Here is a 57,671-nt window from a genome sequence, read left to right as displayed (position 1 = left end):
GGCCCCCGCGACGGGTGATGACTGGGTTGCCGCGCTGCCCGAGGCCACTGCGTTGACTGGGGCCGCCAAGGTGATTGTGCCGCAGCCGATGACTACTGCCGCGAAGCTAGCTATAACGGTTCTTTTCATGCGGAGTATCTTGCTTCAATCTGCACTGGCTAGATAGGGCCTGTCGGCACATTACGTGCAGGCTTCTCCAATGGTTTTGCCCTGGCTCCATCGGTCCGCACTATTTCAGGTGCCTGCGTAGCTCGCTACCCGCGGCGTCCGGACCCCGCCCCAGCCAGGGCCCGGATGGGCGGGCTGTCCAGCGTGGCCGGGGCGGCCTGGGTGCCGGGAAGGTCCTTGGCGTCGCTGCGGCTCCGGTGCCCGACGGCGCGCCCCACCGCCATCGAAAGCCGCTGGGCGGGCTGCTCCACGTAACGGTAAAACAGCTCGGCAATCACGAACGAAGCGGCCACGGAGACGGCGAGCGCCAGCGGCAGCGAGACGGATCGCAGCAGGGTGACGCCGGCCAGAATCACCGGAAGGTGCACCAGGTAGAGGCTGAAGGACACCCGTCCCAGCCATTGCGCGGCGGCCGTGTCACCGAGCCGCTTGGCCGAGCGGCAGGACACGAACAGCAGGACGATCAGCGTCGCGCCCACCGTGACAACGGCCTCGACGCCGGGGATCGGCTGCTCGGGGCTGATCCATTCCGCGTTGGCCAGGAAGATGCCCGCGGCGGCCACGAAGAACCAGACGAAGCGGGGCCAGGGCCGGGTCAGCTCCCGGATCCGCTCGCGTTCAGCGCCGAGGACAGCCCCGACGGCGAAGATCGGGAGATAGGACAGCGCCTCCACATCCAGCAGCGCCCCCGCCGCGGCCAGCACGAGGGCAAGGCCGATTTTCACGTGCCAGAAGCGTCGCCAGCGCAGCGCGACAAGGACGTAGACCGGGAGCAAGAGGGAGAACAGGACCTCCCATTTGAGGGACCACAGCGGGGTGTTGATGGTGCTCGCGTTCAACAGGAGCAGCCCGTCCTTGAGGACCTGGCCCACGCTGGGATCGGTCACGTACATGTCCGCCCACGGGCTCTGAAGCGGCGACGCCGACCGGGGAATGGCGGCCATCAGCACCACAGCCACCGCCAGGGACGCCCAGGCCGGTAGGTAGAGGCGGAAGAAACGCTTGGCGTAGTACTGGGCCCACTTCGCGGTTGCGCCCGGCCGGGTGAACGGCAGGACCAGCACGAAGCCGGAGAGCACAAAGAAGACGTGGACAGCCGGGGTGCCGTTCCAGAGGACGTGTAGTGGCGAGAAGACGGCCCACGCCTCCGCGGTGTTGAGTTCCGCGGACCGGTTGCCACTGACAGCACTCCCGATTCCCGGGAGGGTGGACAGGGCGTGGCAGGCGACAACCACCAGGGCGGCAAGCCCCCTGAGGCCATCCAGCTGCGTGACTCGTGTTTGACCAGAGTTAGAGCGCATTGACCCCATGTTACCAGTTCGTTACATTAGGCCCGGGTTCCGGGCTGCTCTGCAGCCGGCTGCTGGGAGGAATCGACGGGCCTTCAGAGAACACCCTGCTTGGACCTTGGACCTTGGACCTCGGACCGGGCGCGCGGACCGCAATAGTCTCAGCGAAGCCCCTCATAAACCCACACTCAATGCGCATGGAGTAGACGATGCAGATGCCCAAGCCGTCGGATGCCGACAAGGAACGATTCCGCACCGTCATGCCGGCGGACCCCGAAGTTGTGGTCAAGCCGATGTTCGGCAATCTCGGCGCCTTTATCAAGGGCAACATGTTCGCGGGGCTTTTCGGCCCGACCATCGGCGTTCGGCTTTCCGACGCCGACCGGGCCGAGCTGGAGGCGTCTGAGCGGACCGTTCTGTTTGGACCAGAGGAGCGGCCGATGGGCGGTTACGTCGGGCTGCCGGAAATCTGGAACGCCGAAGGCGACGGCGACGTGGCGCGGGCGAAAGCCTGGGTAGCCAGGGCGTACTCCTATGTGGCGACGCTGCCGCCGAAGGAGCCCAAGCATCCCAAGGCTTCCAGAGCGCGTCCGGCGACGGACTAGGCGCTGGACCGCCGGGCCCCGGCGGCGCGGGCTTCGGTGACGCGCCAACAGTCTCCTGCCCGGCTCCGAACCAGCTAGCCCACTGGCCGCTGGGATGACCTGCGGCGCAGTAACACGAACACCACGGCCGCCGCTGCCAGCAGTCCGGCGATGCCGAGTCCCCACCACAGCGGGCTGGCGGCGTCCGACGTCGATGCCTCCTGGGGTGCGTCCGCGGCGGCTGCTGAGGGCTGTTCGGAGGGCCCGGAGGACGGTTCGGACGAGGGCTTCGCGGCAGGTGCGGCTGCTATAAGCAACGGCCCGTCCTCGGCGTCGCCGCTGACGTCGATGGCCAGGTCGAACGCCAGTTCGCTGCCGATGTCAGCGGTGGAATTGTCCTTGAGCGACGCGGCGAGGTAGTAGCCGCCGGGGTAGGCGATCAGCTCGATGCCGTCGTCTCTGGAATTGCGGTTGTTGTAGCGGACCGGGACCGCCATGCTGGCTCCCAGGCTGTCGCCGGTTCCCATGAAGCTGTAACCCAGCGAGTTGCCCAAGATGTAGTTCTCACTCCCGGGGGCGAGTTCGGTCTCCTGGCGCAGCGGGCTGAAGAGGGCAAGGTCCAGGCTTTTGCCCAGCGACCCGGGGGCGGCGCCGTCGGCTGTCACGGTGGCCTTGAAGCTGAGCCGCTGGCCGTAGCCCACCGGGATCTTGTAGAACTTTGTTTCCGCGCCGAGGAGCGAATCGGAGAAGAGTCCCGGCGTGAGCTCGGCGGCGGTGTTGTAGCTGGCTCCTCCGGTCACCGGGGAGGCGGTGCCGCCGGGAGCCGGGACCACCGGGGGGGGCAGCGCTGCCGCGTACGCGTCGGGCAGGCCCTTGGTGTCGGCGGCGGGCTCGGTGGCGAACAGCAGCTCCACGGGCAGTTCCTTGGTCCAGGCCCAGCTGCCGGAGCGTTCCACCTTCAGGAAGGCCTCCCCCGTGGCGTCGGCCCCGAAGCACTCGTCCCCCGCGTCCTCGCCCAGGGCCGAGGTGCTGATCGCCGCCGTCGGCGGGTACAGGAAGGACTGGTTGGAGTTGACGTGCTCGGTGTCATGGATGAAGCACCGCTCGTCCTGCGCGTTCACGACGGTGACGGCGAGGTAGGCCGTACCCGAGGTGTCCGTCTCCCCGGCCCGCGGGACCAGCAGCGTTGCGGCGGCGTGGGCCCGTTCCCCCGGGGCCAGCTGGATCTTGTAGTAGCGGGTGGATCCGGCCTCGGCCGTGCTGTTCTTCTTCGACCCCTTGTCCAGAACGTCCAGGTACTGCCCGGCGGACAGGAGCGGGGCGTCCGCCGGGGACGTGCCGCCGGTGATCGGGGTGCCCTGCGCCTCGTAGACGCCGATGGCCCGCGTGGTCCGGATGGTGAGTTCCTCCGTGAGCGCGGCCGCGTCCCGGGCGTCGGTGTAGGTGCCCCCGGTTGCCTTGGAGATGCATTCGAGTTCCGCCCGGGCGGAGGCGTCCACCTTGAAGCCGATGGAGTGGATGCTCAGCTCGGTGCCGGCGGCGGCGAGTTCCTTGGCAACGTCGCACGCGGCGGGAGGGGCGCAGGTATCGATGCCGTCGGAGACCAGGATGATGGACCGCGCGCCCTTCACGTCACCGAGCGCCTCGCTGGCCGCCCGGAGGGATGCCCCCACCGGCGTGTAGCCGGTGGCCTTGATGCCGTCGACGGCGGCGGTGAGCGCCGCCTTGTCCACCGCGCCCACCGGCGCCAGGGTCCGGATGTCGGCGCACCCGGCAGCCTTGGAGGACGGCGCGGAGTCGGTGCCTGTGCCGTAGACCATCAGCCCCATCCGGGCGGAATCCGGGACCGCGCCGATGAGGTTTTTCACCGCGGACTTGGCGGCGTCGATCCGCAGGCCCGGGGCGTCGTCCTGCATCATGGAGCCGGAGGCGTCGAGGACCACCATGACGGGCACGGACTCTTCGGCGGCGGCGGACGGCGGCGCCGGCAGCAGGATCGCGGCGGGCACCAGCGCGGCGATGAGCAGCAGGGCTGCTCCCGCGGCGGCAGCGCGGGTGAAAGCGCTGCGGGTGAAAAGAGACTTGCGGGGCGGTCGGCCGGACATGAGGCCCTTTCACAGCGGTGGGAAGTAAGAGTGAACTCCAACCTACCGGGAATATGGGTCTGAACTGGGACGATGGTTCCATCGGGTGCGCTGCTAGCTCGCCGGGTGGCGCCGGGACACCGTCCCTATGCACCCCCGCTTGTGCTTGCTACGATTGCTACGGAGGCAGCCATGACAACCATTCCGCACCGCGAACTGCGCAACCAGAGCAGCAAAATTCTTGAGCGCGTGAGGAACGGCGAGACCATCGATGTTACGAACAACGGCGAGATAGCCGCCACGCTGATCCCTCCAGCCTCCTCCCCCTTCGAGCGGCTGCTGCTGGCGGGGCAGGTCCGGCCGGCTGCCGGCGTCGTGGACTTTACGGCACTGCCGCGTTTCCGCCAGACCGAGGCCACGGCGGAAATCCTGGCCGACCTCCGTGGGGACCGTTGATCATCTACGTGGACACGTCGGCTGTCCTGAAACTGGTGGTGGAGGAGAAGGAAACATCCGCCGCCGCCGGTTACCTCTCGGCAGCGGCGGCGGGCGGCGACAAACTGGTGGCGTCCATGCTGCTCTACACGGAGCTGCATAGCGCGGCGCACCGGTGCGGATTCCCCGGCGGGCTGGTCAATTCCGTGCTCGGTGGGATCAATTTGGTGGACTTGGTGCGCTCGGACCTGATGTATGCGGCTGCATTGCCCGGCGGTCTGCGGAGCGCGGATGCCATCCATCTCGCGGCCGCCATCCGGCTGCAGTCCGACGTGCTGGTTGCCTACGACGCCGATCTGCTGGCCGCCGCGGTGGACGCCGGCCTCAATGTCGGGTCCCCGGGTAGCCCGGGTTGATCGTCATTAGCGCCGGACCCTGAAAGGTTGCGTAATCCGGAGCTGCTAAAGTCTTCGATCACTCAGAAGGAGAATCCGTGATCAACCGGTCCGATGTACTCGAGGCGGAAAGCCGCATCACCAACTACGTGCGACACACACCCTTATTCCACGCAGGCACTGCTGCCGCTCCGCTCTGGATCAAATGCGAGTTCATGCAGCACACCGGTGTTTTCAAAGCCCGCGGAGCCTTCAACCGCCTCCTCGCCGCCCGGGAGCGCGGCGACCTGGACCCCGCCGTCGGCGTGGTGGCTGCGTCCGGCGGCAATGCCGGCCTGGCCAACGCCTATGCCGCCGCGGCTCTCGGAGTTCCGGCGACAGTGTTCGTGCCGGAGACCGCCCCGCGGGTGAAGGTCGAGCGTCTCCTCGGGTACGGGGCAACCGTCCGTCAGGTCGGCGCAGAGTACGCGGAGGCGTTCGCAGCCGCAATGCAGTACGTGGAGGCAAGCGGCGCCCTGTTCTGCCATGCCTACGACCAGCTGGAAATCGCCGCCGGCGCAGGCACCGTCGCCGAAGAAATCCTCCGCGATGAGCCCGGCATTGACACAATCATCGTCGCCGTCGGCGGCGGCGGACTCTACGCCGGCATTGCCGCAGCTTCCGAAGGCCGGGCCCGCGTCGTCGCGGTTGAGCCCTTCAATATCCCCACCCTGAATGCGGCCCTTGCCGCCGGGCACCCGGTGGACGTGCCCGTTTCCGGAGTCGCGGCAGATTCCTTGGGGGCCCGACGCGTGGGCCAGATCGCTTTCGAGATGGCATCGCGAGTTCCGCCGACGTCGGTGCTCGTAGACGACACCGCCATCGTCGCCGCCCGCTCACAGCTGTGGAGCGAATACCGCATTCCCGCCGAATACGGCGCCGCAGCAGCTTTTGCAGCCCTCACCTCCGGCGCCTACGTCCCCCGCGAAGGGGAACGTGTGGCAGTGATCGTCTGCGGGGCGAACACCGACGCCTCCACGCTGGATAACCGCTCCTAAGCAGTCATCACTCAGGAGCCCCGCGATGACCAGGGGCCCCGGGAACGGGTGTGGCTTCGTCAGGAAGCCAGGCGCCGGGCCGCCTCACCAGCCATGGGAGTACTGTTCCACCATGACGACATCTGGGCGGGAATCCGGTACCCCACAACCCCACGTCCGGGTGACGGCGAACCGTGTCAGGGCGGAAGGCGATGACCTGTACTTCGAAGTCCGGGGCCACGGGCCGGCGGTGTTGTTGATCCCTGGAGCCGGCGGGGACGCGGACTTGTATGCCGCCGTCGCGGACCTCCTCTCGGATGAGTTCAAGGTCATCACCTACGACCGCCGGGCGAACGCCCGCAGCACGTCCAACAGTCCGCAGAATTTCGAGATCAGCCAGCAAAGCCGGGATGCGGTCGCAGTCATCCGTGCCGCCGGCGAGCAGGCGGCCTTCATCGTCGGGAGCAGCAGCGGGGCTGTCATTGCCCTTGATGCGGCGAGGACCCAAGCCCATGCCGTGCGCGCCGCCATCGCCCACGAGCCGCCGTGTGCGAGGGTAGCCCCGAACGCTGCCAAGTGGCAGCGTTTCTTCGCCAACGTCTACAGAACGGCCTACTATCTCGGCCCTTCGCTGGCAGGCCTGCGTTTCATCTTCGGCATCCAGGTTCCCGTGAGGAAGCTTGTCAAAGGACATGCCCAGGCCGTGGAGTATGCCCGCGGCCAGCAAGAGTCCCGGCAACACGAGCCTCGCCTCAGCTCGCGTGACGCGAGCAATGTCCTGATGAAGCTCGAACTCCTACCGGTGACGAACTATCTCCCGGATGTCCAGCTGATACGGCGCAACGGGGTGACGATCATTATGGCCGTGGGCCAGTGGACCCAGGACCGGAAGTCCTGGCTGGGTGAGGTGTCACGCATCCTGGCGGAGCGGCTGGGCTGTGCACTGGTGACCTTCCCCGGCCATCATGGCTCGTACACCGATATGCCCCACGAATGGGCGGCAACCCTTCGCAGGGTTTTGCGCCAAGCCGGCGGAACAGAGCAACCCGCCAGCTGACGGGATGACAGCCTGCTCAGACCCATCCGCGCGCTTGGATCGCCGCGGTGCGACGGTACGATCTCCCTAGCTGCAGCGCAGCAGGGATTCGACCGGGCTGAAGATCGACGGGGGACGACTGAATGGTGGCACTGAAACGCATTTACTGGAGCCGTCAGGCTCTGCGCGCGGCTTATTCGGCGGTGGTTTTGTGGTTGGGCGCGTCCGTTGTCCTGGCGCTCATACCGAAGGCGAACCCGGCGGGCAGCCGCGGCGCAGCCACCGCCGCTGAAGTTCTTCGCGGCATGTTCGACGGCGTTCTGGCTGCGGTCGCACTCCCCGGACTGTTCGTGGTGGTTCTGACGATTGTTGCCGCCGTCATTCGCGCCAGAGACGTGAAACGCCGGGACCGGGTCCGGCGTTTCAGCCGCCAGCAGCGCCGGGAGGGCATGGCCCGCGCCGGCGGCCAGTGCGAGATGGAGTCCGGACTCCGGCGGCGGTGCCCGCTCCCGGCTGAGCACGGTGACCATTTCTACCCGTGGTCCAAGGGCGGATCCACCAGTCTGGAGAACTTTGTCGCGGCCTGCGCCAGGTGCAACCGGACCAAGGGCGCGAGGGTTCCCTCGCCCGGTCAGCAGGCAAGGATGGAACGACGACGGCGGGAGTACGTTGCGCCGGCCGGTTCCGTCAGTGTCGGCGCGCGGCAGCCGCTGTGCTGAGCGGGCCTTACTGCCAGACTAAGGGTCAGGGAAGTTCGGGGAAGGAAACAGGATTTGAGGTTCCAGCCATACCGTTCACCGTCAACCGGGTGCGAGGTTCGCGCCGTCCTCTTCGACACCTTCGGCACGGTGGTGGACTGGCGCACCGGCGTCGCCCGGCAGGCGGCCGCCTTCGCCGCGACACAGGGGCAGGATCTCGACGCCGAGGCGTTCGCCGATGACTGGCGCGCCCTCAACCAGCCGGCAATGGAGGCCATCCGCTCCGGATCCCGCGAATTCGCCACCCTGGACACACTCCACCGCGAAAACCTCGACCAGGTGCTCCGCCGCCACGGCTTCGATCCGGACCGGCTGGACGCAAGGACCCTGGAAGAGTTGAACAGCTCCTGGCATCGTCTGCCCCCATGGCCGGATAGCTTGGAAGGCCTGGCCGCCATCCGCCGTAGCTACATCGTGGGCCCCCTCTCCAACGGCAACACCTCGCTGCTGGTGGACATGGCCAAAAACGCCGGCCTTCCGTGGGACGTGATCATCGGCTCGGACATGACGCGCACCTACAAGCCGATGCCCACGGCCTACCTTCGGACCGCGGAGTTCCTGGACCTCAGGCCCGGTGCTGTGATGCTCGCGGCCGCCCACAACAACGACCTGCGTGCTGCCCGGGAGGCCGGTCTGGCGACGGCGTTCATCGCCCGTCCCACCGAATACGGCCCGGGCCAGGTTGCGGATCTGACGGCGGAGAGCGATTGGGACCTCTCGGCGTCCAGCATCACCGAACTGGCTCAGGAGCTCGGGGCCGAAGCTGCTGCCCCCAGCGCTTCCGGGAGTTCCGCCAAGGACGCGACGGTGTAGTCGGGCGCGACGAAATAGTCCGGGTAGTGCGCCCCGGTCCGGTTGATCCACGCCGTGCCCAGACCGGCCCTGGCTGCGCCGTGGATGTCCCAGGGATGGACGGCCACCAGCAGCATCTCTCCGGGTTCCACGCCGCAGGCCCCGGAGGCGAAGTGGTAAGCGGTCCCTGCCGGCTTCCACCCTGGGGCATCCTCCACAGAAAGCAACCGTTCGAACTGGTCCCGGATCCCGGCGGGCGTGAGCAGTTTCTCCGCGACCTGGGTGGAGCCGTTGGACAGCGTGACCAGCCGGTATCCAGTTGCTCGCAGGGCCCGTACGCCCTCAGGGACGTCGGGATGCAGGCCGAGTCCTGCCATTCCCGCCATCACATGCACCACTGCGTGGTCAAGGTCCATCCCTATGTCCGAGGCGGCAAGCAGCCCGCGCAGGACCTCCGCGCCGATCTCGGCAAAGGCGCCGTTGCCGCCGGCCGCGGTGAGCGCGAAGCCGTCCCGCAGCAGCGTGGCAAACCAAAGTTTCGCCAACTGGGCCGGGGCGCCGACCTCGGCGAACCGCTCGCCCATCGGCGACATGTCCGAAAGTGTTTCGTTGACGTCGAAAACGATGACTGACCGTGCGGTGTTCATGGGTTCCCCTTCGTCGTCACGATCTTGTGGTTTACGAGGTGGAGCACGAGGGCCGCGAGATATCCGTACTTTAGGTCTGCGCGGCTATTCCCAGCCCTTCCGTCATGGTCCAGTATGGCGCCCCCAGGTGGGCCACCGGTCCACGCTCAGGCCTCCTTCCACGATATAGAAGTCCGGGCATATCCTGCAGGAAGACCTGTCCTGGTTATTAGTTCCGGAGGAGACCCATGGAAATGCCGAAAGCGTCCGACGCCGACAAGGAACACTTCCGCTCTGTGCTGCCCGACCATCCGGAGGTGATCGTCAAGCCGATGTTCGGAAACCTCGGCGCGTTCGTGAACGGCAACATGTTCGCCGGCCTGTTCGGACCCACCATCGGGGTAAAGCTGGCCGACGCGGACAAGGAGATGCTCGAGAGCACTGAGCGGACCGTTCCGTTCGGGCCGGCTGAGCGTCCCATGGGCGGCTACACCGGGCTTCCGAAGATCTGGAATGCCGAGGGCGACGGCGATGAGGCGCGGGCCAAGGCGTGGGTGGAGAAGGCGTTTGAGCACGTGGCCGGGCTGCCGGCGAAGGAACCGAAGACGCGCGGAAAGAAGAGCTGACTCCGCGCCGCCCTGGCCGTTCTCCTGACCCGCGCTGCCCGGGGCCGGACGCACGCCTAAGCCCGGCAACGGACACTACATACCAGCCCCATACTGCGGCCCCGATATACTGCGGCCCCGATTCCAGCTCTCGCTGGAGTCGAGGCCGCAGTTGTACTCCACACCGGAAGGCGGGACAATCAGGGCCGCGCCACCGGCTACAGGTCAGGCGGAGGCAGTGGCGGAGCGGACCGCTTCGGCTAGGGACGTCGCAGGGCGTCCGATCAGTGTCCGCAGGTCTCCGGTGCTGACCAGGAGGTTACCCCGGGCAATCCCCAGGTCAGAGTCGGCCAGGATGTCCGCGAAGGCCTCCGGCACTCCAACGCCCGCCAGCATTCCGGCGTACTCCTGCGCGGGGAGGTCCTGGTAGGAGATTTCCCTGCCGGTCGCGGCGCTGATCTCCGCCGCGAGTTCAGCCATGGTGAACGGTTCGTCGCCGCCCAGCTCATAGATCTTGCCGCCCTGGTCCTCGGCAACCAGCACAGCAGCGGCAGCGTGGGCGTAGTCAGCTCGGGAAGCTGCGCTGACCCGGCCCTCCCCTGCGCTTCCGGCGATCCCGCCCTGCGCGAGCGTGCCGGGCAGCTGATCGGTGTAGTTCTCCAGGTACCAGCTATTGCGAAGCAGAACGAAAGGAACGCCCGCTTCCCGCAGGATGGTCTCGGTCTCCTGGTGCTCCACTGCCAGCTTCATCGTGGTGGTGTCCGCATTGGCGATGCTCGTGTAGGCGAGCAGTTCAACACCTTCTGCCTTCGCGGCCTCGATGACGGTTCGGTGCTGCTCCACCCGCTGCCCCACCTCGCTGCCGGAAATGAGGAGCACCTTCTGGGCCCCCTTCAGCGCCTCTGCCACGGAGGCGGGATCGGTGTAGTCCATGGCCTTGACCTGAACGCCGCGCGCCGCGAAGTCCGCGAGCTTTTCGATGGAGCGTCCCGTGGCCACGATGTCCTGCGCAGGAACGTTGCGCTCCAGCAGGGACTCGACTACATGGCGGCCCAGCTGGCCGGTTGCGCCGGTGATGACGATGCTCATGGTTTTCCTTTCGATTGTGGTCTGTCACCGATCACAACAAGGGGTTCTTCAAGTTACTTCCCGAAAGAGAGTACGCACTTTGAGGTAAGGTACTGGCATGGAAGTTAGTACCGCTGATCCTGCCCATGCCATGCGCCTCCCCGCCGCCCTTGCCGACGGCGTGTTCCCGGCCGGCTGCCCCAGCCGCACCCTCCTCGACCACATCACCAGTAAGTGGGGCGTGCTGATTCTGCTTGCGTTGTCCGAGGGCGGCCAGCGCTGGAGTGAACTGCGGCGGCGTGCCGAGGGTGTCAGCGAGAAGATGCTGGCCCAGACCCTGAAGACCCTTGAGCGCGACGGCTTGGTCAGCCGGAAAGCTCAGCCAGTCATTCCGCCGCGCGTGGACTACAGCCTCACGGAGCGCGGGTATGAGTTGAGCGCGCTGCTGGTTCCGCTGGTGGCCTGGGCGTTCGAGAACGCTGACGATATCATCAACGGGCAGCGCACCGACTAACTTAACAGGCATCAGCGGGCGCCTCAGCGAACCAGTACGCGGGATGGCATGGACGGTGAAGTACTGCCAGCCCTTCGGCGCGGCCCTGCGGGACAGTCGGTTTCACAGACACACGCCTGACCTTTGTCGCTTCTCTACCAACCGGCGGGCAGGCCGGTCCCCGCTTCACGCTCAACGTAAGCATGGACTCTGAGGATCTTCTTGGCCTCTACACCAAGCCGCCGGGCCCACGCACGTGAGCGTGGGCCCGGCGGGTCAAGTCACCGGGCGCTCAGTCCACCTGCGCCGTCAAACCGGACGCCTTGATCGCCGTCGCCGCCGCGATTTCGTCGTTGTCGGAGCTGTCCCCGCTGATGCCGATGGCACCCTTGATCATGCCGTCTTCATCGCGCACGAGGACGCCACCGGGCACCGGGATCAGGCGGCCTGCAAGAGCGGCGGTCGCAGCGGTGATGAAGTAGGCCTGCTGCTCCGCGCGCTCCATGAGGGCCCGCGAGCCCATCCCGAGGGCGAGGGCACCATAGGCCTTGCCGTGGGCAATTTCAAAGCGATTATTTGAAGCGCCGTCCTGGCGAGCAACGGCGGTGATGTGCCCTCCTGCGTCGAGCACGACGACGGTCAGCGGTTTGAATCCCTGTTGCTGACCCGTCGCGAGGGCCTCTGTGATGATGGTTTGGGCAGTTGCTAGGTCAATGCTCATGAGGTGCTCCTGGCAAGGTCGTCGGTGTGTTTCTGCGTGGCGCGGCGCCGGTGTAGAACGGGTTCGGTGTATCCGGAGGGCTGTGCGGCGCCGTCAAGTACGAGCTCGCGGGCGGCTAGGAACGCCTCGGTGTCGAACGTGGGGGACATCGGCAGATAGTTCGGATCTGAGGCGTTCTGCGCGTCGACGACCGTGGCCATGCGGCGTAGCGATTCTTCCACCTGCTCCGTGGTTACAATGCCGTGCCGGAGCCAATTGGAGACATGCTGCGAGCTGATACGGCAGGTGGCCCGGTCCTCCATGAGTGCCACGCTGTGAATGTCGGGAACCTTGGAGCATCCGATGCCGGCGTTTACCCAGCGCACGACGTAGCCCAGGGTGCTCTGGATATTGTTGTCCAGCTCGTTGCGTCGAGCATCGGCGTCCCAATCGGAGGGGTCCCCGACCGGGATGGTGAGCAGCTGCCGCAACGTGGACCGGCGTTCCCCGCCGAGCTCGGCCTGCCGGGCGTCCACGTCGACCTGGTGGTAGTGGATGGCGTGCAGGGTAGCGGCCGTCGGCGAGGGAACCCAGGCGCAGTTGGCGCCGGCGAGCGGGTGCGCGATCTTCTGGGCGAGCATGTCCGCGAGGTTGTCCGGTGCTGCCCACATGCCCTTGCCGATCTGGGCCCGGCCACGGAATCCACACTCCAGTCCGATGTCGACGTTGGCATCCTCGTAGGCGGTAATCCAGCTGGAGGCTCGCATGTCGGCCTTGCGCACCATGGGCGCGGCGAGCATGGAGGTGTGGATCTCGTCGCCCGTGCGGTCCAGGAATCCGGTGTTGATAAATACCACGCGATCGCGTGCCTCCCAGATGCACGCCTTGAGGTTGGCCGAGGTGCGCCGCTCCTCGTCCATGATTCCGATCTTGAGGGTGAGCGGGTCAAGGCGCAGTACGGACTCTGCGCCTGCGAGCAGGGCGCACGCCACGGCAACTTCGCGCGGGCCGTGCATCTTTGGCTTCACGATGTATACCGAGCCGGTCCGCGAGTTTTGCCGGGCGTTCGGCCCGCGCAAGTCGTGCACCGAGCCGAGGCCCGTGAACAGTGCGTCAAGGATCTCCTCCGGCACCGGATCACCGGCCGCATCGAGAACGGCATCGCTCGTCATAAGGTGGCCGACCTGGCGGATGAGCAGCAGCGAGCGGCCGGTCAGGGCCAGCTCGGAGCCGTCGGGTGCGGTGTAGACACGTTCAGGGTTTAACCGACGGGTATAAGTCCCCCCGCCCTTGGCGACCTCGGCGGTCAGCGTGCCCTGCATCAGCTGAAGCCAGTTGCGGTAGCCGACCACCTTGTCCTCAGCATCGACGGCCGCCACCGAGTCCTCGAGATCCATGATTGTCGTGACCGCAGACTCCAGCACGATGTCCTTGACGCCGGCCGGGTCGCCCGAGCCGATGAGATGGGTAAAGTCGATCTGGATCTCCACGTGCAGACCGTGATGGACGAGCAGCACGGCCTCAGGCTCCTCCGAGGCCCCCCGATAGCCGCGGAACTGGTCGCGCCTGGCCAGCGCTGTGGTGCCGGTCGGGGTCTCGGCAAGGAGGACGCCGCCTTCGACACGGTAGGCGGTAACATCCGCGTGCGAGCCGGCCGCCAATGGCGCGTGCTCGTCCAGGAACTGTCGCCCGCGGGCGACGACGGCGGCGCCCCGGACGGGGTTGTAGGCGCCCGTTCGAACACGCCCCTCTGCTTCGTCGATGACGTCGGCGCCGTACAAGGCATCGTACAGCGAGCCCCAACGGGCGTTGGCGGCGTTGACCGCAAAGCGTGCATTCAGCAGCGGCACCACCAGCTGGGGTCCGGAAACTGTGGCGATTTCGGGGTCAACCCGATCGGTCGTGATAGTGAAATCCGCGGGCTCATTGGCCAAGTAACCGATCGAACGCAGGAACTCCTCATAGACCTCAGGCTGAGCCGGGCCGTGCGAGCTGTGGAACTCGTCGAGCTGCTGCTGCAGCCGGTCACGAGTGCCCAGCAGCTCGCGGACGTGCGGCGAGAACTCCTTGATTAGCGAAGCGGCGCCGCTCCAAAATGCAGCCTCCCCGAGACCCGTGCCTGGCAACGCCTCGTCCCGGACGAAGGCGTAGAGCTCATCGGCGATGTTGAGGCCGTTCATTTCTGTTCGATTCGACATGTTTTTTCAACCATTCTTAGCTTCCGTAAGGCGGAAATAACTTTTCAATATGTAGAACCTAGCCAGCGCAGCGATGCCTGTCAACGGCGAAAGTTTATTTGCGAAAGACCATTGACTAATGGTCAGACCGATACGTAGTCTCTATCCGTAACGCAGAAAATGTTTTCCGCATGATGGAACATGCTCCTCGGTTTGAGTCTCTCCGTTTATCGCCAAAGTTGCTGAGAACCTCCCGGCGGAGATGACGCTTTCCGCTCTGGGCGCCACATACTTTTTTCCTCCCCGCTCCAAATACAAAGGAGTTTTTTGTGAGCACATACCAGCAAGTCGTTGATCCCCTCTGGGGTTCGTTGGGCCTATCCGCCTTGTGTGCGGCGTTGCCGTTGATTCTTTTGTTCGCCCTGTTGGGTGTTTTCCGTGTGAAAGCGGCAAAAGCCGCCGTCGCCAGCCTGCTGCTGTCCATCGTCCTGGCTGTCGCGGTGTGGCAGATGCCGGTGGATCAGGCCCTCAGCGCCACCGCCGCCGGCGCCTTTTACGGGCTCTTTCCCATTCTGTGGATCCTGGTGAACGCCCTGTGGATCTACAAGCTCACCGTCGCCACGCCATGGTTCGATGCCCTGGGCCGGACCATCAGGTCCATCTCCAATGACCTTCGCGTCCTCTCCATCCTGATCGCGTTCTGCTTCGGCGCCCTCCTCGAATCCCTTGCCGGATTCGGCGCGCCGGTGGCCATCACGGCGGCAATGCTCATGGCGGCCGGCATGAAACCGCTGAAGTCCGCCGTGGTCTCGCTCCTCGCAAATACTGCCCCGGTGGCCTTCGGCGCCATGGCCGCACCCATCATTGCCCTGAACGGGGTCACCGGACTGCCTCTTCATGACCTGGCCTCGATGGCCGGCCGCCAGACGCCATTCATCGCCCTGATCGTGCCGCTCCTGCTCGTCTTCATCGTGGACGGCAAACGCGGCCTGAAGCAGACCTGGCCGGTGGCGCTGGTAGCCGGCGCGGTTTTCGGAATTTTCCAGTTCATTACGGCGAACTATTTCGCCGTTGAGCTTACGGACGTGGTGGCCGCCGTAGCCACGGTGGCAGCCGTGCTGCTCATGCTTCGTGTCTGGCAACCCAGCGAAACCATAGAGATGTCCGGCCAGGTCACCGGCGGCGGCCAGCCAGGGGACGAGCTGCCGTCCGCCGCGTCCACGCCCGGCCGCAACGCCCCGGTACGAGTTCCGGCTTCAGCCTCCGTGACGGAGGCCGTATCGGCAGCAGCCACCACCCGGGTGATGACGCCAGCCGGCACCGCGCAGCGGCCCGAACCACGGGAAATCTGGATGGCCGTCGCCCCCTACCTGATCATCATGAGCATCTTCTCCATAGCCCAGATTCCCGCGGTAAAAAGCTGGCTAAGCGTCGCCGGAAGCGTGAGCTTCGCGTGGCCGGGCCTGGACGTGATCGACGCCGAGGGGCAGCATGTTGCCGCGCAGAAGTTCAAGTTCGACCACCTCAAGGCCACCGGTACGCTGCTCCTGATCTCCGGAGTGATCACCATGGTTCTGTACCGCGTGTCTGCATCCCAGGGCCTGCGGATCTACTGGGAAACCCTCAAGCAGCTGCGGTGGACCATCGTGACCGTGGCATCTGTCCTCGCCCTTTCATTCGTCATGAACCTGTCCGGGCAGACCACCTCCCTCGGGCTGGCTCTGGCCTCGGCCGGCGGCTTCTTCGTCCTGCTCTCACCGGTAATCGGCTGGCTCGGAGTCGCACTGACCGGCTCTGACACCTCATCCAACTCGCTCTTCGGCCAACTCCAGGTTGCCGCAGCCGAACAGACCGGCCTACCTCCGGTGCTGATGGCAGCGGCAAACTCCTCCGCCGGCGTGATGGGCAAGATGCTGTCGCTCCAGAACCTGGCGGTAGCTGCAGCTGCTGTCGGCCTGGAAGGGTCCGAAGGAACGCTTTTCAGGAAGCTTCTTGGCTGGAGCCTTGGGCTCCTGGGCATCATGATCCTTCTGGTTTGGCTGCAATCCACCCCGGTACTTGGCTGGATGATTCCTTGATTTCCGCGTCACCCCACGCAAACGAATATGGCATTGCGGAGCGGTTCCAACCGACTTTGATGCCCCAAGAAAACAAAGAGGTTTCTTCGATGACTAGTTCAGCAGTTGTTTCAACGTCAGCAGCTCTTCTCAACGGGAGTGCACACGCTTCTACCGATCTGGACGAACGTCGCCGGGTGAGCACGGACCGTTCCGGCTACGTTCCGCCCAGCCTTCCGGACGGTGTCGTTTATGCCACCAGCGCGGACGACGTCGTCCAGGCAATGCAACTTGCAATGGCGCACAACGTCCCCGTTGTTCCACGCGGCGCCGGGACCGGGCTGGCGGCCGGAGCCTCAGCGAAGGCAGGAGAAGTGGTCCTCGACCTGTCCCGGATGAACCGCATCATCCATATCGATCCGGTGGAGCAGTTGGCGGTGGTTGAGCCCGGCGTCCTCAACGCCGAAGTGAACGCGGCTGCGAACGCCCATGGGCTCTTCTACGCGCCTGACCCTGCGAGTACGGCCATATGTTCGATCGGCGGCAACATTGCCACCAATGCCGGTGGAATGTGGTGTGCAAAATACGGCGTGACTCGGGAGTCCGTCCTGGCGCTCCGTGTGGTGCTGCCCGATGGCCGGATCCTGAGAACGGGACGGGAGACGATCAAGGGCGTTACCGGATACGACCTGAACGCCCTGATGATCGGCTCTGAAGGTACTCTCGGCGTGGTGGTGGAGGCAACGCTGCGGCTCCGGCCCCGGCCGATCCAGACTGCCACCGTAGCCGCGTACTTCCCCGATGTCGACGCCGCCGCCCTGGCTGCTTCCGCCATTATCGCGGCCCGACTACAACCCTCAGTGCTGGAACTTATGGACGGTCCCACCCTCGAGGCCGTCGATGCTGCGCACGGAACCAACCACCGGTCAAAGGGCGGCGCCTTCCTGTTGGCCCAAACCGACGGATACGGCGCCTTCCTGGAACAGGATGTCCTCCTCAAAGCCATCGAACCGTTTGCCAGCCACATCGAGAAGGCTGTTGACACTGCTGACGCGGACGCGCTCGTCGCCACGCGAAGGGAAGCGATTCCATCACTTGAACGCATTGGGCGCGTTTCGATCTGCGACATTGGCGTGCCTCGAAACAAGCTCTCGGCAGTTTTCGCGGGACTGGAAGACATTTCCCGAAAAACGGGGGTCCGCATCTTCAACGTTGCCCATGCTGCGGACGGAAACCTCCACCCGATGATCGTCGTGCGTGAAGACGAATCCATCACGGACGGACCCGCCAAAGCCGCCCTCGGCGAGATGTTCTACTTGGCTCAGCGTCTTGGTGGAACCCTTACCGGGGAACACGGCGTCGGCCTTCTCAAGCGGGACTGGCTCAAGGATGAGCTCGGAGACATCTCCCTCGAACTACAACGATCCATCCGCCGTGTCTTTGACCCGCAGGGGATCCTGAATCCCGGCAAAGCCATCTAAGCGGGACGGGGCAGAAACGCCCGAGGCAGGGGGATATTGGAACCGTCACGCATTCCAATATCCCCTTGGTCCTCCTCGCTGTGCGCACCGGGAGGCCGGCCCCCGGGCATAGGGCAGGATGGAAGCATGACTGGAGCAGCAACAAAATCAATAGCGAAGCGAACTTACGATGCTCTGCTGCAGGACGTTGAAGCGGGCCTGCGCTCCGGGCGGTTCAAGATCGGTGACCAATTGCCCGGAGAGCGCATCCTGGCGGAGACCTACGGGATGTCCCGGGCATCTGTGCGCGAGGCAATGCGTATCCTGGACGCCCTGGGGGTCCTGCGGAGCTCCGGCGGCGCGGGTCCGAAATCCGGCGCGGTCATCGTCTCAGAACCGTCCGCAGGGCTGTCCTCCACGCTTCGCATGCACATCGCCAGCAGGCGGCTCCCGCTGCACGACATTATCGAGGCCCGCATCATGCTGGAAACAGGAGCAGCCCGGGTGGCCGTGCAGCATGATGATCCGGCCGGGCTGCAGAAAGCCAGGGAACTGCTCCTGAGGATGGATGCCCCGGACATGGATCGTGAAACCTTCCATGCCCTCGATGCGCAGTTCCATTTGGCCCTCAGCGCCCTGGCCGGCAACACAGTGGTTGAAACCATCATGGAATCCTTGAGTGGCTCAATCCGAGACTACATCAAGGACGCCTTGGTTTCCGTCGGGCAATGGCCTGTTGTCCTCGCGGAATTGAGAGCCCATCACCACGCCATCTTCGATGCCGTGGAAGCCAAAGACGCCGACCTTGCCGCTGACCTGCTGCGCAAGCACATTACCTGGCTGTACGAGCAGGCCACCAGCGCCCACGGCTGAACCCCTGAGCCTCTGAACGCCAAAGCGCTGGAATCCCGGCGACGGTCCATCGGATGAACATGTCCGGCTCCACCACGTCCAGCGGGGGCACCTGTCTTTAGGGCGGCGATGTCCTGGTTGGCCTGCACCGCCGCTGCGGGCACCGTCCGGCCGGCGGCAAGCCTGCGGAGCACTTCGCTCTCCAGATAGGCCCGGGCAAGATAGATATCGCGCACCGATTCCGGGCCCAGATCGGCCACCCGCGCGGTATTGTGCACGCCACGTACCAGCAGCCCCTCGGCAACCAGCTTTTCGATGGCGGCCTTGGCTGTAGGGCGGGCCACCTCGTAGGAGGAGGCAATGTCGGCCTCCGTCAGCGCTTGGGACGAGACCAGTTCGCCCGAACCAGCTCACGCCGGCTGATGAGTCTTCATTGATCTCGTCGAGCCGGTCGATCATCACAGGATCGACTTGGACCATGGGGCAGCGGATGCCTGGGTGGAAAAGGCATCTGAGCATGTGACCAGAATGCGCTAAAACAAGATAATGTATTTCTTGCCACAAGATGTATTTTCTTTCCGCTTGGCAAGGACGCCGACAGGGAAGGGACTGCGTCACCTCCCCGGCGCGCCGCCGCCGCGAAAGGAACCACCATCATGAACTACGCAAGCTTTGTATCCGCAGACGGCTCCCCCACCTGGGGCATCATTGCCGAGGAACGGGCGTACGATCTTGGCCCCAGCGGAGCCAACCTCGCCCGCACGCTCCGCGATGCCGTCGAGCGGGGTATCTTCGGCACGGTCGGCGAAGAGTTCCGCAACGCCCCGTCCCGCGCGGAATCGGACATCAAGTTCCTCCCCGCCGTCACGGATCCCGGCAAGGTCATCTGCATCGGCGTGAACTACCGCAGCCACCAGGAGGAATCCGGCAAGACCGAGCAGAAGGCCCCCACCGTCTTCACCCGCTTCGCCGACTCCCAGATGGGCCACCTGCAGCCTGCCCAGATGCCCGCCACCACCACCAAATTCGACTACGAAGGAGAAATGGCCCTGGTCATCGGCAAGGAAGCGTTCCACGTGGCCGAAGAGGATGCCTTCAACTACGTTGCCGGCTACGCCGCCTACAACGACCTCAGCGTCCGCGACTGGCAGCTCGCGGCCTCCCAGTGGATCCCCGGCAAGAACTTCCCCGGCACCGGCGGCTTCGGCCCCTACCTCGTCCCGGCGGCCGACCTGGGCGACGTGAACGCGCTCACCCTGGAAACCCGCGTCAACGGCGACATCCGCCAGAAGGCCTCCGTTTCCGACCTCTACTTCACCATCCCGCAGCTGATTGCCTACGTCACCGGCTTCACCAGGCTCTCCCCCGGCGATGTGATCGTCACCGGCACCCCCGGCGGCGTGGGCCTGTTCATGGAACCCTCCGGCCTGCTCGCGGAAGGGGACGTGGTGGAGGTGGAAATCACCGGCCTGGGCACCCTGAAAAACACGGTGGAGCTCGTCTCCTGACCCACCATGCTCCCGACGCCCCGACTGCACTCACTCTAGGAACGGAACTCTGATCGGCATGGACAAAATCATCGAAACCGACGTACTGGTCATCGGGGCAGGCCCCATCGGCCTGGCTGCGGCGAACCTGCTCGCGGACCAGGGCGTCAACGTGATGCTCGTTGAACGCCATGCCGGGACCAGCGACGAACCGCGGGCCATCAGCGTCACCGACGAGACGCTGCGGGTCATGCAGCAGATCGGCGTCCTGGACCGGCTGGCCCCGGAGATGCTCATGGACACGGGCGCCCGCTACTTCGGCCGGAAGGAACAGCTGCTGGCGGAGGTCTACCCGGCCAGCCCGCGGCTGGGGCAGCCTGGAAAGTCGCAGTTCGACCAGCCCGTGATGGAATCCCTGCTCCTGGAAGCCGCCCGGGCCCGTCCGCTGATCGATATCCGCTTCACCACTGAAGCGTTCCGCATCACGGACGGCCCCGCGCACGTGGACACGGTACTGATCGACGACGACGGCAAGCACACCGTCCGCTCCAAGTGGGTCCTGGCGTGCGACGGCGGCCGCAGCCCGGTCCGCTCCCAGCTCGGCATCCCGATGGAAGGTTCCACCCAGGTCCAGAAATGGATCGTGGTCGACATCATCAACACCCCGGGTGAGCCGGAGCGGTTCTCCGAGTTCCACTGCAACGGGACACGTCCCGTTGTGGTGGTCCCCGGAGTCAACGGCCGGTGCCGCTACGAATTCATGCTCCTCCCCGGCGAGGACGCGGCAGCGGTGACGTCGCCGGAGGCCATCATCAGGCTCATCGCTCCGTTCCGGACTATTTCCGCGGAGGACATCCGGCGTGCAGCCGTCTACGTTGCCCACCAGCGGGTGGCGCTCAACTACCGGGTGGGGCACGTGCTCCTCGCCGGGGACGCAGCCCACATGATGCCGCCATTCGCCGGCCAGGCCCTGAACGCCGGCATCCGCGACGTCGCCAACCTCGCCTGGAAAATCGCGGCCAGCGTCACCGGCACCGGCACCGATGCCCTGGTGAACACCTACCAGTCAGAGCGCCGACCGCACGCGGTGGACATGGTCCGTCTGTCCCACCGGATCGGCACGGTGGTGATGAACGTCAACCCGGCACTTACCGCCATCCGCGACGCCGCCATCACCGCCTCCGGTATCGTTCCGACCGCGAAGGCATGGCTCGCCGGCATGAAGTTCCTCAAGCAGCCGCACTTCACCGAGGGCTGCGTGGCGGACCCGGGCGCGGCAGTTCCGAAGCGGGCGGCCGCTCTGGTGGGCCGCTCCCTTTCCCAGCCGCAGGTCACGGTGCCCACCGGCGATGCAGTCCCGCTGGACGCCGTCCTCGGAACGGGCTGGGCACTGCTGTACTTCCCCCACGATCGCCGCGCACCGCTTGAGGTCCGGCGGGTGGACACCGAGGTGAACCACGACGGCGGCCCGCACCTCGCTCTGACCGGCGCCACCGCGGTCACCGACACCAGCGGCGCCTTCGCGGCTGTCGCAGGCAGCGGCATGACCCTCCTGGTGCGGCCCGACCGCTACGTGGCAGCAGTCACCACCCCGGATACCGAGCAGGCGGCTTTTGCAGCGCTGGCCGCGTACGTCCCGGAGCTGGCCCGCCTGCGGCAGGCGGAAACAGGGTTGCCGGCTGCACACTGACTGACAAGGGAACAAAGGAGCGGGGAGGCCACACGGCCTCTCCGCTCCTTTGCTGTCTCCGGCTCGTCGCCAGACATCGTCATTCCAGCAATACGACGCTACGCACAACGACGGCGGGGCCGCACCCACCAGGATGAGAATCCCTGGGCGCGGCCCCGCCGTCGTTCTTTGATGCTGCTGCTTAGACCTCGCCGCCGTGGCGCTCAATCACGTCGCTGGCCAGCTGCTTGCCGAAGGAGGTGTGCAGGCGGAGAGCCTCCGCCGCCCTCGCGTAGTCGTGGTCCTGCAGCGCCGCCGTGAGCTCCACGATGTGGCTGTGGTCCATCTTCCGGGCCCACTCTTCGCCGTTGAGCGCCTCGCGCCACACCGTGCCGATTCCGAGACGGCGGAAGGCGTCCGTGAGCTGGGCTGAGCCCGCCACGCTCACGAGGCGGTTGTGGTACTTCGCGTTGGTCTTGAGGAACTTGTCCAGGTCCTCCTGGCCGCCCTGGCGCAACAGAGCGAGTTCATCGGTGAGCCGGCTCAGTTCCGCGATGTCCTCCTCCGTGAACTTCTCGAAGTGGCTGGCGAGGACGCCCAGCTCGATCGTGAGGCGGCCGTCGTAGACACTGTCCGTCAGCTGGCGGGTGATGGGCGCGGGCAGGAACTCGCCCCGGTCCCCCCGGGTAACGAGGGATTCAGCCGTCAACTTCACCAGGGCATTGTGGACGTTGTGCGGATCGGACTTCGCCTGGGCAGCGATCTCCACCGGATCCAGTGCCTGATGCAGCGGGGTGCGCCGGCCCAGCACCCAGTCGCGCACGGCGTCGTAGGCCGCGAGCTCCTTGACCCGTTCCAGCCGTCCGAAGGCACCGCGGAAGTACGCCAGCGGCTCGCCTGCGCCGGCCTTGGCGTCGGTGACTGCGCCAAGGAACACGGTGTGCGTGCCTCCGGTGGGGGTTTCCGCAACCCTGCAGACGATGGTGGCAAGGGCGCCGTCCAGCATGGGCACGCCCTCCGCGGACATGGTGACCGAAACGCCGTCGAACTTGTCTCCGCCCTTGCGGCCGAACTTCATGGCGAGATCGCTCTGGTCCTCGGCCAGGATGTTGATCCCGAAGACTCCGGCCTTCAGCACGGCGTCGTGCGTGGAGCTGGAGCGGTTAAGGCAGGCGAGCATCATGGGAGGCTCCATGGACAGCGACGACACGGCCGACGCCGTCGTTCCATAGAGCTCGCCGTCCACAACTGTGGTGATCACCGTGACGCCGCTGGCGAAATGGCCCACGACGTGACGGAAAGCGGCGGGATCGACGGTGATCTCCGCGGTGGGTACTACCTGGGGTGTATTCATTTCATCCTCCTGGGATTTAGTGCTGAAGGTCGGGTGTGAAGAGTTTGATGAGGGGTGCCAGGCTGTCCAGCTCCTCAAGGCGCTGGACCAGCCGGACCGCTTCCTCGGCATTCCTGCGCGGGATTGTGCCGCCGAATTCGGCGTTGGCGTAGTACTTGTCCAGGATCTCCGCCTCGCTCATCGGGCTGGCGTAGATGTCCCCCTTGGGCACGTCCGTCCTGGTCCTGAGCACCGAACCGTCCCGGAGCCGCAGCTCCACTTCGGCGGTGAGCGATTCCGCAGGCGGCAGCGAATCAACCAGCCGGATCTTGTCCAGCAGCCGCTGCAGGCGCGGATCCTGCATGTGCTCCAGCGTGAGGTGTTCCGGCCGCACCGTCCTGTACATCAGGGCCGTGGCGGCCGTGAAACGGATGCTGAAGGATCCGGAGACCTCCGGGCACTCGCCGATCACGAACGGCTGGCCCACGAAGCCCCTCAGGGTCCGCGGGGTCACATGGATGAGGATCTCCTCGATCTCCTCCTCGTTGAGCCGGTTCTCGGTGGCCAGCCGCACGCAGGCGTCCAGTGAGGGGTGGCTGGCCCGGCACGAGGCCCAGGGCTTGATCACGCAGTCCGCGTAGAAGGCCTCGCCGAGCCGGCGGGTCACCTTCTCCGGTGCCGGCGCCGAGCAGTACATGTCCAGGAACCCGTGCTGGCCCGCGATGGCGTCCGCCGGCCCGGTGAAACCGGCCTGCGCCAGCTCCGCGGACACGATGGAGTTGCGGGCGGCGAAAGCAATGGGCAGTTTGAACGCGAGCGTCTGGTCGAAGATGTTGGCCACGGTGCCGGACAGCTGGTTCACCGCGATTCCCAGCGCGTTCCGGACCTGGTCCACGTCCAGGCCCATGAGTTTGGCGGCGACGGCGGTGCCGCCGAGGCCGTTGACGGTGCCGGTGTTGTCCTGGCCGCTGTAGACGTCAAAGCCCGACGCCGCGGCGAGGCGCGAGGTGAGGTCGTCCCCCACGATCAGTGCCGCAAGCAGGTCCCGGCCCGAGGAGCGCTGCTGCTCGGCGACGGCCAGGGCCACCGGAACCGTGGTCCCGCTGATGTGGGCGGCGGACTGCGTCTGGTCCTCGTATTCCGCGCCGATCGGCTCGAAGTCGTAGGACCGCATCATCACCGCATTGACCATGGCCGCGTTGTGCGCCGGAAGGCGGACGCCGTGGACCAGCACGGTTGATTCCGGCGCACCGCCCCAGCGGCGGGCCAGGTCCAGTACGGCGGCGTTGCCCTGGGCCCGGTGGCCCGCGGCGATGTTGCCCAGCGAGTCGATGATCCGGACCTTTGCCCGGGCCACCGTGCCTGCGTCAAAGGCCTCGAAGCCGGTGTCCGCTACATGCCTGGCCACGGTGCCCGTCATGTTTTCCACGCTGTGGTCGAGGCCGGCGGCCTCCGCTGTCTGCGCCGTCATGGCGGAACCCTAGCCCCGCGCCCCGACGGCGATCCGGTCACCGGCGGACGCGGCAGTTTGGCCAGGCGCTGCACCGTCCGATGCGGCGGGCAGGCCGTCGATTTCCTCGAACATCGCCTGGTAGGCGCCAGTCTCCCCGGCCGCTTGGGCCTTGCGGTGGTCGAGGGCCCGGGCGCGGCCGACGCTGCCGAGGTAGAAGCGTTCGTAAAGCTCAATCCGGCTGCCCAGTGCCGAACCGGCGAAGTCCCAGGCGGTGCGCATGATGCGGGCCCGCTCCTGGGCACTGATGCCGTTGGCGCCGGGCAGGTACTTCGTTAGCAGCGGGCCCAGGCGCGGATCGTTGAAGGCCCCACCGGTGGGGGTGGCCAGCAGGTTGTGCGAGCCCATGGACTTGATGATTTCGTTGATCCGGATCATCCAGCCGGGCATGATGGCCCGCAGAGCGCTGATGTCGTCGTGGCAGAAGAACGCGCCGTCGCCCCAGTCCGAAGCCCGCATTTCCGCGGAGTGGATGGCCGCGCGGGTGAGGCGCAGGTAGGTGTAGATTTCACCGAGCATCGCGCCGACGTCGGGCTTGTTCTCGGTGCCAGTCACCTTGGCAATCTGCGTGCAGAGATCGTAGGCGAACTCCAGCTTCACGGCGGCACGGATGGCCGTCTGCTGCTGCGTGTTGCCGGAAGCGGTGCCGGCATTGATGGCGTTGTAGACGTCCAGGTTGCCATCGATGAACACGCGGTCCCAGGGAACCAGCACGTCGTCGAAAATGATGACGGCGTCCTGCTCGTCAAAACGCGACGAGAACGGCCTGTCCGCAACATCGGCATCCACGCCGTAGTGGTCGCGGCAGACGGCAACGACGCCCGGAGTGGCCACCGGGATGGCAAAGGAAATGGCGTATTCCTCGAAGCCCTTCTGGATAGGGACTGCGGGGTAGACGTAGAGTTCGTCTGCGATGGGGCCCAGGGTGGCAAGCATCTTGGCACCCTTGACGATGAGTCCCTGCTCGGTCCGATCCACCACGCGAAGGGTGAGTTCCTCGTTCATGCCCTGCAGCTCGCCGACGCTCTTGTCGATGGCCGCGTGCACGATGGTGTGGGTCAGCGCGAGGTCCTTTTCGATCACTTCGCGGTGGTAGGCCGCCAGCCGCTGGTGGTACACAGGGTCCCCGGAGCGGTCAAAGATGTCCCGGCGGGAGACATGACCGGCCAGGACCACGTTGACGTAGTCCGGCGTGCGGCCCAGCATGCCGTTGGAGTAGCGGGCCAGCCGGTCGAAGGCGCGGTGCCTGAGGGCAATGTCCTCGGCGTTCTTCGGCAGCGAGAGGCTCACATTCATGGCCTCGCCCGTCTCCGGGCGGGTGGTCAGGCAGTCAGCCGCGTACTTGTGCTGGTAGTCGAAGTAGCCGGCCATGCCTTCGACGGAACCCTTGAAGGCCGGGTGTTCGAGGACGGAGATGCGCTCCGACCCCAGCCAGACCTCGCGGCTGTCATCCAGGCCCCGCTTGTACTCTGCTCCGGTGCGTGCAGTCACTTTGAACTCCTTCTTGGCTGGCACCAGGGGTGGCACCCGTGGAACCTTCACAACATTGTGAGATGAAAATACATTCTTTGAATGATTTTATATAAAAACTATGAGCTTGGCAATGCCCACGTCGCTTCCGTCAGAACGAGGTGATGACGCTGCGGGCGATAGCGCCGGACTCCTGGAGTCGGTAGGCGTCATTGATCCCCTCGAGCGGAATTTCCTGCGCCACCAGGTCATCGAGGTTCAGGCGGCCCTGCAGGTAGAGCTCGGCGTACATCGGAATGTCCCGGCGGATGTTGCTCGAACCCATGTAAACGCCCTGGATGCGCCGCTGTGAGGCAATGAGGGAGCGCAGCACGTCCACTTCCAGGGGCGCGCCCTGGGGTATGCCGATAAAGTAGGCGCCGCCACCCACGCGGGTCATCTCGATGGCTTGGGCCTGGGTTGCCCCGAGCCCGATGGCCTCGAAGGAGTGGTGCACTCCGCGCCCGCTGATCTCCCGAACCCTGGCCACGGCATCCTCTGTGCTGGAGTTCGCCACGTGGGTGGCGCCGAAGCGGGTGGCCAGTTCGAGCTTGGCCGGATGCACATCCACGCCGATGATGGTGGTGGCCCCGGCGATCCGGGCGCCGGACAGGATGTTGAGGCCGATGCCGCCCAGGCCGATGACGGCAACCGTGTCGCCGGGCTGGACCTTCGCCGTATTTAGCGCCGCCCCCACGCCGGTGATGGCCGCGCAGCTGAGTACGGCCGCCTGCGGGAAGGGCAGTTCCCTGGGGATCCGCACCAGCGAGTTGGCGTGGCAGATGGTGTATTCGGCAAAGGCGGCGACACCGAAGGCGTGCACATCCCCGCTGCTTCTGCGCAGCTTGGACCCGGCAGCCCGCGGCCGGGAGATCTCGCCGGGATTGACGCAGCGGTAGCTGTGGCCGGCCAGGCATTCCTCGCAGTGCCCGCAGAACTTCACTTCGGAGCCAACCACATGATCCCCGACGGCGAGGTCCCGGACATCAGGACCGACGGCGGCCACGATGCCGGCCATTTCATGTCCAACAACCATGGGGAGCGGGCGCCCGCGGTCGATCGAGGCGACCAGCAGATCCGAATGGCACAGGCCGGCAGCTTTGACCTGGACCAGGACCTCGCGGCCCACCGGATCACCGATACTGACCTCTTCCACATCAAAACGGCCGTTGATTTCGTTGATGACTGCAGCTTTCATCCTGGACTCCCTCGCCTGGTGACTGATAATCGATTATTTGTGGATTTTGCACTTCAAGACACACTATATTTATATTTGTGGTCTGAGTCACGTCCATGCCGGTGATTCCGGCTCATCTTTTGAGGGGAACAAGCGGTCATGAAAGCAGCAGTACTCGACGGTGTGGGTCAACCGTTCCAGGTCCAGGACATCGATATCGCCAATCCGATTGGCCGTGAGGTGCTCATCGACGTCCGCGCCAGCGGCTTGTGCCACAGCGACATGCACGTGGCCGAGACCAATGTGGGATTCCCCATGCCCGCGCTGCTCGGCCACGAGATCGCCGGGGTGGTGGCCGAAGTGGGCCCGGACGTCACGGAGTTCCGCGTGGGCGACCACGTTGTGTCATCGCCGATCCACAGCTGCGGCCACTGCCGGGGGTGCCTGACCGGGCGCCCCTACCAGTGCCGCCATCCGCAGGAAACCCAGCGGACCCCGGGGCAGGGCCCGCGGTTGAGCCGCAACGGCGACGCGCTGACGCAATTCATCGGCGTCGGCGGGTTCGCCGAGCAGGTGCTCGTCCACGAAAATACGGTGGTCTCCGTCAGCAAGGACATCCCGTTCGACCGCGCCGCGCTTCTGGGGTGCGGGGTGGTGACCGGCGCCGGGGCGGCCATCAACTCGGCCCGCATCCGTCCCGGAGATACCGTAGCCGTCATTGGTTGCGGCGGGGTGGGACTCAACGTCATCCAGGGCGCCGCCCTGGCCGGGGCACGCAGGATCATCGCCATCGACCTGCAGCCGGCCAAGCTCGAACTCGCCAAGGTCTTCGGCGCCACGGACATCGTCAATGCCGGCGACGGGGACTCCGTACAGGCCGTCAAGGACCTCTCCGGCGGTGGAGTCACCTGCGCCTTTGAGGTGATCGGCCTGAAGCAGACGGCGATGGACGCCGTCGCGATGCTGGACATCGGCGGCACCGCATTCCTGATCGGTGTCCAGAAACCCGAAACCCGTCTGGAGGTGACTCCCTTCGGCGACCTGATGGGCAAGCAGAAGGGCATCCGTGGCGTGGCCATGGGCTCGACCAACCTCAAGATCGACATCCCGATGTACGCGGAACTGTACCTGCAGGGCCGCTTCAAGCTGGATGAACTGGTTTCCAGGCATATCTCGCTGGACGAGATCAATGAGGGGTATGACCTGCTGCGCGGCGGATCTGTGGCCCGCTCGGTCATCACCCGCTTCTGAGCCCTTCGTATCCGCCCGTTAAATCCGCACCGCCCCTTAACGCCAGTGGAGCCGCCCCTTCGGACGGCTCCACTGGTGTTTCCGGTCGGATGCTGTGCAGGCTGCCGGTCGCTTGCGGCGGGACTACCGCCGCGGCCGCAGTTCCGGCTCGACGCCGGCGGTGCCGCTTCCGGTTTCGCCCACCGAATACAGTGCCGGGCGCTTCGGATCGAAGCTCGGCACGGGCTGGCCGTCGTGCGTCCGCGCCACGCCGTCGGCAACAAAGCCGAGCAGCAGCGGCCGGAGCCGATCCGACACCGAATCGAAGACGTCACAGGGGAACCCCTCGAGCATCGGCGCATCCTGCCAGTCCGGGCGGTTCCCGAACAGGAAGGGCAGGTCGAAACAGTGCGGGCTGCCGGCGCCGTCCAGCCTGCTGCGCACGGAGAAGCGCAGCAGGGTGGCCGGGATTCCGGCCTGGTCCGCCCGGCCAGCCAGCTCCGTGGCGGCCAGCCGGAACTGGTGCAGGCTCATGGCCTCCACCAGCTTCGCGTGGTCCGTCGCGCCGGGATGCCGTGCCTCGATGAAGGTTGTCGCCTCGGCGGCGGCGCCGAATTGCGCGCCGACGAAGCCGGCAAGCTGTTCCGGCCCGACGGCCTGGACGGGAAGGGCGTGCAGGAACGCGGCGGCTTCATCGTCGGTGCTGCTCAACAGCAGCGCGTCCACATGCATCTCGGCGGCCGCGGCCTCGAAGTCCATGGCCCAGGAGGGAACCAGGTCGCCGTCCGCGGCCGGCATCAGGCCCAGACCCCTGCCGGCATAGGCCTTCGACACCGCGGCCTGCGCGGCCAGGATTTCTCCGGCCGAGGCCGCGGATGCCGGCGAACCCTCCCTGACGCCGCCAGCAGCGCCGAGGGCGGCTGCGAACAGCGTGGACCGCTCGGCGAACTCCGCTGCGTTCAAGGGAGGCTGCCAGGGCAGGCTGAACAGGGCGGTCCGCTTGAACAGCCCGCGCGCCCGCCCGGCAAAGCTCAGCATGTACGCGTACCACGCCCCTGCGGAGTGGCCCGCCAGGGTGGTGGCCCCGGGATCGCCGCCGAACGCGGCGATGTTCCGGTGAATCCACGTCAACGCCTGCAGGATGTCCTCCGCGGCAAGGTTGGGCGGACCCAGGTCCGCACCGCCGTCGGCCCCGCCAGCGCCGCCGAGCAGTCCCAGCGCACCGAGCCGGTAGTTCACGGTGACCACCACGGCGCTGCCCTCCCGGGCGAGCCGGGCGCCGTCGTACCAGCGCACATTCCCGGCGCCGCTGATGAAGGCTCCCCCGGGCAGGAAGACCAGGACCGGAAGGTCCTTCGCGCCCTCGGGCGCCCAGATGTCCAGCAGGAAGGAATCCTCGCTCTGCGGCATCCGGGACAGCGCGGGGCCGAGGAGCCAGTCCAGGGATCCGGGACTCTGCGGGAACACCGTCGCAGCGGCCTGCGGCCGCGACGGTGACGGATCACCCAGCGCGGAGAACCGGTCGAGCGGATCCATCCGCTCGCCGTAACGGACGCCGCGGACGCTGACGACGCCGTCGTGCGTTTCCGTGACGTACCCGGCCTCCCCGGCGGGGAAGCCCGCCAGCGGTTCGGTGGCGGCCGCGCTCATGCCAGCTGGTTGTAGTCGTCGAGGTTCACGGTGCGGGTGATCTTCCAGAAGTCCAACACCGGATGGGGCCAGATCTGGGAAACACGGCCAAACTTGTTCTTGTACCAGGTGTGGACGCTGGGGTGTCCCCACGCCTTGGTGGCGTTGGCGGCGTCCAGGCCCGCGACGAACTCGTCGAGGACTTCCTGCTTCAGGTCCAGGGCCTTGAGGTCGTTTTCGATGATGAGGCGCAGCGACTCGAGGATGTATTCCACGCCGTATTCGATCATCGAGTACAGGCTGCCGTTGACCACATGGCCGGTGTTGGGGCCGGTGATGATGAACAGGTTGGGGAAGTTCGGAACGGTCAGGCCGGCGAAGGCCTTGGCATCGCCGCCCCAATAAGCGTGCAGGTCCGTGCCGTGGAGACCGGTGATCTTCAGGGGCTCGAGGAACTCCGAGGCCTGGAAGCCGGTGGCGTAGACGATGATGTCCACCTCGTGGAGTACCCCGTCCTTGGTGACGACGCCCCCGGGGGTCATGCGTTCGATGCCCTCGGTGACCAGCGCCGACTGCGGCTTCTTCAGCGACTCAGCCCAGACTCCGTTGTCCCGGAGCATGCGCTTGCCGCCCACGATGTAATCCGGGGTGACCTTGGCGAGCAGGTCCGGGCGGTCCTGGTACTGCCTGGCCAGGATGTCGGTCAGCCCCTGGCGCCACTGCGCGTTGACGGCGGAGACACTGCCGGGCTTGTCCCAGCCCGGTTCCGCGACGGTGGTGTGCTGCCGGCCCTCGACGCCGAGCCAGTGCTGCCAGAACCGCAGCCACTGCCCGTAGTGCGGGAGCTTGCGGACCAGCCACTGGACCGAGTCGGGCATGTCCGCGTAGTAGCCCTGGGTGGGCAGCATCCAGGGGGAGCTGCGCTGGAAGACCGTCAGCGAAGAGACCTGGTCCACGATTGCGGGGACGATCTGGTACGCGCTGGCGCCGGTGCCGATGACGGCCACGCGCTTGCCCGTCACATCGACGCTGTTGTCCCACTCGGCCGAGTGCATCTGGATGCCGGCGAAGTCCTGACGTCCCGGAACGTCCGGGTACTTGGGCCGGTCCAGCTGGCCGACGGCGGAGAGCACGGCATTGAACTGCCGGCTGACCGGCTGGCCCGAGGCATCGATGATGTCCACGTTCCACAGTCCCGTGGCTTGGTCGTAGCTGGCGGACGTCACCTCGGTGTTGAACTCGATCTCGCCGAGGATGCCGCCGCGCTCGGCCACCTGCCGGGTGTATTCGAAAATCTCCGACCCCTGCGAGAACTGCTGGGGCCAGTCGTCACGCTGGGCAAAGGAGAAGCTGTAGGCGTAGTTGGGGGTGTCGAGGCGCACGCCGGGGTAGGTGTTCTTCCACCAGGTGCCTCCCACGGTGTGCCCCTTCTCGAACACGGTGTAGGGAATGCCGGCCTGTTTCAGCCGGTAGGCGGCTGCCATTCCGGAAACCCCTGATCCGATGACGGCCACGCTGAAGTCCCGGCCCAGGGCGATGTCCGTGAAGTCCCAGGTCGGTTTGCCGCTCTTGCCCTCGACCAGGGCCATGTCGTGCATCAGCATGGGGTGGTACTCGGGGTTGGCTGCGTTGGTGATCCAGGTCAGGATGTCCTCGGCCTGGGCCTCGGTCAAGGTCCCGACGCTGGTCCGCTGCTCCTCGCGCACCCGCTTCAGCGCCGAGAAAGCCAGTCCGCGCGCCTGGGCCTGCTGTTCCGGGCTCATGCCGCCATGCGGCATGCCCACGATTTCCGCGGGCGGCTGCGGCGGCCGCAGGTCCTCGCGCAGGAGGGAGAGGTCTTCCGTTACGGCAGCCAGCGCCACCATCAGCGCCGGAAGGTCGGAGGTGTCCACGATCTTCTGCAGGAACTCGTCGTCCTCCGTGATGGGCTCGTACCGGTCCCGCCAGTAGAGGTCGTCGACGACGTTCTCCTCGCGGGTCTGGACTGCTTCGGTGGTGGAGTGGGTCACGGCTGCTCTCCTTGGTAATGACGGGGTCCGTTGTGATTCAGGTCTCCCGTAGGTCTCCTGCAAGTCTAAAGTGGAATTTGCATAAGTCAATAAAGAAAACATTATTTGCTTAGCGGTACAATAATGCACATGTCGAAAAGTATCGAGTCTGAGACCCTCAGCACGCAGATCCGGGACTCGCTCCGGGATGACATCCTGGCCGGCCGCTGGGCCGCCGGTGACAAGCTCCAGCTGCTGGCACTCACCAAGCACTACAAGACCAGCAGTACGGTGATCCGCGAGGCACTGACGCGGCTGGTGGGAGACCGCCTGGTGATCCTCAAGCCGAACCGCGGATTCTTCGTGCCGACGCTTTCCTTGGCCGAGATCAAGGACATCACGGAGCTGCGCTGCGTGTCGGAGGAGTTTGGCGTTGGACTGGCGATCCAGCGCGGGGACCTGGCCTGGGAATCCGAGCTCATCGCGGCCCACCACACGCTGGAGCGGACCCCCTACCGCGAGCCGAGCGACAATGGCGAGCTGACGGAGGCGTGGGACCGCGCCCACCAGGCGTTCCATGCCAAGTTGCTGGAGGCCTGCGGGGTCCCCGTGCTGATCGACCTCGCGTCCACGCTGTCCGACCTGTCCCAGCTGTACGGCCGCTGGGCTGGCCGCGCCACCCGCTTCATGGACCGTGACATTGCCCAGGAGCATCGGGACATCCTGACTGCTGCTTTGGACCGGAATCCCGAAGTCGCCTCCCGGCTGCTCCGGACCCACTACGAGACAACACTGCACGCCATCCTGAAGTCCGGGATCGAAGAGGGAACTGCCGAGAGCGGCCGCGAGACGGCGAAAGCCTAGCCGCGAGCCCGGGAGCCAGTCCCCCGACAACGCAGAAAGCCCTCCGGGCTCCCAGTACAGGAACCCGGAGGGCTTTGCTGGCTGGGCCGCCAGTGCCTAGTGGTCCCGCAGTCGGTGCAGGATGCGGGCCCGCGCCTCAACAAAGCGCGGATCCGCCTTGGTGTCGACCTGGTCGCGGTGGTCGCCGAATCCGGTCTCGATCACGTCCACGACGGTGGCGGGCTTCTCCGCCAGGACAATCACTTTGTCCGCCAGGTATAGCGCTTCATCGATGTCGTGGGTAACGAGGATGATCGTGACGCCGAGGCTCGACTGGAGGTCGATGACGAGGTCCTCGAGGTCGAACCTGGTCTGCGCGTCCACCGACGCGAAGGGTTCGTCCATCAGCAGGACCTTGGCGTTGTACGCCAGGGCACGGGCGATGGCCACGCGCTGCTGCATGCCGCCGGACATTTCCCACGGATACTTGTGGCCCTGGCCCGCCAGGCCCACCGCCGCGAGGTTCTTCTCCGCGGTTTCATTCCGTTCTTTCTTGCCCACGCCGCGGCCCTGCAGTGGAAAGGCCACATTTTCCAGCGTGGTCATCCAGGGCAGAAGCGAGCGGCTGTAGTCCTGGAAGACCACGGCAAGGTCCCGGTGGGGTCCGTTGATGATTTCCCCGCCGACGCTCACGGTGCCGCTCCGGGGTTGGACGAGGCCGGAGAGGCATCGCAGCAGTGTGGTCTTGCCGACGCCGGACGGGCCGACGATGGAGACGAATTCCCCGTCGTTTACTTCCAGGTTCAGATCGTTGAGGATCTTGTTCTCCGAGTCACCGGCGCCGTAGCTCATGGTCAGCCCTTGGACGTGGAGCAGCGGCTTGGTCGCCACCTGCACCTGCTCGGGTGCTGCCTGAATGGCCATGGGAGCTCCTTCATTTGTCTGTTGGATCGGGAGTGTCATTTTGCGCCTGACTTGAAGTACCAGCTCAGGATCCTGCGTTCAAGGACGATGAACAGGAGGGAGAGGATATAGCCGATGACGCCCACGAGCAGGGCGCCCGCCCACGTCTCAGGCACCATGAAGGTCGCGGAGGAATTGAGGATATAGAAACCCAGGCCCTTGTTGGCGGCGAAAAGTTCGCTCACCACCATGACCGTGATGCCGATCGGAAGCGCCACGCGCACACCGGCCACGATCTGCGGCAGCGCCGCCGGGAGGACCACCTTGCGGAAATGGAGTCCGCGCGGGATCCGGTAGACCTTGGAGAACTTCCGGATGGTTGGCTCCACGCCCAGGACACCGTCAATGGTGTTCAGCAACACCGGCCACATGCAGGCAAACGCGATGGTGTAGATCTTGGGCCCCTGTCCGATTCCGAACGCGCCAATGATCAGCGGAACCAGCGCCGCCTGCGGAATGGACCGGAAGAAGTGGATGACCGGATCCACGATCTCCCGCAACCGCTTCGTCTCGCCGAGAATCAGTCCCCCGATGATGCCGACCGCCACCGCGATCAGGAGGCCGGCAGCCAGGTTCCCCAGGCTGTAGGCGGCTCCCGAGGCGATCACGCCGTTGGAGAGGTCCCGGAACAGGCTGACCAGGATCGACTCAAGGGAAGGGATGAAAACGTTGGTGCTTTCCGCCGTCGCGATCCACCAGACGGCGAACACGACCACGATCAACCAGGTCCGCTGAAGGACGTCCAGGACTATCCGGGCAGGCCGGCTGCGCACGCGCTGCGCCTTCGGCCGCCGCCGTGCCCGGGCCGCAGTTTCCAGCTTTGGTGCCGAACGAAGGGCTGTCTCAGTCATTGGTCTGCCTGTTCCATTTGAGGATCCGGCCCTCGGCGAAGTTAAGCAGGCTGGCGATGCTCCATCCCACCAACCCGGCGAAGAAGAGGTAGGCGAACGCTGAATCCCATCGCTGGTCCTGCTGGGCCAGAGTGATCTGCCGGCCGATTCCCGGCGTCTGGCTGAGTACCTCGACGCCCACGGCGACGAGGATGGCGATCGAGGCCGAGATCCGGATTCCAGTGGCAATGAAAGGGGTGGCGCTGGGGAGTAGGACCCGGCGGAAGCGTAGAAGCGCGGGAATCTGGAAGATCCGCACCGTATCCACCACCGCCGAGTCCATCCGCCGGGCGCCGTAGATCGTCTGCACGAGTACCGGCCAGAGGCAGGACAGGGCGACGACGACGGTTTCCATCTTGGCGGTGGCACCCAGGAGCATAATGACCACCGGCATCAGGGCCAGCACCGGGAAGGAACGCCCGAAGTCGATCAGGATCGATGTCGAGCGGTCCAGCGCGCGGACGGAGCCGATCAGCAAGCCGAGTACCGTTCCAGCGGCCACTGCGATCAGCCAGCCGCTCACGGCCGCCGTCATGGTCTGCGCCAGTGCTGACCAGAATGTTGCCGAGGTCAGCGCCGCGCCGATGGAGGACGCAAGAGCGGCCACCCCGGGTGTCATTGAAGGCAGCGTGCCGCTCCAGATGACCACCTGCCAGATGGCCAGGAGTGCAGCCACCGCCAACAGCCGCTGGGTGGTCAAACCCCAGTCCAGCGACTTTGTGCTTGTCTTCATATCGGTCTCTCCGTTGTGTTCCTGATGCCCGGCTGCCCTACTTGGTGAAGCGCGGGGCGTCCGCCCAGAGCATGGCCTCGGCAGTCAATGGCTTGGTGACGAACCCGAGTTCCTTCATGGCGTCGATGCCGGCCTGGCCGGTGGCCAGGTTAATGGAAGTGTTCACCGGAACATACGACTTGGGATTGACCTTGGTGGCGTCCACCTGCTTGATCCGAGCGGTGATGTCCACTACTGCTTGGACGTTTGCCGGGTCCGTGTAGAACTTCGCGGCCTTGGTCATTGCGTCATTGAATTTCTTGGCCGTTCCGGGGTTGGTCTTGAGCCAAGTGTCGGTGGCGGCCCAGACGGTGACAGGCATGTTGCCCTGGAACTCGCGCACCGGGCTGGCGATGCTCTTGAAGCCCGCGGCGATGAGCTGGTGGTAGTAGGTATCTGCCGCGAATGCCGCATCCACCGTTCCCTGCTCCAGGGCGGCCTGCATGCCCGCGTAGGGAATGGCAATCTCCGTAATCGACTTGGGATCGATTCCTGCCGCTGCCGCCGCCTGGAGCATCGGGATGTCGCCGCCGGTGTTCACGCCGACGACGGCGACATTCTTGCCTTTAAGGTCAGCGACAGTGTTGATGCTGCTGTTCTTGGGGATCAGGATTCCGGAGTTGTCGGAGTTGGGATCAACCACGCCGTTTCCGGAGATCACCTTCACGGGCATGCCCTTTGCCGTGGCGGTGGTCATCACGCCCCAGGACGCGGTGGTGATGTCTGCCTGCCCGCTTACGGTCTGGGCCAGGTTGGCGGAGGGATCGGCGCCGGGGACGATTTCCACGGTCAAGCCTGCTTCATCGAAGAAGCCCTTTTCCTTGGCGACGTATGCCGTTTCGAAGTGGATGGGCGCTACGACCACCTTGATGGATGTCTTGCCCTCTGAGCCGCCGGCGGCAGCTCCTGCGGCGCTGGGGGTGCTTGAGGTCCCGCAGGCGGCAAGGGACAGCAGGGTAAGGCCGGCGACAGCCGGTGTCAGAACCTTGGCCAACAGTGAGTGAAGTTTGTGCTTTTCCATCCCGAAGCTCCTCTTTGAGTACAGATGCGGATAAATGCATAATTCCAAGAACAATGTATCTTGGAGAACGTGATGTGGCAACCATCACAGATTGCATAACCTTTCAGTCCAGCACTCAGCCTCCCGGAAGGAAGCCAATGTCGTCCCATACCCAGACCCTCCCCACCGCTCCGCGTCCGGACCTGCTGGGCAGGCCGCTGCGCCTGCTGATCGACGGAGCATGGGTGGAAGGCGGAGCCAAACCGCTGGCCATCATCGACCCCTCCAGCGGCATGCATCTGGTGGATTCCGCGTCCGCGAGCACCGATGATGTGGACCGTGCTGTTCAGGCCGCCCGCCGGGCCTTCGACTCGGGTCCGTGGCCGGCAATGTCGCCGGCCCACCGGAGCCGCCTGATCTGGAAGCTTGGAGAGGCAATTGACGCCGCCGCCGCCGAACTGGCCCTGCTCGAAACCCTCAATACGGGGAAGCCCCTGGGCATTGCCAGGGCGTTCGAAATCAGCGGGGCCGCGGAAGCCTTCCGTTACAACGCCGGCTGGGCAACGAAGCTCAACGGCGAAACCCGCAACGTCTCCCTGCCCGGTGAATGGCACGCCTACACGCTCCGGGAAGCCATCGGCGTCGTGGGGTTGATCGTTCCCTGGAACAGCCCGCTGGCCATCACCGCGGCCAAACTGGCGCCCGCCCTGGCTGCAGGCTGCACCGTAGTGCTCAAGCCCGCGGAACTCACGCCCCTGACAGCGGTCCGGCTGGGTGAACTGGCTCTGGAGGTAGGCTTCCCGCCGGGCGTGCTGAACATTGTCCAGGGCCTCGGCGCCGTTGCCGGCCAGCGGATCGCGGACCACCCGCTGGTCGACAAGATCTCCTTCACCGGATCGACAGCCGTGGGCAAGCACCTGCTGGCCTCCTGCGCCGGCAACCTCAAGCGCGTCTCGCTGGAACTCGGCGGCAAATCCCCGGTGGTCATCTACCCCGACGCGGACCTTGAGCGCGCGATGGACGGCGCGGCCATGAGCATCTTCGGCAACACGGGCCAGGTGTGCGCTGCTGGTTCCCGCCTGTACGTCCACGAGGCCGTGGCGGACGAGGTAATCGCAGGGATCTCGCAACGGGCCGCGGCGCTGCGGATCGGCGCCGGCACGGACCCGCAGACCCAGATCGGCCCGGTGATTTCCGCCCAGCAGCGCGAAAGAATCCTCGGCTACATCCAGAGCGGCCGCGAGGAGGGCGCGGAGGTGGTCACCGGCGGCGCCGCCCTCCCCGGGAACGGCTTCTTCATCCAGCCCACCATCCTGCGCAACACCACCCCTGCCATGAAGGTGGTCCGCGAAGAGATCTTCGGGCCCGTGCTCTCCGCGGCAACCTTCCACGACTCGGACAGCATTGCGGACCTCGTGGCACGCGCCAATGACACGGTCTACGGGCTCTCCTCCACCATCTGGACCAAGGACATTTCCAGGGCCCACCAGTTCGCACGCAGGATCAAAGCGGGCAATGTGCGGGTCAACGCCGCAGGCGGCATGGATGCGAATATGCCGTTCGGCGGATTCAAGCAGTCCGGCTGGGGCAAGGAGAACGGCCGCGAGGGAGTCGAGGCCTACACCGAGGTCAAGTCCGTCGCGATCAATATCAGCGGCTCTTAGCCGGCAGGCGGAAAGGGCAGAGGGCAGGCCAAAGGGGCCGGATACTGGTCAGCCAGCGTCCGGCCCCTTCCGCCGTTAAGGACAGTCGACCTACCGCGGAACAGCCGACTCCGCGACGCCGTCGGGTGCCTCCGCGCCGACCTCGCGGTACCGCCGGGGCCAGACTCCCTGCTTTCCGGGAGACAGGATGCCGTTGCGATCCAGGGCGTCCTTCAGTGTCTCCTGGAGCCGGCGGATGGCGTTGTTGTTGTAGTCGAAACCGTCGGCGATCACATCCATGTAGTCCACATGGCTACGGTAGGGCGCGTAGCCACGGCTTCGGGCGGCCGCCAGCAGCGCCGAGTAGAGAGCCCGTGCGCGCCCCAGCTGCTCCTGGTTGTCGTTTTCGAAGAAGATCATGGTCACGTGCACCATGTGCCGCGGGTACAGGTGGTAGCCGATGTACAGGTCGAAGCCGAACCGGCGGTACAGTTTTTTGGCCTCCCGGTAGAACGCCCACACTTCCGCCCCGCGCGCGGGAATGATGGGGGCTGCGTCAATGTGACCGCCGTTTTCCGCGGCCCACGCCACCGTGGACAGCGGCTTGAGCGTGGGCACGCCGGCCATCTGGGTGCGGTCAATGGCGGCAATGTCGTCGTAGGCGACCTGCACGCCTGCAGCGCCTTCGTAGAGCCTCGCTTTGACGGTGAAGCCCTCCAGCCCGGCGAAGCGCTCCCGGATGATTTCCAGCCGTCGTGCGGCGAGCCCCTTGTCGCCATAGATCGCAAATTTGGCGTTCCACTGGCCGATGCCCATCTCCTGGCGCATTTCTTCGAGGCGGTCGTCGGGGATGGACCCCTCCCCCTGATACCAGCGCGATCGCGGCCCGTTCATCGTGGCGGCCCGCACCACATTGCCGCAGAGGGCATTGTTCTGGATGACGTCCTCACGCCGGAGCTGGGTCAGGATGTCCACCAGCTTGGGCATATCCTCCTCGCGCTCCACCACAACGTCGCCGTTGATGTACACGTCCGGCCAGGGCATCAGCCAGAGGCCGATCTTGGTGACGATGCCGAGGTTGGACTGGGTGAAGATGCTGTCCAGGGTGGGGCCGAAGCCGCCCTTGAAGATGGGCCCGAGTTCTGTTCCCTCCATGGCCCACATGCCGGTCCGTACCAGTTCGCCGTCGGGCAAAATGACCTCCATGCCGCAAATGGACTGCACATGGTCCCCCATGGGCGTCATGCCGTAGCCGCGGTCCAGCGCGTTGCCAAGGATCGACCCCCACCCGAGGGCGGGAACGGACATCCACAGCTTCAGGTCCTTCTCCTGGATGTGTTCGAAAAGGTCGAAGAAACTGACCCCGGGCTCGATCACGGCGTAGTTGAGCTGGTCGTTCACCTCGATGATCTTGTTGAGGCGGCTCAGGTCCAGCGCCACCATGTCCCGTGTGCGCGGTTCCGGTCCCCCGTACCCCAGGTTCTTGCCCTTGGAGAAGGACCACAGTGGAACGCCGGTGCTGTTGGCCAGCCGGACGATCGCCTGGACCTCTTCCACGCTCCCCGGACGCACGCCCGGCCACTTCGCCCGTCCGGGGTTCAGCGGGTAGGGATCGATGTAGCCCTCTTGGGGCGTGGCCCGGACAACATTGTCGGCGCCGACAATGGCGTCTGCCTGGTCAAGGAATCTGGCTTGCGCGTCCACTTGCGTCACGTCACTTTCAGGAGAGGGGTCCGCTGCTGCGGCCGTAACTCTGGCGCCGTCGTCGGCACCGTTTCTTTCATCATGACAAGCTGAGTTGATCAAGTAAATGACCAGTTTCCGCTCATCGTTATCAGTAGAATTGACAATGTGAATATCAGCCTGAATCCCTCGATCACCCTGCGCCAGGTCCTGCACTTCGTGGTGGCTGCCGAAACCGGAACCATGAGCGAGGCGGCACGCCGGCTGCACATGGCGCCGTCGGCCATTTCCATGTCCATTGCGGAACTCGAGCGGATCGTCGGCGCGCAACTGTGCATCAAGCGCAAGTCGAAGGGGCTCACCCTGACCTCCACCGGCGTCGTGGTGTTCCGCCAGGCGCGCCAGCTGCTTGATCTCGCGGATGAAATCGCGTCGCTATCCAAAAGGGACCGGACGGACATCCGGGGCCCGTTGACCGTGGGCTGCTTTATGCCGCTGGGACCCACCATCATTCCCCCGATGCTGGCCGACTTCGCGGACCAGTGCCCGCATGTGGAGGTGGACTTCGTCGAGGGGTACCACGAGGATCTTCAGGACCGCCTGCTCAACGGCTCCATTGACGCCGCCTTCGTCTACGACATGGACATTTCGCCTGCCCTGAAGACGGCGCCGCTGCTGTCCGTGGAGCCCTACATCCTGCTTCCGAAGGACCATCCCCTGCGCGAGGCAGAGGCGGTCTCGCTCAAGGATGTGGCCGCCAGTCCGCTCATTTTTTTCGACGCCCCGCCCATTTCCACCCGCATCCTGGACATGTACCGCGACGCCGGGCTCACCCCGGACATCCGGCACCGCTCACGCAGCTACGCCACGGTCCGGTCCCTGGTGGCGAGCGGCCGCGGCGTTGCCGTGCTCTTCCAGCAGCCCATGCTGGATGCGCCGTACGAGGAACTGAAGGTTGTCCTGAAACGTGTTGCGGAGCCCCGCGTCAACACCCTCGCCCCGGCCACCGTGTCGCTGGCCTGGACGCGGAGCGTGCGGTTGAATGCCCGCGCCCAGGCGTGGGTGGATGTGGCCGCCGAACGGTTTGGTCCCGCGGGTTCCTACACCGGCCCCCTAGGCTGACGGGCCCCTAGGCTGACGGGCGCGAAAGACCGAGGTTGTCCCGCAGCGTGGTGCCCTCGTACTCGGACCGGAAGTAGCCGCGGTCCTGGAGCTCCGGCACCAGCTTGTCGCAGATCAGCTTGAAACCGCCCGGATTGAAGGGAGCGTTGAGGTTGAAGCCGTCGCAGGCTTTGGACTCGAACCAGTCCACCATGCGGTCCGCCACCTGGGACGGGGTGCCGGCCATCCACTGGTGCCCGGTGGAACGCGCCAGGTCCACGATGAGCTCGCGCAGGGTCATGCCCATGTCCACGCTCTTCTTGCGGTAGATCTGGTAGCGGCTGCCCATCCGGGGGTCGTCGGAGAACCACTCCACCGGGATCGTTTCATCGAATTCCAGCTCGGACAGATCCATCTTGAGGTCGGCCCCCACCTGCTTGCGGCCGTTGCCCAGGTGCACGTAGCCGGCCAGCTCGTTGGCCAGGTCCTGCGCCTCCTTCTCGGTGTCGCCGAGGATCGGCAGGATTCCCGGGATGATTTTGACGTCGTCGGGGTTCCTTCCCTTCTCGGCCACCATGTTCTTGAACTTGGTATAGAACTCGATGGACGGCTGCTTGAACGGCTGCGCAGTGTAGATCCCGTCCGCCACGGAGGAACCCAGGTCCATGCCGGGGCCCGAGGATCCGGCCTGGACCAGCACAGGGCGTCCCTGCGGCGACCGCGGCATGTTGATGGGGCCTTCGACTTCGAAGAATTCGCCCTTGTGCCGGATGGCCTTGAGTTTGCTGCGGTCCACGTACTCGCCGGACGCCCTGTCCACGAGGATGGCGTCATCGGACCAGCTGTCCCAGAGGCGCTGCACCACGTCAACGAACTCGGTGGCCCGCCGGTAACGCACGGCGGGGTCCGGAACGTCCTCCACACCGTAGTTGCTGAAACCGTCCGACGACGTGACGATGTTCCAGCCGGCCCTGCCGTTGGACATGTGGTCCAGTCCGCACAGCTGCCGGGCGAGGTTGTACGGCTCGGAGAAGGAGGTGGACATGGTCCCGATCAGGCCGATGTTCTTGGTCCTGGCGGCCAGTGCGGCAAGCACGGTCATCGGTTCGTAGAACCCGTTCATCTTGATGTCGCCCCGCATCACCGTGTTGGCATGGACGATGTCGCCGAAGAAGACGGCGTCGAGTTTTGCGGCCTCGGCCATGGCGGTCAGGTCTGCCACGAAATCAAGGTTGCCAAGTTCTTCGGCCCGGCTTCCTTCCATCCGCCAGCTGTCCTTGTGGTAGCCCGCGGGCAGCATGAAGGTGGTGAGCACCATGTGATTCTTAGGCTTCATTGCCTGGTTCCTTTCGTGATGTGCGCCTAGCCAGGCGCCTCGCTGCCTCCATCATGGCAGTCATAACTTGTTGCGTAAATGAGAAGTTTCTGCGCAATGACTTCAATTAAATTGACAATATATTCCAGGGGTACCCCCAACAGGCAACACTTCACGGGCAGCTCAGCCCGGGGTGCCTCGGGCGGGAGTCCTACCTTGCGGGCACTGCCTAGGCGGCGTCGAGCTTGAGGCGCGAACCCTCACGCGTGAGCCGCACTGCCACAAGGCCCGCCACCAGGATGACGATCCAGAACGCCGCCACCATCCATACGCTGCCGCCGGCCGCGAGAACCAGGCCCGCGGCGATCATCGGGGTGAAGCCGGCCCCGATCATCGAGGCGCCCTGGTAGGACAGGGACGCTCCCGTGTAACGGACGCCGGTGGGGAACTGCTCGGAGATGAAGGCGCCGATGGGTCCCGCTAGGGCGCCCTGGACCAGTCCGTTGCCTACCACAACTGCAACCGCAAAGCCCCAGAGGGTCCCGTTGGTCAGCAGCATAATCAGGGGAAAGGCCAGCAGGACGGCGGCCACGCCCGCGCCGGTGAGGACAGCACGCCGGCCGATCCGGTCACTGAGCCGTGCCGAATAGAAGCAGACCGCCACTGTCACCACGGCGGCAATTCCCTTCCAGTTCAGGACTCCGGAGCGGTCCACGCCGCTGGCCACGGCCATGGAGACACCCCACACGGTCAGCAGTCCCTGGCAGGCGTAGAACCCCAGCGTCGCCACGAGCGTGACCGAAACGAGGCGCGGATGGTGGCGGAGCACCTGCAGCAAAGGCGGGTGCTTGATTTTGGCGGCTTCGGCGTCGAGCTTCCGGAAAACGGGAGTCTCTGCCACCTTGAGGCGGATGACCATGCCAATCAGGATCAGCAGGGCGCTAAGTATGAACGGTATCCGCCAGCCCCACACCAGGAACTGATCGCCGGTCAGCGCGGAAACAGCCGACACCACCAGGGTGGCCAGCAGTCCGCCGGCCGGTCCGCCGGCATTGGCGAACGCTGCAGCGAAGCCGCGTTTTTTCGCGGGGGCATGCTCCAGGGCCATCAGCGTGGCGCCGCCCCATTCCCCGCCGACAGCAATGCCCTGGATGATCCGCAGGAGGACCAGCACAACCGGGGCGGCCACCCCTATTTGGTCCGTCGTGGGCAGGAAACCTATCAGGACGGTGGCGCCGCCCATCATGAGCATGGACAGCACCAGCATTTGCTTCCGGCCCAGGCGGTCGCCGAAGTGGCCGAAGATGATGCCGCCCAGCGGCCGGGCAACGTATCCTGCCGCAAGCGTCGCGAAGGAGGCAAAGAGGGACAGGCCGGGGCCCAGGTTGGCGAAGAAAACGCGGTCAAACACCAGCGATGCGGCTGTGGCGTAGAGGATGAAGTCGTAGTACTCGATGATGCTGCCAACGAGGCTGGAGCCGAGGATCCGGCGCATGTCCTTGGTGTTCAGCGAGTCGGCCGCTGCCGGCTTCCTGCTCGAGGGCAGGTTCACCGGCCCCTGAGTTGTCTGGGCTGTTTTCGGGTTCAACATGGTCTCTTTTCGAAAGCTGTGAGAGTTCGGTGACCGACGGCAATGGTCACGTCCCGAAGCAAGCCCTTCATCCGCGATTCCAAGCATGACGCAGATCACAGGAGAAGGCGAATCGATTACGCATAACTTCGGTGAGAGTGTTTTATTTTGCGCCCCAGCGGAGAGTCCGGGGGCGACGCGGAGGGCCGCGGAACGGTCAGCGGTGCAGGCTGCTGAGGGACCGACGGTCAACCGGGGCGAGTCCGAACTTGCGGAAGTCCAGGGGGCGGTACTGGCCCCACATGTTGTACCAGTTCTCGTCCTCGCCCCACACCACCGGGGGGCGGGCGTCGTCGTAGATCTGCTCAAGGTCCGTGTAGAGCTCGACGACGGCCCCCGAGTTTTCCACGTAGTACGCGGCGATGTTGTGGCCGGCTCCGTGACGGACAGGGCCCCAGATCAAGTCCCGGCCCAGCTTGTTCAGCCTGTCACCAAGTTTGCCAAGGTCGGCAATGCTTTGCGCTTGCCAGGCGTGGTGGTGCAAGGTTCCTTCGCCGCGGACCAGCGCGATGCCGTGGTGGTCGGGGTTGCAGCGCATGAAGTAGGCGAAGTCATCGCCGATGACGTCCGAGAGGCGGAAGTCCAGGACCCGTTGCAGGAAGCGCATCATGCCGCCGACGTCCCGGGGGTGGAAGTTGAAATGCCCGTAGCGGTCGGGGCCGAAGGACTGCTGGAGGGCGATGTTCTCCTGCATGCCGACGTAGATTTCGAACACGAAGCCTTCGGGTCCGACAAAGGAGAAACCGTCCTCGATGCCGGCGCCGCGGGGCTTGTTGCTGACGATGGCGAAGTTCTCGTCCTCGACGCGGCGCCGGATCTCGCGCAGGGCGTCGCCGTTCGCCGCGACGAGGCCAAAGCCATCCACGCCGTTCACATCGGACTCAACATAGACGAGTTCGTGGTGGACGTTGCCGGCAGCGAGGTACACGGCATCGGCGGTCCGCTCCGTTTCGCGGAGTCCGAGGATCTGAGTTGCGTCGAAAACGGAGCTAGCGAGGTCCGTCGTCTGAATACTTACGTGCCCCATGGCACTGATCAATCCCCAAGACATCCTTGTCTCCTACTCGTTGCACGGCACTTACAGATCACGTTGCGCACGGACCTGTGGTAGAAAACACTATCGTAACTAGAATCGATTATCTAGATAAAAAGCAAAATCCACTGCCAGGAATAACCAGCCTGGACGACGGCGGGCAGGCGTCCGCCGTCGTCGGCTCTCCCCCGCCGTTGGGCCTGCCAAAAAGCCTTCACGGCGCCCGCGAGTTCCCGCGGATGCCTGGGCTGGTTAGCTTTGAATGGACGCAACAGCTGTACTCACGAGGCAGAATTGCGGGGCCGACGGTACGCTCTCCCTAGCTGCAGCGCAGCAGGGTTTCGGCCGGGCCGAAGATTGATGGGGGACGACTGAATGGTGGAACTGAAACGCATCTACTGGAGCCGCCAGGCTCTGCGTGCGGCTTATTCGGCTGTGGTTTTGTGGCTGGGCGCGTCCGTCGTCCTGGCGCTCATGCCGAAGGCGAATCCGCCGGGCAGCCGCAGCGCAGCAACCGCCGCTGAAGTTCTGCGCGGTATGGTCGACGGCGTTCTGGCCGTGGTCACCCTCCCCGGGCTTTTCCTGGTGGTTCTGACGATTGTTGCGGCCGTCATCCGCGCCGGAGACGTGAAACGCCGGGACCCGGTCCGTCGTTTTAGTCGCCAGCAGCGCCGGGAGGGCATGGTCCGCGCCGGCGGCCAGTGCGAGATGGAGTCCGGACTCCGGCGGCGGTGCCCACTGCCCGCTGCGCACGGTGATCATTTCTACCCGTGGTCCAAGGGCGGATCCACCAGCTTGGAGAACTTTGTCGCGGCCTGTGCCAGGTGCAACCTGGCCAAGGGTGCGCGGGTTCCCTCGCCCGGTCAGCAGACAAGGATGGAACGACGACGGCGGGAGTACGTCGCGCTGGCCGGTTCCGTCAGCGTCGGCGCGCGGCAGCCGCTGTCCTGAACGGCCGGAGTCGACGCCGCGCGGTTCCTCGCTGAACGCAGTTGGAAATCCGGCGCCGGGGTGTGAGGGAACCGGTGTGGAAGAGAAGGCAGTGCCGTTCGCCCGGTGCGCCTACTGCCAGACTAACGGTCAGTGAAATCTCGGGAAGGAGACAGGATATGAAGTTCCAGCCCTACCGTTCGCCGTCAACCGGGTGCGGGGTACGCGCCGTCCTGTTCGACACCTTCGGCACGGTGGTGGACTGGCGCACCGGCGTCGCCCGGCAGGCGGCCGCCTTCGCCGCGGCACATGGCCAGGATCTCGACGCCGAGGCGTTCGCCGATGACTGGCGCGCCCTTTACCAGCCGGCACTGGAGGCCATCCGCTCCGGATCCCGCGAATTCGCCACCCTGGACACACTCCATCGCGAAAACCTGGACCAGGTGCTCCGCCGCCACGGCTTCGACCCGGACCCGCTGGACGCAAGGACCCTGGAAGATTTGAACAGATCCTGGCACCGCCTGCCCCCATGGCCGGACAGCCTGGAAGGTCTGGCCGCCATCCGCCGCAGCTACATCGTGGGCCCCCTCTCCAATGGCAACAGCTCGCTGTTATTGGACATGGCCAGAAACGCCGGCCTTCCCTGGGACGTGATCATAGGCTCGGACATGACGCGCACCTACAAGCCGCTGCCCACGGCCTACCTTCGGACTGCGGAGTTCCTGGACCTCAGGCCAGGCGCCGTCATGCTCGTGGCCGCCCACAACAACGACCTGCGTGCTGCCCGGGAGGCCGGGCTGGCGACGGCGTTCATCGCCCGCCCCACCGAATACGGCCCGGGCCAGGCTGCGGATCTGACGCCGGAGAGCGATTGGGACCTCTCGGCATCGAGCATCACCGAACTGGCTCACAAGCTCGGGGCCTGACCTGCATGCCGCATACGGCTTCGTGATCTGGACCCTGGGCCGCGATGCCGAATACATCGCGCAGCACATCGCCCGGAACTTCGCCGCCCGGTGAACGCGACATTCCAGAGGGGTGACTACCCCGCGCAAGGCCCGTCGAAGTCCGCTGGCGCCGCGAGGCCGGCCGAGCTGAACCATTCCCTGGCCCAGGCCTGGACCAAGGGCCTGACGCCAGCCAAAGGAGAGGAGATTTTTCGGCTTCGGAAAAAGGGGATGGTCATCCGCTCAATCGGTGGGTCGTAGCCATGACACAGCACGACTCTTTTATGCTGGGGCAGCCTAGGGCTTAGGTCTTCGGATTGTCCTTCGTCGGCCTACGGCGCTTGACGTGCCTTCTGTCGCCGAGGTCGCTTTGCTACCGGCTGCACCCCTCGCCGTGCTCGAAGCAGCAGTTCGTCTTTGACGTTTTCTCGAACCTCAAACCGATCCAGCACTCGCTTCTGCGTTTCTGGAGTCCAGAACACCTCCAGGCGCTGGCGGGCCCGCGTTATGGCCGTATAGAAGATGCTGTGAGATATACGCTCCTCATTGGAGTCAGTAATGACGACCTTCACGGAGTCATACTCGAGTCCCTGTGCCTTGTGGATTGACACCGCGTAGGCAACTTGGAAGGGCACGATTGTGTTCGCCGTGTCATCGTCCTCGTCTGTGTTTCCGCGTTCGAAGACGTCGAACTGAACGATCGTATCGCCAACCTTGCGCAGTTCTGTCCAACGAAGGTCCGCATCGGAGACCTCATGGTGCAGATCCACATCAAACGTGATCCGTCCGGGCGCCCGATCGATCTTGGTTAGCGAACCCTTCATATTATTGAAGATCACCCCACGGAAGCGATCCGAATCGTTGAACAGGATAGGGTCGCCGGCTTTGTAGACAGCCTCGCTCCAGGCCACGGCAGGCTTCGGGTTGCTCGCCTGGAGGAACCTATTGACGTTATTGATTCCGTACAGGCCGTCATAATTCAGGCAGAGTACGATTTCGTCCGCGCTACGTCGCTCAAATAGCGACGCTCCCAGTGTCGTCGAGTAGCCGTTCTTTGCGATCGACTCCTCGATGCTGTCGTCGAGACTTCGCACCCGGTTCCAAAACGTGAGCAAGTTTTGGTCGGTCGTCCGGTAGGGGTCCGTTAACTCAAAAACCGACTCTTCAGGTAGGTAGGAGCGAATTATACCGAACCAGTTGCCGAATTCGATCGACTCGATCTGGTAGACATCGCCGACAAGCACTAGGAGATCGAACGAAGTTGTGTCGAGGACCTTCAATAGACTGGCGTTGCTCACCGTGCTGGACTCATCGATCACCACCAGACCATAGTGGCTGGAACGTGTCCAGCCGCCGTTCACGTGCTTAGCGATCGTGCTGAACGAGGCGTTGGGAGCCTCCACCCGGCTTTGCAGGTTATCCACCGCCGGATTGGTGTGTGCCAAGAAGAGCTTCTGCTCATCTTCGAAGTAGTTGGCGAGATGGTTCACCATCTTCGACTTACCGGTTCCGGCAGCCCCGTAGACGAGGGCTACCTTCGAGTGCGCAAAGAGTCCCTTCAATGCCGTGGCCTTGAGCGGGTCGTCAACCTTGTGCGGATCCCCGTCGGGCAGCGTTGCGTTTGCGTCGAGCCAGCCCTGTACGTCTTCGGCGTAATCCTCGACGCCGCCTGAGGCTACTTCCTGCAACCGGGTAATGATCGAGACTGTGTCATCCTCGTACCCTTCAATGAACACGTGTCCGTTCGCATGAGCAAGTCTCCGAGGGGCGTGCCGGGGCGTGGGGGGCAACAGTCGATTATGGCGTGCAATCAACGCGTCGACGTCACCCAGTTCCTCTAGCTCCGCTTCGGGCGTGTAGATGACTCCGCGCTGCTCAACGTTGTTCCGCACGCGCCTTGCGAGCAGCTCGTGCTTCCTCGTTGAGGCGTCAAAACACTGCGCGAGGTCGGCGAAGCGCGGATTATGCCCTACCGGCGAGGTGCAGAACGGCATGGTGTCGAAGGGACTGCTGCGGTTCGACGCTCGAAGGTTCGAGAGCCATCTGCATTCCTCAGGATCAAATTGGCTCTTCAGGATCGTGTTATTCATCTGCAGCAGGAGGTATCGCAAAATGCGGGAACCAGAACGATTCGCCCTAATAAGCTGCCGAGCAACATCCAGGGCGGGAAAGATCAATGGCGTGCGCTGTGCGTTAGCAAGAGCCCATGTCCGGATTCGGTTGTACTCTACGTCGGGCAAGTCGATGAGATCGAGAAGATTCACCTTCGTCGTCGTGAGGTACTCCATCAAATTGCGGTATTCAGCATGCGAGGACTGCACGCGTATTGACTGGTTGAGGATCCTAGCGAAGTTATCGAACTCGCAGGGTCTTATCGACACCGACCACTCATCGATAATGAGGATTGGCATCGTCTGCCCGAGCACGTTGATGGCGTCGTTCGCAATCATTAGATACGCGGCATATTGGTCCGTCATCTCGATGTTGGTGAACCCGATGACGCGGTCAAACTTGCTCGTGCGGTTGTGTGCGAGCGAAAAGGTTACTTCGTAATATATCTTTCCGCCGACGAAGAACGAACGAGTGCCGTGAATATAGTATCGTTCACGCTTGCCCGGCGACGACCTGATCGGCGTTTCAATCCGTTCTGCGATGCGCTCGTAGTACTCTCGCAGCGACGGATCCTGGTCGATCGGAAATTGCTCGAGGTCCTGGAGGATCGCTATTCCGAGCTGATCGCGAGCGAGATCACGTGTACGCAGAAGGAACGCATAGTACTTGAGCATCAGTCGTTCGGAAGGATCTCCTCCAAGCGTGTAATGCGAGACGCTAATTTGAAGGAGCGCATGAAATCTTGTGAGGACACGATAGGCCGCGTTCGCCTTGGCAGCGTCCCGCGCTGGATCAAATTGCGTTTGGTAGTTGAACTGGCCGGACGGATCTCGCAAATGCATCCAAACGATCATGCCCTCGACAAGGTCACGGAGGTACTGCAATACATTCTGCGAGAGAAATCGTCGGTCATCAGTGAATGTCAAGATGTTGCGATCAATGGCTTCGCTTGCCGACTGAACCTGCTGCTCTATTGTTGCCACTGGTATCGCTAGTCCCCCGTATCCTTCTCTGAGTGTGCAGCCGCACTGCTAGCCGCTGTCTTGTCGGCGCGTACCGTCCGGCACCTCTGTGCTGATGCCAACAGAAAACAGGCTACCAACGTGAACTGCAAACACGTTCCCGAGCGGACTGTCATATCCGTCGCGATTTGTGACGTTCTGGTCTCGTCAGGGCCATTAGCCCACTGGGAACGCCAGCGATCACCAGGACGATCGTTTAGTAAATCCGCTTTCGGGCGGGATTCCATGGGTCCAGCGGTGATGCTGTCATGTGTCTGGCGTCGTCCTCGGTGGTGGGCTCTGGCCGCTGAAGCCCCCAAAGCCAAAAAGACTATGGAAGCTAAAAGAGACTAAAAGTGATCGGAATCGGTCCGAACCTGGCCGCGTGGTGGCTGTGGTGGTGGCATGGCCATGGAGGATGACCACAGGCTCAGTTCATGGAGGGCGGCGGAGATCATCCGGCGCGAGCTGTCTCGCTGTGACCTGGATTTCGCGTTCCGGGTCCTGGTGGCGGCCGTTGCAGACTTCCGGGATACGTCGCCGGACAACCGTGAGGATTTCCTCCCTGACTAGGCAGCAGCCGGTCGAGCGGGGTGCTTTCCCGGAACGGTTCACCGGTAGAGATGATTCGCCGACACCGTCGGGAGCGACCGAGGAGACGAGCTAGCCTACCGCCGCGTCCCTCTTGCAGTTTGGGCATGAGAAGATCACTTCGTGCTCCCAACCCCTCCCCCTGTCATCGTCAATATGCCCGAGACCGGCGGGCCGTGGTGGAGTGTCCCGCTTCTTGCCGGCCTTTTCGTGGTGCTTGGTGCTCTTGTTGCCTTCTTTTCGACTAGGGCCAGTGATAACCGGAAGGCCAAGCGCGAGGAAAAAGAGCGCATCATGAGCGACTCGCGCGAGGCGGCGATGGACGTTATCGAAGCGGCTCGCACAATTCAGCACCTAGCTATGATGCAGCAGACAGAAAGCCGAGCACTCCCCGCGGACAAACTGACCACTTTGACCTCTGATGCGACAACCAAGCTGGAGAATGCCTGGTCGCGCTTTCAAGTCTATGGGGATGAAAAAGCGATCGAGGCCGGAACCAGGCTAATGGTCGCTTCCATGCTGCTCAAAAATCCTGGTATCAAGGAGAGAGCGGCTATCGACCGCTCGGCAATCTTCATCAAAGCTTGCACTGATTTCATAAACATTCTCAGAGTCAATGCCAGTCTCCCGAAACTGCACGTGCCCGATCTAGGGCTAATTGATCGAGAAGATTCCATTGAGGAACACGGAGAGCTACCGGAAGAACTTAGCAGATCCGGATAAAAACTGGGCATCGTGGTTAGTGCCCACCGGATGGGCCACCACCGGTAAAGTCATTACGAGCATCGAACATCACGGAGGACAGTTGAGCAAGACACTGCTGGAGTACTTGCCGGGCATCGTAGCCGAGGGCAAGCGTCGGGCGTCCCAGTACCTGGAACAGCTAGAGGGACGCAACCGCGTCAGCCTCCAGACCCGAGAGTTGGTCATCCCCAGCAAGGACGTCAGCGATGATGACCTTTTTCGGCAGCTGCGGCGTAACGAAGTTGAACATGACCACCCCAATCGCCTGATCTATGGCGACAACCTCCTGGCCATGGCCGCCTTGCTGGCGGGCGACTCGGAGCGACCCTCGATGCGAGGACAACTGGACCTCATATACATCGATCCTCCCTTCGACTCCAAGGCCGACTATCGGACAACGATTACGTTGCCTGGCGCGACCATCGATCAGAAGCCCACCGTCCTTGAGCAGTTCGCCTACTCCGATACTTGGTCTGATGGCACTGCCTCCTACCTGGCCATGATGGCTCCCCGACTCATGCTCATGAAGGAGTTGCTGTCGGACACAGGATCGATCTATGTTCACCTGGACTGGCACGTGGCCCACTACGTCAAGATATTACTTGACGAGATTTTCGGCCGCTCTGCATTCCTGAATGAGATCGTTTGGAAGCGTTCGCCATTCGCCGGGAGTAGCAAAGCGCGCTCCAAGAAGTACCCGGTCAACCATGACGTCATCTTCGTGTACGCCAAATCCTCCATGTATCACTTCAGGCACCAATACGAAGAGTATTCGGACGCGTACAAGTTGCGGTTCAAGTACAAGGACGCCAATGGTTTTTATCGTAAGACCCTCCTGAAGACCTACTCTGCTGCGACCGAGAAGCGGCTCAAGGTGGAAGACCGCTGGATCGATCCGATCAAGGCTGGAGCCTACCCCTCATATAAGCAGTACCTTCATGAATCTAAGGGCAAGCAGATTGAAGACGTCTGGGAAGACGATCTAGACACCGAAGAAGTCGACTTCGACGATAATGTCTGGGAAGACGTGAACTCGGCTAACCCGATGGCGAAGGAGCGCGTGGGTTACGCAACGCAAAAACCCGAGCTCCTTCTTGAACGGATCATCAAGGCATCTTGTCCCGAGGGCGGATTGGTTGCCGACTTCTTCTCTGGGTCGGGTACAACTGCTGCTGTGGCGGAGCGCCTTGGTCGTCGTTGGATCGTAAGCGACCTCGGTAAGCCTTCTGTAATGATCACGAGGAAGCGCCTTATCGATCAGGATGCGCGACCGTTCTTGTACGAGGCTATTGGTGACTACCAAGTCGAACAGGCTAAATCCGTCCTTGGCCGAAAGTTCAGAGTCGGAGAGCTCGCTCAAGTAGTATTGCGACTCTTCGGCGCCGTTCCCCTGCCGCCTGAGATCAGTCAGGGAGGTGCGCTTGGCCGCATCCCTGATGAGAAGGCACTTGTCATTGCAACGAGCCCAAACGCTCAGGTCACTGGCTCGACGCTTCGACGGGCCCAGCAGGCGCGGCTGTCCGTCATGGGCGGCTTCGATAAAGTCTACGTTCTTGGCTGGAACTTTGCGGATTCGATCGGCCACGACATCGAGGCGCTGAACGACGACAAACTGGAAGTCCTCGTTATTCCGCCTGATCTCCTAGACCGAATCGGCAAGAAGAGCGACTTGGTCAAGCTGGCAGACGAGGTTCGGTTTTCTACTCTGCAATACTTGAGCGCCAATGTCGTAAGCCGGGTCAAATCGGGTATTGGTGAGACCATCACCGTGAACCTGAACAATTACGTTTTGCTCTCGCCTGATGCGATCAACCTGAATGACAAGAACCGCGAGCAGTTGCTTGAGGTGATGAACAACGAACCTCTTGCCCTGCTTGAATACTGGGCTGTTGATCCCGACTACGACGGCCAGGTGTTCCGGTCTGTGTGGCAGGACTACCGCGGAAACACACAGAACGACGGTGACGAGCTTCGCGTGGTCACGAAGGCCGAGGTCAATGTTCCGTTGAAGCCGGCGGCGAGGCGCATCTGCATCAGGGCGGTCGATGTGTTTGGCTACGAATCCGAGGTAATCATCGAGAATGTTGAGGTTGATTCGTGACGCAAGGTTTGGCGACATTTCCCCTGGCAACGGCACTCCGGCAAATCGTTGGCGACCAGGTGGCGGACATCGTCCAGGGGCAGCCAACGGCTTTGATGGAAGAGGTCACCCCGGTCACCGCTGAGCTGCTTAAGTTCTGGTTTCAAGCGGACTATGTGCGACTGAGAAACGTGAACTTCCACGAGGGGCAACGTGACGCCATTTTGCACATCATTTATGCGCATGAAGTGCTCAAAGCCCCGAATCTGGAGGCCTTGTACCGGGAAATTGCCACAGAGGCCCTGCTCGACGGCGAGACGCTAGGCGACGTGAGCCGTAGCTCCAACAACCATCCCAAGTACGCGGCAAAGATGGCCACAGGAACGGGTAAGACTTGGGTGCTCAACGCACTGATGGTCTGGCAGTACCTCAATCACAAGGAGTACCCGGACGACGAGCGGTTCACGTCCAACTTTCTGGTCGTCGCCCCCGGCTTGATCGTCTATGACCGGCTTCTCGATTCGTTTCTAGGCAAAGAGCGAAACGGAATCCGCGACTTCGAGTCTTCGGATATTTTCACCAACCACGAGATCTTCATTCCTGACAACTACCGTGAAAGTGTTTTCGGGTTTGTCAGGTCCTCGGTTGTAACCAAGGCCGAGATTGGTAAGAAGGTTACTGGTGGCGGTGTCATTGCCATTGCTAACTGGCACCTTCTGGCTGGCGTCGAAGACCCTGATTTCGTCATTGATGTGGATACGCCGGCAGCGGATATCGACGCGAAAGCAGCCGTCGACAGTTTCTTCCCAGTGAGGCCTGGAACAACCGCAGGCAACAGTTTGAACTCTCTCGACAAGAAGTTCGTGCGCGGTGGACCGCTTGAATGGCTCAAGGGCCTTCCCACGCTGATGGTCTTCAATGATGAGGCTCACCACATTCACTCGATCAAGAAGGGCCAACAGGTCAGCGAAGTTGAGTGGCAGAAGAGTTTGACCGAGATCGCATCCACGAAGGGACGGCAATTTATCCAGGTCGACTTTTCAGCCACTCCCTTCAATGAGACAGGGGCTGGCGCCAAGAAGGGGCGCAAGTGGTTCCCACACATCGTGGTCGACTTTGATCTTAAGCAAGCGATGTCGCTGGGTCTGGTGAAATCCCTCGCTCTCGACAAGCGCAAAGAGATCGCCACCATGCCGCTAGACTTCAATGCCGAAAGGGATTCTAAGGGCAAGGTGTCTGGTCTGTCCTCTGGCCAGAGAGTGATGATTCGGGCAGGCCTGACCAAACTGGCAATGCTTGAGAGTCGCTTCGAGACGGTAGATGCCGACAAGCACCCGAAGCTTATGGTCATCTGTGAAGAAACATCAGTGACTCGCTTCGTTGAAAGCTTCCTCCTAGCCGAAGGACTTGCAGCAGAAGACGTCCTGGTTATCGACTCTGACCGCAAAGGCGAGATGTCGACGTCAGATTGGGAAGCCGCAAGAGAGCGCCTGTTTGACGTCGATCGCCACAAATCCCCCAAGGTTATCGTTAGCGTTCTGATGCTGCGCGAGGGCTTTGACGTCAACAACATCTCGGTAATTGTGCCGCTTCGCGCCAGCAAGTCTGGCATTCTGCTCGAGCAGACCATCGGCCGCGGGCTCCGCCTCATGTGGAGGGGCGACGAGCAGATCGATGAGATGAAACGCGAGAATCGTCGGAGAATCGCGAACCGGCTTGAACCGGAGAACTACTTCGATGTCCTGTTTGTTGTTGAACATCCGGCGTTCTCGCAGTTCTATGACGACCTTATGGCCGCCGGACTCGCTGGCACGGTGGGAGATGACGCCGACCACGGTTCCAAGGCAACTGGTGACCTAGAGGTAATAGGGCTCCGCGAAGGATACGAGGAGTTTGATTTCCACATCCCCTTGATGGTTCGGGACAGCGAAGAAGAGCTCAAATCTCCAACACTGGACCCGTATCAGCTGCCTAGGTCACGCGTCCTGTTCGCCGAAGCCAAGAGGATTGTTGGTCGCGGAGACAGGTTTGTCTCCGAGGACGCTCAAACAAAGACCCAGTTCGGCGACTACCGAGTGAACGGTGGCGTCATGACCGCGACGGGCTACAACGATTTCCTTAGTCGCATGACTGTTCGAATCACCGAAGCACTTGGTGGACGCCGCGCTCAAATGACGAGCAGCTCGAAGAAGTACGGCGACCTTTCTGAGTACCCGCTGCTGCAGATGTACCGGCCACATCTCCTGGGGTTGATCGACACCTACATTCGGCATCGGTTCTTCGACATGGAATTCGATCCGTTGGAAGACGAAAACTGGAGGATTCTCCTGTGGGACGCGGTCACAAATGACTTGGCCGGAAACGTTGCTTCAGCCCTAGTGGAAGCACTCGATCACGAGACAGTTGCTGTGGCCGAAGTCCTTCACCGTAGCCTCTCCGAGGTCGACTCCATAAGCATTAGGACGTCATCCTGCGTGGAAATGACGAAGTGCATCTACCCGAAGCTTCCGGTTCCCGTGCACGGTGGAGGACTGGAGCGTAAATTCTTGGAGTGGGCCGAAAAGGACACTTATGTCGAGGCCATCTGCAAGATAAGCGAATACAAGCACACCTATGTGCAGCGCCCGTACCTCAAGGCAGACGGCATGCCTGCACGGTACTCCCCTGACTTCCTGGTGCGCACCGAGAGCATGATCCACGTCGTCGAAACCAAGGCCGATTCGGCACTCTCGGACATCAATGTCCAGCGAAAGCAGGCGGCCGCGATCGCCTGGTGCGAGCAGATCAACCAGCTCGAACCCGGCCAGCGGGGCCACCGGCGTTGGGCATACGTCCTCCTATCTGAGCAAGCTGTCTTAAGCTCAGCGGCTGCCAACGAACGTGCGAGCGATCTTCTTGATAGAAGTCGTCTTCGGAGTGCTGAAGAGGAAGAGGCCGCGCAGCAAGTTTGGTGAACCTCTGATGCAGTAAGCCAGGTGAGCCGGGCCGAGTGGCTGGCTCACCTTGCTATTTAGTTGCGCAGAGCAGGCGGTCCATATCCTGGACGTTTTGGCCTACTACTCCATGGCATTTCTTTGATTCAAATCCCGAAAAAGGTCTGCGCTGCGCCGTGCGTGTCCCACCGGCTGAAGCTCTGGATCATGAGGATCCAAGACAGCGCAAGAAGAACGGGCACAGCCAGTACTGGATGTGGAAAGCCAGACTCCACGTGCGTCAGCCCGAGTACCCGCCGCCCGGTGGTCACACCACTAGGACGGAAGAACTACTTGATGACTTGGCAACTGACGCCATTTACACGGCGGGCAAGACCGGCAAAGACCTTGTTCCACTGAAAAGGATTACGACCGTCACCTACAACGACCTCCTAGACCCCGAGAAAGAACGCAACGACGAAAATGAGGGTCTGATTCAATGCATCAAGATCTTGAGTCTCATGACCTAATGGACCCTTCTGTCTCAAGACATCGTGGACAGTGTGTCTCAGGACATCGTGGACACGCGAACCGGTTTTGCTCGGGTCATGTGCAAAAAGCACCCCGATATCAAGATCCGGCACTTGGTGGCGACATGGCCGGACGACGCCGAGAGGGGTGCGGTTACCCAGCTCTGCCGGCGCCATAAGGAGTCCCGGGCCTGGCTTTACAAGATCAGAGCCACGGCTGCGGCCGAGGGGCCGATCAAGGCCATGGAAACGGGCTGGACCAGGCCGGCAGCCCGGCCAAGTGGATTTGGCGAAGGCGGACTGGCGCTTGGGACCCGGGAGTCCCTGAAGAGCCTCGGTTATGACCACGGACGGCTGAGCGTCGCCGCTGAACTGCGACGCCAAGGGGTCCAACCGCCCGCTAAACGGGGCGGTCACCGCCTATTCTGATGTCATGGAATCTGCGGGAGCATTTAGGCTGGGCGAGTCTCGTCATCCAGAGTGGGATCTGATGTACCGCAAGGGCCTGACCGTCAGGCGCATCGCTGAGGTGTGCGACGCCGTTCCCCAGACAGTGAGCAGGCACATCCGCGTACAGCGGGCACAGTTCCCGGAGCTAGAAGTCGAGCACAAAAGCAACCGCCCTGCCGGGAAGCACCGGTCCGTAGGCGCTAATTGGCAGGAAAAGGTCGATGCGCTCTCTTTTTATTGGGAAAATCATGGGAGATATCCGACGTCGCGTGACCTAGATGTATTGCCCACGGACGTTGGTGACAGGCGGCGTGGTTCGGTGACAAAAAGAAGACCTCCGGGTGGAGTGGGGCTTGTCTAGAGTCCAGTTCCAC

General features: G+C 63.8%; 47 protein-coding genes (1 of these 47 running past the window's edge). 24 read left to right on the top strand and 23 right to left on the bottom strand.

Translation table 11 applies throughout. The features are described from left to right. Both J2W14_RS19965 and J2W14_RS19960 read right to left on the bottom strand, forming a co-directional pair. Positions 1–129: the beginning of a S8 family serine peptidase gene (locus J2W14_RS19965; protein ID WP_307465785.1), read on the bottom strand. It extends 1,131 nt beyond the left edge of the window; 129 of the gene's 1,260 nt are visible here — the first part of the coding sequence; it begins with the start codon at positions 127–129; its stop codon lies beyond the left edge, outside the window. Positions 130–254: 125 nt separating this feature from the next. Next, the gene (locus J2W14_RS19960) at positions 255–1,469 is read right to left on the bottom strand and encodes an acyltransferase family protein (protein ID WP_307465782.1); all 1,215 of its coding nucleotides are present in this window, start codon (positions 1,467–1,469) and stop codon (positions 255–257) included. A 197-nt stretch (positions 1,470–1,666) separates the two neighbouring features. Here J2W14_RS19960 and J2W14_RS19955 point away from each other — a divergent pair, with 197 nt between their 5' ends. Then, positions 1,667–2,062 (top strand): TfoX/Sxy family protein, encoded by a 396-nt coding sequence (locus J2W14_RS19955; RefSeq protein WP_307465779.1) that lies wholly within the window; start codon positions 1,667–1,669, stop codon positions 2,060–2,062. A 74-nt stretch (positions 2,063–2,136) separates the two neighbouring features. Here the strand turns inward: J2W14_RS19955 and J2W14_RS19950 are convergent, their stop codons facing one another. Beyond that, positions 2,137–4,146: a vWA domain-containing protein gene (locus J2W14_RS19950; protein ID WP_307465777.1), complete on the bottom strand. Its 2,010-nt coding sequence runs from the start codon at positions 4,144–4,146 to the stop codon at positions 2,137–2,139. 171 nt (positions 4,147–4,317) lie between these two features. Here J2W14_RS19950 and J2W14_RS19945 point away from each other — a divergent pair, with 171 nt between their 5' ends. The 6 genes from J2W14_RS19945 (at position 4,318) to J2W14_RS19920 (ending at position 8,578) form a co-directional block, all read left to right on the top strand. Then, the gene (locus tag J2W14_RS19945) at positions 4,318–4,581 is read left to right on the top strand and encodes a type II toxin-antitoxin system Phd/YefM family antitoxin (protein ID WP_307465775.1); all 264 of its coding nucleotides are present in this window, start codon (positions 4,318–4,320) and stop codon (positions 4,579–4,581) included. 8 nt (positions 4,582–4,589) lie between these two features. Then, positions 4,590–4,976, top strand: a complete 387-nt coding sequence (locus J2W14_RS19940; protein WP_307465774.1) for a PIN domain-containing protein — start codon at positions 4,590–4,592, stop codon at positions 4,974–4,976. A 77-nt stretch (positions 4,977–5,053) separates the two neighbouring features. Next, a complete protein-coding gene (locus J2W14_RS19935) occupies positions 5,054–5,992 on the top strand; it encodes a threonine/serine dehydratase (protein WP_307465772.1) in 939 nt (312 codons plus the stop codon). Between the two features lie 112 nt (positions 5,993–6,104). Continuing rightward, the gene (locus J2W14_RS19930) at positions 6,105–7,028 is read left to right on the top strand and encodes an alpha/beta fold hydrolase (protein WP_307465771.1); all 924 of its coding nucleotides are present in this window, start codon (positions 6,105–6,107) and stop codon (positions 7,026–7,028) included. Between the two features lie 194 nt (positions 7,029–7,222). Further along, complete coding sequence (locus tag J2W14_RS19925) at positions 7,223–7,726, top strand: HNH endonuclease (RefSeq protein WP_307465769.1); 504 nt, start codon at positions 7,223–7,225, stop codon at positions 7,724–7,726. A 54-nt stretch (positions 7,727–7,780) separates the two neighbouring features. Then, complete coding sequence (locus tag J2W14_RS19920) at positions 7,781–8,578, top strand: haloacid dehalogenase type II (protein ID WP_307465767.1); 798 nt, start codon at positions 7,781–7,783, stop codon at positions 8,576–8,578. Here J2W14_RS19920 and J2W14_RS19915 read toward each other — a convergent pair. Then, positions 8,509–9,204, bottom strand: a complete 696-nt coding sequence (locus J2W14_RS19915) for a haloacid dehalogenase type II (RefSeq protein WP_307465765.1) — start codon at positions 9,202–9,204, stop codon at positions 8,509–8,511. The two genes, J2W14_RS19920 and J2W14_RS19915, sit on opposite strands and share 70 nt — an antisense overlap. A gap of 227 nt (positions 9,205–9,431) precedes the next feature. Between J2W14_RS19915 and J2W14_RS19910 the strand changes: the two genes are divergently transcribed. Further along, positions 9,432–9,809, top strand: coding sequence for a TfoX/Sxy family protein (locus J2W14_RS19910; protein ID WP_307465764.1), 378 nt, complete (start codon positions 9,432–9,434; stop codon positions 9,807–9,809). A 204-nt stretch (positions 9,810–10,013) separates the two neighbouring features. On the opposite strand, the gene J2W14_RS19905 is transcribed toward J2W14_RS19910, so the two are convergent. Further along, positions 10,014–10,877, bottom strand: a complete 864-nt coding sequence (locus J2W14_RS19905; protein WP_307465762.1) for an SDR family oxidoreductase — start codon at positions 10,875–10,877, stop codon at positions 10,014–10,016. Positions 10,878–10,974: 97 nt separating this feature from the next. Here J2W14_RS19905 and J2W14_RS19900 point away from each other — a divergent pair, with 97 nt between their 5' ends. Continuing rightward, positions 10,975–11,370 (top strand): winged helix-turn-helix transcriptional regulator, encoded by a 396-nt coding sequence (locus J2W14_RS19900; RefSeq protein WP_307465761.1) that lies wholly within the window; start codon positions 10,975–10,977, stop codon positions 11,368–11,370. Positions 11,371–11,641: 271 nt separating this feature from the next. Here the strand turns inward: J2W14_RS19900 and J2W14_RS19895 are convergent, their stop codons facing one another. Next, positions 11,642–12,070: a GlcG/HbpS family heme-binding protein gene (locus J2W14_RS19895; protein ID WP_307465759.1), complete on the bottom strand. Its 429-nt coding sequence runs from the start codon at positions 12,068–12,070 to the stop codon at positions 11,642–11,644. Further along, positions 12,067–14,247 carry a malate synthase G gene (locus J2W14_RS19890; RefSeq protein ID WP_307465757.1) on the bottom strand — a complete coding sequence of 727 codons (2,181 nt, stop codon included), beginning with the start codon at positions 14,245–14,247 and terminating at the stop codon, positions 12,067–12,069. The genes J2W14_RS19895 and J2W14_RS19890 overlap by 4 nt, the downstream gene beginning before the upstream one ends. 308 nt (positions 14,248–14,555) lie before the next feature. Between J2W14_RS19890 and J2W14_RS19885 the strand changes: the two genes are divergently transcribed. The 3 genes from J2W14_RS19885 to J2W14_RS19875 all read left to right on the top strand — a co-directional run bounded on the left by J2W14_RS19885 (position 14,556) and on the right by J2W14_RS19875 (position 18,616). Then, entirely contained in the window at positions 14,556–16,304 is a 1,749-nt protein-coding gene (locus J2W14_RS19885) for an L-lactate permease (RefSeq protein WP_307465755.1), read from the top strand. An 89-nt stretch (positions 16,305–16,393) separates the two neighbouring features. Beyond that, positions 16,394–17,764 (top strand): FAD-binding oxidoreductase, encoded by a 1,371-nt coding sequence (locus tag J2W14_RS19880; RefSeq protein WP_307465804.1) that lies wholly within the window; start codon positions 16,394–16,396, stop codon positions 17,762–17,764. A 126-nt stretch (positions 17,765–17,890) separates the two neighbouring features. Then, positions 17,891–18,616 carry a FadR/GntR family transcriptional regulator gene (locus J2W14_RS19875; protein WP_307465753.1) on the top strand — a complete coding sequence of 242 codons (726 nt, stop codon included), beginning with the start codon at positions 17,891–17,893 and terminating at the stop codon, positions 18,614–18,616. Here the strand turns inward: J2W14_RS19875 and J2W14_RS19870 are convergent. After that, positions 18,505–18,939: a hypothetical protein gene (locus J2W14_RS19870; RefSeq protein ID WP_307465751.1), complete on the bottom strand. Its 435-nt coding sequence runs from the start codon at positions 18,937–18,939 to the stop codon at positions 18,505–18,507. The genes J2W14_RS19875 and J2W14_RS19870 overlap by 112 nt on opposite strands. A gap of 312 nt (positions 18,940–19,251) precedes the next feature. Here J2W14_RS19870 and J2W14_RS19865 point away from each other — a divergent pair, with 312 nt between their 5' ends. Together J2W14_RS19865 and J2W14_RS19860 are read left to right on the top strand one after the other, a co-directional pair. Next, positions 19,252–20,103 (top strand): fumarylacetoacetate hydrolase family protein, encoded by an 852-nt coding sequence (locus J2W14_RS19865; protein WP_307465749.1) that lies wholly within the window; start codon positions 19,252–19,254, stop codon positions 20,101–20,103. A gap of 58 nt (positions 20,104–20,161) precedes the next feature. After that, entirely contained in the window at positions 20,162–21,772 is a 1,611-nt protein-coding gene (locus tag J2W14_RS19860) for an FAD-dependent monooxygenase (protein WP_307465747.1), read from the top strand. Positions 21,773–21,953: 181 nt separating this feature from the next. On the opposite strand, the gene J2W14_RS19855 is transcribed toward J2W14_RS19860, so the two are convergent. The 4 genes from J2W14_RS19855 to J2W14_RS19840 all read right to left on the bottom strand — a co-directional run bounded on the left by J2W14_RS19855 (position 21,954) and on the right by J2W14_RS19840 (position 27,301). Then, the gene (locus J2W14_RS19855; RefSeq protein WP_307465745.1) at positions 21,954–23,105 is read right to left on the bottom strand and encodes a flavin reductase; all 1,152 of its coding nucleotides are present in this window, start codon (positions 23,103–23,105) and stop codon (positions 21,954–21,956) included. A gap of 16 nt (positions 23,106–23,121) precedes the next feature. Further along, positions 23,122–24,555: an MmgE/PrpD family protein gene (locus tag J2W14_RS19850; RefSeq protein WP_307465743.1), complete on the bottom strand. Its 1,434-nt coding sequence runs from the start codon at positions 24,553–24,555 to the stop codon at positions 23,122–23,124. Between the two features lie 9 nt (positions 24,556–24,564). After that, the gene (locus tag J2W14_RS19845) at positions 24,565–26,085 is read right to left on the bottom strand and encodes a 4-hydroxyphenylacetate 3-hydroxylase N-terminal domain-containing protein (protein ID WP_307465740.1); all 1,521 of its coding nucleotides are present in this window, start codon (positions 26,083–26,085) and stop codon (positions 24,565–24,567) included. A gap of 130 nt (positions 26,086–26,215) precedes the next feature. Further along, entirely contained in the window at positions 26,216–27,301 is a 1,086-nt protein-coding gene (locus J2W14_RS19840) for a Zn-dependent alcohol dehydrogenase (protein WP_307465738.1), read from the bottom strand. A 138-nt stretch (positions 27,302–27,439) separates the two neighbouring features. Here J2W14_RS19840 and J2W14_RS19835 point away from each other — a divergent pair, with 138 nt between their 5' ends. After that, complete coding sequence (locus J2W14_RS19835; protein WP_307465736.1) at positions 27,440–28,531, top strand: Zn-dependent alcohol dehydrogenase; 1,092 nt, start codon at positions 27,440–27,442, stop codon at positions 28,529–28,531. A gap of 123 nt (positions 28,532–28,654) precedes the next feature. Here the strand turns inward: J2W14_RS19835 and J2W14_RS19830 are convergent, their stop codons facing one another. Further along, positions 28,655–30,160, bottom strand: coding sequence for a carboxylesterase family protein (locus tag J2W14_RS19830; protein WP_307465734.1), 1,506 nt, complete (start codon positions 30,158–30,160; stop codon positions 28,655–28,657). Continuing rightward, positions 30,157–32,148, bottom strand: a complete 1,992-nt coding sequence (locus tag J2W14_RS19825) for a flavin-containing monooxygenase (RefSeq protein WP_307465733.1) — start codon at positions 32,146–32,148, stop codon at positions 30,157–30,159. The genes J2W14_RS19830 and J2W14_RS19825 overlap by 4 nt, the downstream gene beginning before the upstream one ends. 129 nt (positions 32,149–32,277) lie before the next feature. Here J2W14_RS19825 and J2W14_RS19820 point away from each other — a divergent pair, with 129 nt between their 5' ends. Next, positions 32,278–32,991 carry a GntR family transcriptional regulator gene (locus J2W14_RS19820; protein WP_307465731.1) on the top strand — a complete coding sequence of 238 codons (714 nt, stop codon included), beginning with the start codon at positions 32,278–32,280 and terminating at the stop codon, positions 32,989–32,991. A gap of 96 nt (positions 32,992–33,087) precedes the next feature. On the opposite strand, the gene J2W14_RS19815 is transcribed toward J2W14_RS19820, so the two are convergent. From J2W14_RS19815 to J2W14_RS19800, 4 genes are read right to left on the bottom strand one after another with little or no spacing between them, the layout of a single operon-like run. Further along, entirely contained in the window at positions 33,088–33,894 is an 807-nt protein-coding gene (locus J2W14_RS19815) for an ABC transporter ATP-binding protein (RefSeq protein ID WP_307465729.1), read from the bottom strand. 35 nt (positions 33,895–33,929) lie between these two features. Beyond that, the gene (locus tag J2W14_RS19810) at positions 33,930–34,784 is read right to left on the bottom strand and encodes an ABC transporter permease (RefSeq protein WP_307465727.1); all 855 of its coding nucleotides are present in this window, start codon (positions 34,782–34,784) and stop codon (positions 33,930–33,932) included. Then, positions 34,777–35,556 (bottom strand): ABC transporter permease, encoded by a 780-nt coding sequence (locus tag J2W14_RS19805; RefSeq protein WP_307465724.1) that lies wholly within the window; start codon positions 35,554–35,556, stop codon positions 34,777–34,779. The genes J2W14_RS19810 and J2W14_RS19805 overlap by 8 nt, the downstream gene beginning before the upstream one ends. Positions 35,557–35,593: 37 nt before the next feature. Next, positions 35,594–36,616, bottom strand: a complete 1,023-nt coding sequence (locus J2W14_RS19800) for an ABC transporter substrate-binding protein (protein WP_307465722.1) — start codon at positions 36,614–36,616, stop codon at positions 35,594–35,596. Positions 36,617–36,753: 137 nt separating this feature from the next. On the opposite strand from J2W14_RS19800, the gene J2W14_RS19795 reads away from it, so the two are divergent. Then, entirely contained in the window at positions 36,754–38,259 is a 1,506-nt protein-coding gene (locus J2W14_RS19795) for an aldehyde dehydrogenase family protein (protein WP_307465720.1), read from the top strand. Positions 38,260–38,349: 90 nt separating this feature from the next. Here J2W14_RS19795 and J2W14_RS19790 read toward each other — a convergent pair whose 3' ends face one another. Then, the gene (locus J2W14_RS19790) at positions 38,350–39,942 is read right to left on the bottom strand and encodes an FAD-binding protein (RefSeq protein WP_307465717.1); all 1,593 of its coding nucleotides are present in this window, start codon (positions 39,940–39,942) and stop codon (positions 38,350–38,352) included. A gap of 147 nt (positions 39,943–40,089) precedes the next feature. Between J2W14_RS19790 and J2W14_RS19785 the strand changes: the two genes are divergently transcribed. Next, positions 40,090–41,043 (top strand): LysR family transcriptional regulator, encoded by a 954-nt coding sequence (locus tag J2W14_RS19785; RefSeq protein WP_307465714.1) that lies wholly within the window; start codon positions 40,090–40,092, stop codon positions 41,041–41,043. A 7-nt stretch (positions 41,044–41,050) separates the two neighbouring features. On the opposite strand, the gene J2W14_RS19780 is transcribed toward J2W14_RS19785, so the two are convergent. The 3 genes from J2W14_RS19780 to J2W14_RS19770 all read right to left on the bottom strand — a co-directional run bounded on the left by J2W14_RS19780 (position 41,051) and on the right by J2W14_RS19770 (position 45,018). Then, positions 41,051–42,358 carry an NtaA/DmoA family FMN-dependent monooxygenase gene (locus J2W14_RS19780; RefSeq protein WP_307465713.1) on the bottom strand — a complete coding sequence of 436 codons (1,308 nt, stop codon included), beginning with the start codon at positions 42,356–42,358 and terminating at the stop codon, positions 41,051–41,053. Between the two features lie 208 nt (positions 42,359–42,566). Beyond that, the gene (locus tag J2W14_RS19775; RefSeq protein ID WP_307465712.1) at positions 42,567–43,928 is read right to left on the bottom strand and encodes an MFS transporter; all 1,362 of its coding nucleotides are present in this window, start codon (positions 43,926–43,928) and stop codon (positions 42,567–42,569) included. 196 nt (positions 43,929–44,124) lie between these two features. Further along, entirely contained in the window at positions 44,125–45,018 is an 894-nt protein-coding gene (locus J2W14_RS19770; RefSeq protein WP_307465710.1) for a VOC family protein, read from the bottom strand. Positions 45,019–45,375: 357 nt separating this feature from the next. On the opposite strand from J2W14_RS19770, the gene J2W14_RS19765 reads away from it, so the two are divergent. After that, positions 45,376–45,951, top strand: a complete 576-nt coding sequence (locus J2W14_RS19765) for an HNH endonuclease (RefSeq protein ID WP_307465708.1) — start codon at positions 45,376–45,378, stop codon at positions 45,949–45,951. Positions 45,952–46,109: 158 nt separating this feature from the next. Beyond that, entirely contained in the window at positions 46,110–46,856 is a 747-nt protein-coding gene (locus J2W14_RS19760; RefSeq protein WP_307465707.1) for a haloacid dehalogenase type II, read from the top strand. Between the two features lie 353 nt (positions 46,857–47,209). Here J2W14_RS19760 and J2W14_RS19755 read toward each other — a convergent pair whose 3' ends face one another. Beyond that, entirely contained in the window at positions 47,210–49,972 is a 2,763-nt protein-coding gene (locus tag J2W14_RS19755; RefSeq protein ID WP_307465705.1) for an ATP-dependent DNA helicase, read from the bottom strand. 765 nt (positions 49,973–50,737) lie between these two features. Between J2W14_RS19755 and J2W14_RS19750 the strand changes: the two genes are divergently transcribed. From J2W14_RS19750 to J2W14_RS19735, 4 genes are all read left to right on the top strand, one after another. Next, on the top strand, positions 50,738–51,304 hold the full coding sequence (locus tag J2W14_RS19750) for a hypothetical protein (protein WP_307465703.1): 567 nt from the start codon (positions 50,738–50,740) through the stop codon (positions 51,302–51,304). Next, complete coding sequence (locus tag J2W14_RS19745; RefSeq protein WP_307465701.1) at positions 51,240–53,426, top strand: site-specific DNA-methyltransferase; 2,187 nt, start codon at positions 51,240–51,242, stop codon at positions 53,424–53,426. The genes J2W14_RS19750 and J2W14_RS19745 overlap by 65 nt, the downstream gene beginning before the upstream one ends. After that, complete coding sequence (locus J2W14_RS19740; protein WP_307465699.1) at positions 53,423–56,359, top strand: DEAD/DEAH box helicase family protein; 2,937 nt, start codon at positions 53,423–53,425, stop codon at positions 56,357–56,359. The genes J2W14_RS19745 and J2W14_RS19740 overlap by 4 nt, the downstream gene beginning before the upstream one ends. A gap of 155 nt (positions 56,360–56,514) precedes the next feature. Then, a complete protein-coding gene (locus tag J2W14_RS19735; RefSeq protein ID WP_307465697.1) occupies positions 56,515–56,847 on the top strand; it encodes a hypothetical protein in 333 nt (110 codons plus the stop codon). The last annotated feature ends 824 nt before the right edge of the window (positions 56,848–57,671 follow it).

Origin of the sequence: Pseudarthrobacter oxydans, assembly GCF_030812335.1 — a bacterium.
Classification (GTDB): Bacteria; Actinomycetota; Actinomycetes; order Actinomycetales; family Micrococcaceae; genus Arthrobacter; species Arthrobacter oxydans_B.
The sequence above is the reverse complement of the archived record's forward strand: the minus strand, read 5'-3'. Positions and strand labels throughout refer to the sequence as shown.

What these genes read in the sequence shown, in the direction of transcription:
- J2W14_RS19960 (WP_307465782.1), bottom strand. Translation starts at nt 1,469, where the DNA reads ATGCGCTCTAACTCTGGTCAAACACGAGTCACGCAGCTGGATGGCCTC.
- J2W14_RS19955 (WP_307465779.1), top strand. Translation starts at nt 1,667, where the DNA reads ATGCAGATGCCCAAGCCGTCGGATGCCGACAAGGAACGATTCCGCACC.
- J2W14_RS19950 (WP_307465777.1), bottom strand. Translation starts at nt 4,146, where the DNA reads ATGTCCGGCCGACCGCCCCGCAAGTCTCTTTTCACCCGCAGCGCTTTC.
- J2W14_RS19945 (WP_307465775.1), top strand. Translation starts at nt 4,318, where the DNA reads ATGACAACCATTCCGCACCGCGAACTGCGCAACCAGAGCAGCAAAATT.
- J2W14_RS19930 (WP_307465771.1), top strand. Translation starts at nt 6,105, where the DNA reads ATGACGACATCTGGGCGGGAATCCGGTACCCCACAACCCCACGTCCGG.
- J2W14_RS19915 (WP_307465765.1), bottom strand. Translation starts at nt 9,204, where the DNA reads ATGAACACCGCACGGTCAGTCATCGTTTTCGACGTCAACGAAACACTT.
- J2W14_RS19910 (WP_307465764.1), top strand. Translation starts at nt 9,432, where the DNA reads ATGGAAATGCCGAAAGCGTCCGACGCCGACAAGGAACACTTCCGCTCT.
- J2W14_RS19905 (WP_307465762.1), bottom strand. Translation starts at nt 10,877, where the DNA reads ATGAGCATCGTCATCACCGGCGCAACCGGCCAGCTGGGCCGCCATGTA.
- J2W14_RS19900 (WP_307465761.1), top strand. Translation starts at nt 10,975, where the DNA reads ATGGAAGTTAGTACCGCTGATCCTGCCCATGCCATGCGCCTCCCCGCC.
- J2W14_RS19895 (WP_307465759.1), bottom strand. Translation starts at nt 12,070, where the DNA reads ATGAGCATTGACCTAGCAACTGCCCAAACCATCATCACAGAGGCCCTC.
- J2W14_RS19890 (WP_307465757.1), bottom strand. Translation starts at nt 14,247, where the DNA reads ATGTCGAATCGAACAGAAATGAACGGCCTCAACATCGCCGATGAGCTC.
- J2W14_RS19880 (WP_307465804.1), top strand. Translation starts at nt 16,394, where the DNA reads ATGACTAGTTCAGCAGTTGTTTCAACGTCAGCAGCTCTTCTCAACGGG.
- J2W14_RS19875 (WP_307465753.1), top strand. Translation starts at nt 17,891, where the DNA reads ATGACTGGAGCAGCAACAAAATCAATAGCGAAGCGAACTTACGATGCT.
- J2W14_RS19865 (WP_307465749.1), top strand. Translation starts at nt 19,252, where the DNA reads ATGAACTACGCAAGCTTTGTATCCGCAGACGGCTCCCCCACCTGGGGC.
- J2W14_RS19860 (WP_307465747.1), top strand. Translation starts at nt 20,162, where the DNA reads ATGGACAAAATCATCGAAACCGACGTACTGGTCATCGGGGCAGGCCCC.
- J2W14_RS19855 (WP_307465745.1), bottom strand. Translation starts at nt 23,105, where the DNA reads ATGAATACACCCCAGGTAGTACCCACCGCGGAGATCACCGTCGATCCC.
- J2W14_RS19850 (WP_307465743.1), bottom strand. Translation starts at nt 24,555, where the DNA reads ATGACGGCGCAGACAGCGGAGGCCGCCGGCCTCGACCACAGCGTGGAA.
- J2W14_RS19840 (WP_307465738.1), bottom strand. Translation starts at nt 27,301, where the DNA reads ATGAAAGCTGCAGTCATCAACGAAATCAACGGCCGTTTTGATGTGGAA.
- J2W14_RS19835 (WP_307465736.1), top strand. Translation starts at nt 27,440, where the DNA reads ATGAAAGCAGCAGTACTCGACGGTGTGGGTCAACCGTTCCAGGTCCAG.
- J2W14_RS19830 (WP_307465734.1), bottom strand. Translation starts at nt 30,160, where the DNA reads ATGAGCGCGGCCGCCACCGAACCGCTGGCGGGCTTCCCCGCCGGGGAG.
- J2W14_RS19820 (WP_307465731.1), top strand. Translation starts at nt 32,278, where the DNA reads ATGTCGAAAAGTATCGAGTCTGAGACCCTCAGCACGCAGATCCGGGAC.
- J2W14_RS19815 (WP_307465729.1), bottom strand. Translation starts at nt 33,894, where the DNA reads ATGGCCATTCAGGCAGCACCCGAGCAGGTGCAGGTGGCGACCAAGCCG.
- J2W14_RS19810 (WP_307465727.1), bottom strand. Translation starts at nt 34,784, where the DNA reads ATGACTGAGACAGCCCTTCGTTCGGCACCAAAGCTGGAAACTGCGGCC.
- J2W14_RS19805 (WP_307465724.1), bottom strand. Translation starts at nt 35,556, where the DNA reads ATGAAGACAAGCACAAAGTCGCTGGACTGGGGTTTGACCACCCAGCGG.
- J2W14_RS19800 (WP_307465722.1), bottom strand. Translation starts at nt 36,616, where the DNA reads ATGGAAAAGCACAAACTTCACTCACTGTTGGCCAAGGTTCTGACACCG.
- J2W14_RS19795 (WP_307465720.1), top strand. Translation starts at nt 36,754, where the DNA reads ATGTCGTCCCATACCCAGACCCTCCCCACCGCTCCGCGTCCGGACCTG.
- J2W14_RS19780 (WP_307465713.1), bottom strand. Translation starts at nt 42,358, where the DNA reads ATGAAGCCTAAGAATCACATGGTGCTCACCACCTTCATGCTGCCCGCG.
- J2W14_RS19775 (WP_307465712.1), bottom strand. Translation starts at nt 43,928, where the DNA reads ATGTTGAACCCGAAAACAGCCCAGACAACTCAGGGGCCGGTGAACCTG.
- J2W14_RS19770 (WP_307465710.1), bottom strand. Translation starts at nt 45,018, where the DNA reads ATGTCTTGGGGATTGATCAGTGCCATGGGGCACGTAAGTATTCAGACG.
- J2W14_RS19765 (WP_307465708.1), top strand. Translation starts at nt 45,376, where the DNA reads ATGGTGGAACTGAAACGCATCTACTGGAGCCGCCAGGCTCTGCGTGCG.
- J2W14_RS19760 (WP_307465707.1), top strand. Translation starts at nt 46,110, where the DNA reads ATGAAGTTCCAGCCCTACCGTTCGCCGTCAACCGGGTGCGGGGTACGC.
- J2W14_RS19750 (WP_307465703.1), top strand. Translation starts at nt 50,738, where the DNA reads ATGCCCGAGACCGGCGGGCCGTGGTGGAGTGTCCCGCTTCTTGCCGGC.